The sequence below is a fragment of the Rhodococcus sp. 05-2254-6 genome (assembly GCF_002258565.1).
GTDB lineage: Bacteria > Actinomycetota > Actinomycetes > Mycobacteriales > Mycobacteriaceae > Rhodococcoides.
Genome location: NZ_NOZF01000159.1, coordinates 1 through 57,186, shown reverse-complemented (window position 1 = coordinate 57,186; position 57,186 = coordinate 1). Strand labels below are relative to the sequence as shown.

Genomic DNA, 57,186 nt, shown 5'->3' with positions numbered 1-57,186 from the left:
ATCGTGGGCCTCCTTGCCGGAGACCTCCTCGGTCTGGATGGCGGCGAGAATCATGCGCAGCGTTGCCAGGCGAAGCTTGTCCTTCGCCTTCATCGCTGCGGTGAGGTCGGTTCGGAGGCGGGCCTTGAGTTCGGACATGGCGGAAACGCTACGCGGCGCAGTCCTCGGCTCGCACGTCCATATCCGGTTGCTGCCGTATCGTGGATGAGGTGTCCGCACAATTCAGTCCCTCGTTTCTCAGCACGTCGACGCAACTGCGCAGTGCCTCCACACAACTGCGCAGTGCCTCCTCGCAACTGCGCTCCGCCGCAGAGCAGGCGCGCGACGCCGTCAGAGCAGCACCGTTGAAGAGTTCCGTGATCGGAACGGCGGGCGCGGCGGCGTTGGGTCTCGGATACGCCACACTCATCGAACGCAATGCGTTCACGCTGCGTGAGACGTCGATGGCGGTGCTCGAGCCGGGTTCGGCGACGCTGCGCGTACTCCACATCAGCGACCTGCACATGATGCCCGGACAGCGGATGAAGCAGAACTGGTTGCGTGAACTGGACCGCCTCGAACCCGATCTGGTCGTCAACACCGGAGACAATCTCTCGCACCAGCGCGCCGTGCCCAGCGTCGTGCAGGCGTTGGGGCCGCTGCTGGCTCGGCCTGGCCTGTTCGTGTTCGGTAGCAACGACTACTTCGCGCCCAAGCCGAAGAACCCGTTCAAGTACTTCGACAAGAACCACAAGCGCACCACCGGCGACTCGTTGCCGTGGCGCGACCTGCGGGCCGCGTTCTCCGAGCGGGGCTGGCTCGACGTGACGCATGTGCGTCGCGAGCTCGAGGTGGCCGGGGTACGGATCGCGTCGGCGGGCGTCGACGACCCACATCTGAAGCGCGACCGCTACGACACCATCGCGGGGCAGCCCAATCCGCTCGCAGACCTGCGCCTGGGCATCACGCACTCCCCGGAGCCGCGAGTGCTGGACAAGTTCGCTCAGGACGGTTACGACCTCGTCCTCGCCGGGCACACCCACGGCGGCCAGCTGTGCCTTCCGTTCTACGGCGCGCTGGTGACGAACTGTGAGATCGATCGTTCGCGGGTCAAGGGCCCGTCCAAGTGGGGCGCGCACACCCAGCTGCACGTCTCGGCAGGCATCGGAACGTCGCCGTACGCGCCTGCGCGGTTCTGCTGCCGCCCCGAGGCCACCCTGATCACGCTGACTCCGGCCCCGAGAACGGGTCCGAAAAACGTCTCCGACGAGGGCGTTTCGCGTTCCGAGGCAGTCGTGAGTTAGACTTCTCCAGCGGTACACGGGGTGTGGCGCAGCTTGGTAGCGCGCTTCGTTCGGGACGAAGAGGTCGTGGGTTCGAATCCCGCCACCCCGACAGTTGGACCACGAAGAGGGACCCATTCGATTCGATCGAATGGGTCCTTTTTTTCACGCGGTGGACGGCTACTGTGAGTCGACTCTGTCGACCCCGAGCGAACGGATCTCACGACCCATGCCGACCCCCACCCGCGTACACGTCAAGCACCGGTTCGTCTCTCCCCCCGAGGTCGTCTTCGCGGCGTTGTCGGAGCACGAGAACCTCGGCCCGCTCTTCATGGCGAAGATCGGCCGCGTTCGGGACGGTGACACCTCCCGCAACGGCGTCGGGTCGACGCGCAGCCTGAAGCTGGGTCCGCTTCCCGCGTTCGAGGAAACCACGATCACCTCCGAGCCCCATTCGCTGATCGAGTACCGCATCACCAAGGGCGGCCCGCTACGCGGCCACTGGGGCGTGCAGAAGTTCACCCCCACCGCCGACGGCGGCACCGAGCTCGACTACACGATCGGATTCGATGCACCCGTCCCCGGCCTCGCCGCGATCGTCGGTAAAGCACTGACGTCGAGCATCTCGAAGAATCTGTCGACCCTGGCTCCGTAGCGCCGCCACCCGGCGGCAAGTCATACCCGAGTAGGACACCGGACATACTCGGGACCGACGATTCTCGCCGCCGAATGCGGGACCGTCGAGGCATGGACATCGTCAGAACTCACAGCCTCGGCAAGCGCTACGACACCCATACCGTCGTCGACGACGTGAACCTTCGCATTCCTGAGGGCTGCGTCTACGGCTTTCTCGGTCCGAACGGATCGGGCAAATCGACGACCATGAAGATGTTGCTGTCCCTGATCCGACCGACCTCCGGCGAGGTGGAGATCCTCGGGAAGCCGATGAATCACGAGACCCGCCGCGGAGTGCTCTCGCACATCGGTTCACTCATCGAAGCTCCACCCGGATACGGCCATCTCACGGGTGCGGAAAACCTTCGCATCGTGCAACGCTCGCTCGGATTGCACGCCGAACAGATCGACCGGGCGGTGGCCACCGTCCGGCTGCAGGAGCACCTCGACAAGAAGGTGAAGAACTACTCACTGGGGATGAAACAGCGCCTGGGCATCGCGATGGCGCTCGCGCGCGAACCACGACTTCTGATCCTGGACGAGCCCACCAACGGCTTGGACCCGGCGGGCATCGAAGAGATCCGCGGCCTGCTCCGCCATCTCGCCGAACACGGCGTGACAGTGATGGTCTCGAGCCATCTGCTCGGCGAGATCGACAAGACGGCGAACATGCTGGGGATCCTGAGCCAGGGGCGCTTGATCTTCCAAGGCACCCGCGACGAGCTGTTCGCCGCCGCCACTCCGGATGTACTCATCGACGTCATCGATCCAACCTGCGCGCGTTCGGTTCTGCAACAGCGTATTTCGGTCGAGGTCGAGGATCACACGCTGAGGCTGTCCGGCATCGACGATCGAGGTGCCGCACAGGTGGTGGCAGAACTCGTCGGCGCGAACGCAGGCGTCTACGGCGTTCGGCGCGACGATCAGTCGCTCGAAGACGTATTCATGAATCTGACGAAGGGTGGCCGATTGTGACGACCGTACGCAACGAGTTCGCCAAACTCAGGCACCTGCACATCGGCGCGATCGCCACATTGTTGGTCGCCGCAATCGTCGGGTTGACCTTCGTCGGGGCTCTCACCGCAACAGCGTCGAAGGATTCGACCACGGTCTCCTGGGCACTGCCACTGGCCGGGCTGTCCCTTGCCGTCCCCATCGCATCCCCGCTGCTGATCACCGTGATGGCAAGCCGCACAATGGAAGTCGAGCATCAATCCAACGGCTGGCTGCTGAACCGGACCACTGGAGCCGGCCGCGGAGCCCTCGTGCGCGCGAAGCTCGTCTCGACGGGCCTCGTCGTTGCCGGCGCGACGGTGGCGGCCAGTGCTGGAGGTGTATTTCTGGGAACCGCCATCGGAGTGACCCAACCCTTGCCTGCCGCCCTGTGGTTGGGCTATACGGCGGCGGCGGTGACGATCAACCTCGTGATACTCGCTGTGCACCTGCTGATCTCAGCGCGAGTGGACAACCAACTGGTCGCGCTGGGAATCGGCATCGTGGGTACCGTCATCGCGATCTGCGCCTCCGGATTTCCCTCCTGGGCAGCACACTTGACGCCGTGGGGCTACTACTCCTTGGCGTCTGCCGCCGACTACCGAGGCGAACAGGTGGTGACGCTGAACCCGTCCTACGCCAGCATCGCAGCCCTCGCAGTTGTCGGGGCAGTGTCGTTCTGGCTCAAGACCGTTCGACTCGATCGACAGGAGGTACGAGCATGAATGCGTTCTCGGCCGAAATGATCAAGCTCAGGCGCTCGCAGGCATGGGCGGTCGTCGTTCTCCTTCCGCTGATCATCGCGGGGGTCGGAACCTTCAACACGATCGCGTCGGGCGCAGAATTGGCAGAGGGATGGCGCACATTGTGGTTGCGCACAGTCGTGTTCTGGGGCTTGTTCCCACTCGCACTCGGAGTTGCGGTACTGGCATCACTGGTTTGGAAATCCGAACACCGAGGCGGGAATTGGAATGCCCTGATGAGTGGGCCGGTTCCGTCGGCGCGCATCGTGATCGCCAAGACCGCGGTGGTGGCAACACTGACCGCGGCCATGAACATCGTCATGCTGGCAGCCGTCGTTGTTCTCGGCAAGGTGGTCTTCTCGCTCGACGGAACGCTCCCCTCCGAGCTCCTCGCGACCGGTGCGCTGATAGTGGTGGGGTCACTACCGGTCGCGGCACTGCACACCGCTCTGTCGATGGCTGTCAGGTCGTTCGCGGTGCCGATTGCCATCGCTCTCGTCGGGGCCGGTATGTCGGTGTTCCTCCTCACCGCCGAGGTGACCGGGGCGATCTTCGTGCTGCCCTATGCACTGGCCACTCGCGCAACCCAGTTGACCTCCGGAACTTTCGGTGACTCGGGTTCGCTGACCACCGGAGCCGCACTGTCGGTCCTGACGGCCATGGCGCTGCTCACTGTCTCGGTTGTCGCATCGGCCGGCAGGGCGCTCGACCGCAAGGACATTCACGTCCAGTGACAGCTCGAGGCCCCGATCGGATGCTCTCGATCGGGGCCTCGTGGAACGTCGGGTCAGCTGGACGCAGCGCGCAGTTTCTCCAACAGCGGGCCGGCAGCCTCAGCGAGGAAGCGCTCCTGGGTCTCGTCGCCCACCTGCACGAGTGCGATGTCGGTGTAGCCGGCCTCCCAGTACGGCTTCACGGCCTCGACGATGGCGTCCAGGTCCGGTCCACACGGAATCGTCTCGGCCACATCTTCTTTGCGTACGAACTTGGTGGCTCCGGCGAAACCGGCCGTCGTCGGCAGATCGGCGTTGACGGCCCAGCCACCGGCGAACCAGCGGAAGCGATCGTGCGCGCGATCGACGGCCGCGTCCTTGTCCGGATCCCAGGAGATCGGGATCTGTCCGATGGACCGCGCCGGGCCCTCGTGGTTGTCGGACCATGCCTTGACCAGATCGGCGTCGGGCTCGGTGGCGATGAGGTGGTCGCCGTACTCGGCGAACCGCGCGACGGCCTTCTCGCCACCGGCTGCGATGCCGATGGGCACGCCGCCCTCGGGCAGGTCCCAGATCCGGGCGGAGTCGACGCGAAAGTGCTTGCCGTCGTAGGTGACCAAGCCACCGGAGTGCAATGCCCTGATGATCTCGAGCGCCTCGACGAACATGTCCTGCCGCTTGTCGATGGACGGCCAGCCCTCGCCGACGACGTGCTCGTTCAGGTTCTCACCGCTGCCGAGGCCGAGGGTGAAGCGTCCGTCGGCCAGAATTTGCAGCGTGGCGGCCTTCTGCGCGACGACGGCCGGGTGGTACCGGATGATCGGGCACGTCACGTATGTCATCAACTCGACGCGTTCGGTGGCCTGAGCCACCGCACCCAGCGTCGTCCATGCGTAGGGCGAGTGACCCATCGACGAGAGCCACGGCGAGTAGTGGTCGCTGGCGACCTCGAAGTCGAAGCCGACCTTCTCGGCTCCGACGGCGTACTGCACCAGCTCCTTCGGGCCGCTCTGCTCGGTCATCAACGTGTATCCGAAATTGGTCATGCTGTTCTCCTAAATTGTTGCGACGGAACCGGCGTCGACTCGGTAGTTCGATCCGTTGACGAAGGACGCGCGGTCCGAACACAGGAACGTGATCACCGAGGCGACTTCCTCGGGCTCGCCACGGCGTCCGAGCTCCATGTACGGACGCTCCTCGTCGAGGAAGCTCTCGATGGCACCGTCGCGGTCGGTTCCCTTCTCCTCGGCGCGCTTGTCCATCATCGCGTCGGTCATCGGGGTGTGAATGAACGCGGGAGAGACTGCATTGACCAGCAGTCCCTCGGACGCATAGCTGCGCGAGAGCCCCTTGGCGAGGGCCAGCACGCCGGCTTTGGCTGCGCAATAGGGCAATTCGTCGTCGTACGGCTGCACGGCGTCCTCGGAGGTCAGCAACACGATGCGTCCCCAGCCACCGCGGCGGAGTGCGGGCAGAAATGCTCGCAGTAGCCGGACCGGTCCCATCAGGTCGATGTCGAGGGTGGAACGCCACCCCTCCTCGTCGATCTCGTGGAACAGCCCCTGCGCTCCGGTCACTCCCGAGGACTGGACGAGAATGTCGATGTCGCCCACTGCCTGCTGCGTCCGTGCTGCCAGGTTCTCGACCGCGTCGGTGTCGGTCACGTCCGCGGCGAACGCGAACAACTGCCCCTCCGCTGCGCCGAGTTTCGCTGCGGCCTCGTCGAGAAAGGTCTGATCCTTGTCGCTGATCACGACGCGAACCCCCTCGGCCAGCAGCATTTTCGCGGTGTGCCAGCCGATACCGGAGTCTGCTCCGGTGACCAGTGCTGTCCTACCGTTGATTCCCAAATCCATCGAATTCCACCTTGTGTATGAGAGTGCGGTCAGGCTGTGGCGTCGTGCGAGCGCGCAATGGTCAGCGCCGCATTCACCAGGGCCAGGTGGCTCAAGCCTTGTGGGAAGTTACCCAGAAACGATCCATCCGAAGCATCGATCATTTCGCTGTACAAACCGACGTCGTTGGACAGCTCCACCAGTTGGTCCATCAGAGCTGCGGCTTCATCGTCTCGGCCGACGCAGGACAGCGCCGATACTCGCCAGAACGCGCAGGCCACGAAGGTCACCTCTTCCTTCGAGACCCCGCTGTAGCGGTACATCAACGGACCGGCACCGAGTTCTTCGACGAGCGCATCGATGGTGGACGAAAGACGTTCTCCCCGATCGAAATCCATCTCGGCCGCGAGCAGTACCGACGCATCGAGACCGTCGGCACCCGGGTACGCGAGGTAGGCCTGCCGCTCGTCCGACCAACACTCGGTCTCGATGTAGAGCCGGATGCGTTCCTTCTCGGCCTTCCATCGATCCGGTATCCCCGGGATCTCGCCTGCTTCTGCCAGGTGCACGGCGCAGTCCAGCGCCTGCCAGCAACCGAGCTTGGAGCTGGTGTAGTGCTGTTCGTCCTCGAGCTCCCAGATCCCCGCGTCCTTGCGCTGCCACGAATCGCAGGCCTCGTCGGCGATGGCGGCCAGCAGGCGCCCCGTCTGCGCGTCCAGAATGTTCCCCGCGTCGACGTACTGGCGGATGATCGAGAACAGATCACCGAAGATCATCAGCTGCAGCTGATCCGCGGCAGCGTTGCCGTTGACCACCGGTCCGATGCCTCGCCAGCCGGGAACGTCGGGTTGTTCCGTGCCACCGGGTAGTTCACCACCGAGGGTGTAGAAGACATTCACCAACGGATCGTTGACTCGGATCACTTTCAGCAGCCACGCCACTGCAGCATGGATCTCCTCGCGAAGGCCGAACCGTTGCAGCGCACGGATGGTGTACGCGGCGTCGCGCACCCACGCGTAGCGGTAGTCCCAGTTCTTGCCACCGGTCCTGTTCTCGGGCAGAGAGGTGGTGGCAGCGGCGGCGATTGCACCGGAGGGGCTGTGCAGCAACAACTTCAGAGCCAGCGCGCTCCGCGCCACATGCTCCGACCACGGTCCCTGGTACGAGAATTCGTCGGACCACACGCGCCAGTTGGCGATCGTCCGGTCGATCCCCTCGTCGAGGTGCTGCGGATCGGGCAGCGGCAACGGCTCGTTCTCCGTCCCCACGACGCCCAGCACATGCCGAGAATCCGGGTGGGAGGTGAAGACACCACCGATGTCGCGGTCCGCGACATGCACCTCCTCGATTCCCAGAGTCCGCACGGCCAGGGTCAATCCGTCGACCCGCAACACGGTGCCGTGCTCGGTGTCGTACGCCCACGGCGACGCGATGCCGAGCATGGTGCCCGGTGCCACGGACCACGACAACTCGACGGTGCCGTCGAGACCCTCGACGCGACGGGCCAACTCCACCCACGGAAGACGCCCGGCGACACCGGTGTTCAACGAGTCGGTGATTCGAACGGTACCGGTGTCGGTACGGAACGTCGTGCTCAGCACATTCGTACCAGGGACGAATTCGCGCTGGACGGTGAACTCCTCCAGCGGCGTCAGCTGGATGTATCCGCCGTTCCCCGCGTCGAGCAACGCTGCGAACGGCGGCGGCGAATCGAGGTTCGGAACCGGAAACCAATCGATCCGGCCGTCGTCGGCGATCATCGCCACGGTGCGGCCGTCACCGATGGCTCCGTAGCTCTCGATGGAAACATAACCGTCGACCCTGGGGTGCGGCTTGCGGAACTCGCTCAAGCACTTGCCTTTTCATCGGAGTAGAAGGGACTGTCCTCGATGTTGGCGAGCAGATCGGCGGGGTCGTCGAACACTGCTATCGCGCCCGCGTCGAGCAATTCTCCGCGCGAGATACCACCGCTCAGTACACCGACGGCGCGTACACCCGCGCGACCGGCCGACTCGATGTCCCAGACGCTGTCGCCGACCATCACCGCCTTGGATGCCTCGACGCCGGCCCGTTCGAGTGCAACCGCGACGATGTCGGGCTCCGGCTTGGCTACGTCGGCGTCCTCGCCGCTCGTCACCACGGCAACGGAGTCCTCGACATCGAGCAGGTCGCGCAACGTCGACAGCTCGCTCTCCGGAGCCGAGGTTGCAAGCACCACGGTGATGCCGCGAGAGTTCAAGTCCGCCAACAGTTCACGGGCACCCGGCAGCACTTCGAGATCCGCCGACGCAGCAGCGTAGTACTCGCCGTGCAGCTTCTTCGCTTCGTGGGCAAGCGCGCTGTCCGAGGACCCGACGAGCGTCTCGAGCAGTTTCGACCCGTCCATCCCGATGCAGCGGTGAACACGCCAGGAAGCAACGGAACCACCGGCCTCACGAAACGCGCGCGACCACGCGTCGACGTGCACGTAGTTGGAATCGACGAGGGTGCCGTCGATGTCGAGCAGGACCGCGTCGACCGTCGGCTTCAAAACAGGCATGGTTTTCGGATACCCGGGGGTGGTGCAGGCAAACAACAGGCCCCCCGCTGTGCGCGAGGGGCCTGTCGGGTGGGAAAACGTCAGCTGGCCTGGGCCTGCCACATCCAGTGCAGCTGCTCGAGCCGAGCAGTGATGCCGATGAGCAGGTCCTGGGTCACCGGATCGGCTTCGCCGGTGTCGGCGATGCGTCCGCGAAGACGCTCCACGACCGCGGCGAGGTTGTCGACGACCGCTGGGACGACTTCGCTGTCCTTGGTCCATCCGGCACCGAAGCCCTTGGTTCCTGCCGTCGAGGAGACGGTGGCTGCGCGCCCGTCGGGGCTGACGCCGATAGCGGTGGCGCGCTCGGCGGCCTGGTCGGTGAATTCACGTGCGGCCGTGACCAGCTCGTCGAGCTCGAGGTGCACCGACCGGAAGTTCTTGCCGATCACGTTCCAGTGCGCCTGCTTGGCGATGAGCGAAAGGTCGATGAGATCGACCACGGTTCCCTGAAGCGCGTCGCCGGCAATCTTCTGCTGGCCTGCGTCGAGGGTGCTGGTGATGGGGTTCGTCATGATGTGGCCTCCCTGCCGTTGGACGACGGTATGCATCGCACACCATTATTGTTCTTCCGTCTGTACTACACAACGGCAGGTCGACCCCCGTTGTTCCGGATCGACGTCACATCCGCTGTGACGCCGATCCCAACATCAGACCTTGGCTGCTTCGTCGGCAGGATCGTCGATTGCGCCTGCACCCGTGGTCGGTGCGGTCTCGTTCTGCTGCGACCGAACGCCTTCCTCGACCTTCTTGCCGAGTTCGGGATCGACGTTGGTCCAGTACTCGAACACGCGGCTCAGAACGGGCTCGCTGACGCCGTTGAGGACGTGCCCCACGATGTTCCCGACGAGGCGCTCGCGCTGCGCGTCGTCCATGACCTCACGGACCAGGGCTCCCGCTTGCACGAAGTCGCCGTCCTCGGGGTGCTCGATGTACCCGGTGCGCACGAAGCGGGGCTCGAAGTCCCATGCTCCGTCGTCGCCGTACTTGTTCGTGTCCGCCGACGGGCCGCCGAACGAGTTCGGCGCGTAGACGGGCGTCTCCGGGGAGTTGAACGAGTACCGCATGTTGCCGTCCTTGGAGTACGAGTTGACCTCGGACTTCGGGGCGTTGACCGGCAGCTGCGCGTAGTTGGCTCCGATGCGGTATCGGTGCGCGTCGGCGTAGGAGAAGACGCGGCCGAGCAGCATCTTGTCGGGGCTGAAGCCGATGCCGGGCACGGTGTTGGACGGCTCGAACGAGCTCTGCTCGATCTGCGCGAAGAAGTTCTCCGGGTTGCGGTTCAAGGTCATCTTGCCGACCTCGATCAACGGGTAGTCCTTCTGCGACCAGACCTTGGTGAGGTCGAACGGGTTGTACTTGTAGTTCTCGGCCTCGTCGTACGGCATGAGCTGCACCTTGAGGGTCCAGCTGGGGAAGTCGCCGTTCTTGATGGATCCGAAGAGGTCCTGACGGTGGTGGTCGGGGGACGTACCCGCAACCTCGTCCGCCTTGTCCTGCGTCAGGTAGTCGATGCCCTGGTCGGTCTTGAAGTGGAACTTGACCCAGGTCTTGGTGCCGTCCTCTGCGATGAGCTGGTACGTGTGCGAACCGAACCCGTCCATGTGGCGGAACGACTTGGGGATACCCCGGTCGCCCATGAGCCACGTCACCTGGTGCGCCGACTCGGGCGAGAGGGTCCAGAAGTCCCACTGCATGTTGTTGTCGCGCAGACCGGAGTCGGGCATGCGCTTCTGGCTACGGATGAAGTCCTGGAACTTGATCGGGTCCTTGACGAAGAAGATCGGGGTGTTGTTGCCGACCAGGTCCCAGTTGCCTTCTTCTGTGTAGAACTTCAGCGAGAATCCGCGCGGGTCACGCCAGGTGTCGGGGCTGCCCTGCTCGCCCGCGACGGTGGAGAAGCGCGCCAGCATCTCGGTCTTGGCACCGGGCTGCAACGCCTTAGCCTTGGTGTACTTGCTGATGTCTCCGGTGATCTCGAGTTCACCGAACGCGCCTGCGCCCTTGGCGTGCACGACGCGCTCCGGGACCCGCTCACGGTTGAACTGCGCCATCTTCTCGATGAGGTAGTGGTCGTGGAGAAGAATCGGTCCCTGCGTTCCGGCGGTCAGCGACTGATCGTCGCTGGGGACGGGGATTCCCGAGTTGCTGGTGGTCGGTTTGTTGGTGATCGGCTTGGTCATACGAAGCCTCCTGTAGGGCTGAATCGAATTCGGAGAGGGCTGCTCTTCGAAAGATCTTTGAAACCGAGCGGCCGCACGCTGGACCGCAGTGTCAGACGGAATGCCTCGTGCAGTCGCCGCACAAACCCCAGAAGACGATCTCGGCTTCGTCGACGACAAATCCGTGGGTGTTCTCGGGGACGAGACACGGCGCCGCTCCGACGACGCAATCGACATCGGCAACCACATGACACTCTCGGCACACGAGGTGGTGGTGATTGTCCGCCGTCCGACTCTCGTACAGCGCGGCCGAGCCGGCCGGTTCGATGCGACGGAGCAAACCTGCATCAACGCAGGCCCTGAGCACGTCGTATACGGCCTGGGTCGACACCGAACCACCGTCCTCCCGGACGGCGGCAGCGATGTCGTCGGCGTCCGAATGCGGTCGGGCTGTGACCGCTTTCAGACCTGCAACCCGGGGTCCGGTGACGCGGAGACCGACCGAGCGCAACTGCGCTGCGGGGTCGACGCGTTCGGTGAGCTGCATGTACTCCAGTATGCCCCTAATCTGGACTAAGTCAAGAAAAAGGGTTCAGGGCTGGCCGACCAGGCGCGCTTCACCCGTCCGCATCGAACCGGTCACGATCTGCAAGCCGAAATACGTGCCCGACGGCATCCAGCGACTCAGCGTCGGGCCCTTCGCGTCCACCTCGACGCGGGCCAACCTGGCTTTGCCCTTCAGGCTCGCGGTGGCGATGGCCGAGCCGCCGGACACGGGCTGCGCGAAACCGAGGGAGCCGAGCATCGGGAACTGCGGTCCCACGGCGCGGGACGTCGTCCGCACCGACCATTCGTCGCCGCTCGCCCCGGCCTCGCCCAGCACGTCACCCTCGAACTCGGCCAGCACCTTGGGCAGGTGCCAGTTGGTCCGGCCGCCGTGGACAGATGTCGCGGAATCGACGGCGATGAACGGCACCGCCATCCGCGGAACGCGTCCGACGTCGCGGCGCAGCACCGGGCTCGCCAGGATCTCGCGGTACGGGCCGACCGGTGAGGTGACGTAGTCGACGACCATCGCCATCGTGATCGGCAACGTCTTGGCACCGACAGGTGCGAAGTCCGACGAGCGGGCCCGATGCCACCAGATCGTGGCTCGCACGTTCGCCGGCCACGGCGCTGCCGGACTGACCGGCCAGTCGGTGCGATCGGTATCGGATTCGGTGACACTCCACATCAGGAATCCCTCCCCACGACGGTCAGTGGAAGCCGCAGGGCGCCCGGTGCCGACACCGGCACCACCGGCTGCACGGGCTGAGTGGGTGCGATCTCCTGATAGCCAGAGCCCACCGCGGGTCGCCGGTCGGGCTCACCCTTGTTGGGCCACAACGCCATTGCTCGCTCGGCCTGGGCGGTGATCGTCAGGGACGGATTGACGCCGAGGTTGGCGCTGACGGCCGAACCGTCGAGCACGTGCAGCCCCTCGTAGCCGTAGACGCGCTGGTAACCGTCGATCACGCCGGTCTGCGGCGAGTCGCCGATCGCGCAGCCACCGAGGAAGTGCGCGGTCATCGGAATGTTGACGATCTCGGCGATCGACCCGCCCGGGTCACCGCCGATCTTGTCCGCGAGCAGACGAATTGCCTCGTGCCCCTGCGGAATCCACTGCGGCGGTGGATCACCCGCGCCGGGCCTGCTGGTGAGGCGACGCCCGAACGGCCCCTTCTTGGATCCGAGCTCGAGCGAGTTGTCGTCGGTCTGCATCACCAACGCGATGACGGTTCGCTCCGACCAACGATGCACCGACAGGCTCCGTACCGCAGCGCCGGGGTGACGGAGTGCGACGCCGAGCGTCTTGAGCACGCGCGGCATCTTGCCGCCGCCGTCGCTGAGCACGGTCTGCAGTAGGCCGATTGCGTTGCTGCCCTTGCCGTATCGCACCGGTTCGATGTGCGTGTGATCGTCCGGGTGGAACGACGACGTGATGGCCACGCCCTCGTGGTAGTCGACCTCACGGCCGCGAGCGGTCGCGGCGAGCACGGCCTCGGAGTTGGTGCGCACCAGCGAGCCGATCTTGTCCGACAACCGCGGGAGCGAGCCCTTCTCCTTGGCCGCGAGCATCAGCTTCTGGGTGCCGTAGGTGCCGGCCGAAAAGATGACCTGATCGGCGGTGATCGTCTTCTCCTTGCGACGCAGCTTGCCACCGGTCCGACGCGTCACCACGTCGTAGCCCGCGCCGTTCGGCCGCACGTCCACGACAGTGGTCAACGGAAGAACATGCGCGCCTGCGTGTTCGGCGAGGTACAGGTAGTTCTTGACGAGGGTGTTCTTCGCGCCGACGCGGCAGCCGGTCATGCACGCTCCGCATTCGGTGCAGCCGGTGCGCTCGGGCCCGGCACCGCCGAAGAACGGGTCGGGCGCGGTGCGGCCGCGATCTCCGAAGTAGACGCCCACCGGGGTCGAGGTGAACGTGTCCCCCACCCCCATGTCCTCGGCCACCTCTTTCATCACCTTGTCCGAGGCGGTGATGGTCGGGTTGGTCTCGACGCCGAGCATCCTCCGGGCCTGGTCGTAGTACGGATTCAGCTCGCGCTGCCAATCGGTGATCGAACCCCACTGCGGGTCCTCGAAGAACTTCGCCGGGGGTTGATACAGGGTGTTCGCGTAGTTCAGCGAACCTCCGCCGACGCCTGCCCCTGCCATCACCAGTACATCGGGCAGCAGGTGGATACGTTGCACCCCATAGCAACCCAACGCCGGAGCCCACAGATACTTGCGCAGCCGCCAGCTGGTCTTCGGCAGCTCGTCGTCCTCGAACCGTCGACCGGACTCGAGAACCGCCACCCGGTACCCCTTCTCGACCGCCCGCAACGCGGCGACACTGCCGCCGAAACCGGAGCCGATGATCAATACGTCGTAGTCGCTCATGCGGATACCACCTCGTTGTCTGAGTCGAGAGCGTCGGAGACGAGCCGATAATTCGGCACGTCGAACTCGCGCGTCTTGTTGCGGAACCGGAATGTGTAGGTGGGCCACATCGTGGAATTGCGGCCGTTGGCGTCGAGGTACCAGCTCGAGCACCCGCCGGCATTCCACACGGTGCCGTCGAGCGCGGAATCGACCCACGAATTGTGTTGCCGCTGAGCGGATTCGTTGACCTCCACGGCCGCGATCCTGCGATCCTTCATCGCGTGCAGCGCGGACACCACGTAGTTGGCCTGCGACTCGAGCATGTAGACGATGGAACTGTGCCCGAGGTTGGTGTTGGGGCCGTACATCAGGAACAGGTTCGGGAAGCCGGCGACGGTGGTGCCGAGATGCGCCTGCGGGCTACCGCCCCAGTGCTCCGCGAGCGTCCGACCGTCGTTGCCGCGCAGCAGATGCGACACCGGCGGCTCGGTGGGGGTGAACCCCGTCGCGAAGATGATGGTGTCCACCTCGTGGTTGCGGCCCGAGGCGTCGACGACGCCGTTCTCGGTCACCGACGTCAGCCCCGACGTGACGAGATCGACGTCCGGCCGGTCCAGTGTCGGCAGCCAATCATTGGACAGCAGAAGCCTTTTGCAGCCGGGCGCGTAGTCGGGAGTCAGCGCCGCACGTTTCACCGGGTTCTTGACCTGGCGCTTCAGATTCGATTTCGCGAACACCTTCACCGCGGGCAGCAGCCACGGGTTGTCCGCCAGCACGGTCACGTAGGCCTCGCGGTAGCCGTAGATGACACCGCGAACCGCGCGGTGCGCCAGAGGGATTCGCTCGTACAGCGTGCGCTCGAGCCGGCCGATGGTGCGGTCCAGGCGCGGAATCACCCACGCGGGGGTGCGCTGGAAGACGGTGAGCCGCTCGGCCCGGTCGACTATCTCGGGGACGAACTGCACCGCAGACGCCCCGGTGCCGATCACGGCGACCCGCTCGCCGGTGAGGTCGTGCTCGTGATTCCAGGTCGCAGAATGGAACACGGTGCCCGAGAACGTGTCGATGCCGGGGACGTCCGGGATCTTCGGAGTGGACAACGCGCCGGTGGCGGCAACCAGAACACGCGCGCTCGCCGAACCCTGCGACGTCTGCACCGACCAACGCTTGTTCACCTCGTCCCAGGTCGCGGACTGCAACTCACAGTTCGTGACGATGCGATCGTTCAGGTCCAGACGATCCACCACCGAACGCAGGTAGTCGAACAATTCGGGCTGACGCGCGAAGGTGTGACTCCACTTGGGGCTCGGGGCGAACGAGAACGAGTACAGCGAGGTCGGCACGTCGCATGCACACCCCGGGTAGGTGTTGTCTCGCCACGTGCCACCCACGTCGGACGCGCGCTCGATGACGGTCACGTCGGCGGTCGGGTCGGCGGCGAGAATCTTCGCCACCGCGGCCAGGCCTGCGAAGCCGGCTCCGACCACCAGCACGTCGAGCTGTTCGGGGAGAGTTGCGTTCACGAATCCATCACCTTTTCGGACCAGACGGGAAGGAGCCGCCCGCGCAGCAGCGCGTCGGCTTCGGGAGTGCGGAACAGCGCCGAGACGGCCAGTCCGCGGGCGAGTTCGACACTGAGCTCGATGGATTCGGGGGACATCCGGCTACCCATGACGATCTGGGCACCGCCCTGAATGGCCTCGGCGACGCGCCGCTCCAAGGGGATCATCGCCTCGTGCAGCGCCGGGTCGGTACGGGCAGCCACCCAGAGCTCGAGCGCGGCGTAGAACAGGGGCCCGGAGAATGCGTCGGCGAGGATCTCGGGTCCTCGCTCGGGGTCCGGTTCGGCTTCGAGGATCTCCGAGAGACGACGATCGACGAGGTGCTCGACGGCCGCGATCAGCAAGGACTCCTTGGTCGGGAAGTGGTGCAGCTGCGCTCCCCGCGAGACACCGGCACGCCGCGCGATCTCCTGGGTGCTGGTCTTGGCGAAGCCCAGTTCGACCAGACAATCGATCGCGGCGTCGAGCAGCATCGCCCGGGTGCCCGCAGTGCGTTCGGCCTGCGTTCGGCGCTCGGTGGGCGCTGAGTCGTCGAGCCCTGTGTCGGTAGTCACACTTGGCACAGTAGCGCTAAATCAACAAACAGTCCAGCCTGACTTTAAGTTTGCTTCGGGAAGCAGTCGGTCTCGATCTCACCGGTTGATCGGAAAGTCGACTGGACTGCGCGCACCGCTTTCCAAACCATTTCCACTGTCTCGGCTCTACGATCAGGTCGGTTCGACATGCTGTAGCCACGCGAATGCTGCGTCGAATCAGGCAAAAGAGGGCCGATGACAATCTCGACCGTCGGTGTTCGTGGGGCCGCATGCGCAGTCGTGGTAATCCACGCGTTCACCTCAGCCGACTGCAGCAGTGGATCCGACTCGGCGACCGCAGACAAGCTGGCACCACAGTTTGCGCTGATCGACCATGGGCAATTCCGTCGCCATGCCCCTCGCTTCTCATGGCCGCTTCGACTACTCCCCCATCGGCGATCGCCCACAGTTCGAGTGGCCGGGTGGGGCGCGCCTCGCGGTGTACGTGGCAGTCAACTGCGAGCACTTCCCGTACGACGACGGAGGGCCAGGGCTGGGCTACACACCCGGGATGGACCAGCCGAACACTTACAACTGGGGTTGGCGCGAGTACGGCAACCGGGTGGGCGGGTTCCGGATCGCGGAGACGTTGCAGCAGAGCGGTTTTCGCCCGACATTGCTCGTCAATACCGAGGTGTACGAGCATGCTCCGCAGCTGGTCGACGCCTTCCGCGCCCTCGATGCGGAGGTCGTCGCGCACGGACGAACGAACGCCGTGCAACCGAACGATCAAGACGAGGAAGCCGAACGACGCTCGATCGACGAGGTGACGACCGCCATCGAGCGCCACGAGGGAGCACCGCCTCGGGGTTGGATGAGCCCCGGCGCCAACCCCAGCCGAGTGACCGAGGACCTGCTCGCCGAACGTGGCTACGAATACACCTTGGACTGGCCCATCGATGATCAGCCGGTCTGGCTGAGGACCCGCGGTGGCCCGTTGCTCAGCGTTCCGTACCCGCACGAGGTGAACGACCTTCCGGTGTTCGTTCACCATCACCAGACCGCAGCGACGTTCGAGCGCAACATAATCGACAGTTTCGACGAACTGAAGGAGAATTCGGAGCACCAACCCGTAGTGCTCGCCATCTCTCTGCACACGTTTCTCACCGGACAGCCTTACCGACTTCGCCGGTTCCGGTCCGCCCTGCAGCACATGCTCGACAACAGCGACGGCGTCTGGTTCACCACACCGGGCGAGATCGCCACGCACTATCGCGGTCTCGTAGCTCCCTCGGACACCGGCCGTCGACCGCTGCGCGACGGATAGTCCACTGCCGGTGCCGCCAGCGACCTGGTCCACATGGATGCCTACCGAGTGTTGAAAGCCAGCCGGTCGTCGGTGAAGCAGGTCAAGGGTGCACCGATGCCCTCTCCGATCGCGGTGGTTGCTGCGGCCGTGGAAGGGTCGGTACTCGACTTCGAGTCGGAAAACCTCGGGCGGGCAGGAAAACTGCTGATGTGTGAGGTGCCTGGCCCGTCAGCGCTGATCGACAGCACCGTGCGCGCAGGGGCCAGCCCGCCGAAGCCGCGCCGAATGCCGCGCGGCTGGCGCACGGCTTCGAGAGAGGGAATGGCTTGGGCGGCCGAGTGGCGCGACTGATGTGTTGTCAGGCTGCGCGACGTTTTCGGCGGTGGTAGCTGGGGATGGGTTGTCGTGTGGGGTCGATGGATTCGGGTGGGATGGCGTAGGGGTGTCCGTCGTCGCCCATGAGCAGTTGCCAGTCGCCGTGGTGGACGAGGCGGTGGCATTCTCCGCAGACCAGCGCGAGGTTGTTCAGGTCGGTGCGGCCGCCGTGTTCCCAGAATGTCACGTGGTGGGCTTGGCACCACTGTGCGGGGCGGCCGCACATCACGCAGCATCGGTCGCGGATGGTCAGGGCGATGCGTTGGTCGTCGCTGGCGAGTCTGGTGGTGCGGCCGAGGGCGAGCGGGACGCCGTGGTGGTCGACGATGACCGGGGTGAGGTCGGCGTCGCAGGTGAGAAGTTCGGCGAAGGCGCGGCTCATCGGCCCGGTCCAGTCGAAGTGGAACGGCCAGTCGGCGTCACCGGGCTCGGGTGCAGACTTCTGCCCGCAATGGTCACCGGCACCAGTGCTGGGACCGACGCGATCGCCGCGGGGATCACCGGTCGGTGAACCGTCGCCGGCACCGCTCCCGACGTCGTGACCGCCATCAGCATCGTCGGGACCCGTGTCGGCATCGCCGGTCCGTGAACTGTCGTCGGCACCAGCACTGCTTTCGCTGACGTGGGGACCGCCGCCAGCATCACCGGTCCGTGAACTGTCACCGATGCCAGCAAGGTTCCCGCTGACGCGACGACCGGTTCCACGATCGGGACCCGCGTCGGTATTGCCGGCCCTTGAGTCGTCGCCGGCACCAGTACGGTTCCCGCTGACGCGACGACCGTTGCCACGATCGGGATCGCCCTCGGTATCACCGGTCCGTGAACTGGCATCGGCATCAGCACGGTTCCCGCTGACGCGACGACCGTTGCCACGATCGGGACCGCCCTCGGTATCTCTTGGTTGTGAGTGGCCGCCTGCACCGGATGCCGTCGAACCCGTTGTTGGCCTGTTCGATTGCGTGTGTCCGCGGTCGGCGAGCAGGTCCCGCAGCGGGACGATCAGGTGCACCGATGCCCGCGACCCGCCCGCCGATCCGCGGCCACCACCGCTCAGGTGCCGGTCGAGGATCCGATCGAGTGCATCGGCCCGCCGCTTCGACGGACCACGTAGATCGCGTTCACCACCGGGGCCGGGCTGCGGCGCGGTCAACGCCGACAGTGCGGTGAGCAGCTTCTCGGCGAGGAGTCGGTCGACGTTGCCGCCCATCTGGAAGCGGCCACTGGCAAGCGGGTGAACATCGAAACGGTTCAACTCCGGGTTCTCCGACACCGGTATCGGCGGCGGTCCAGCTGGAACAGGATCGGGCCGAGCAGGTTCGAGCTCGCCCGAGCCAGCTGCGTCACCCGCGTCAGCTCGGCTCGCACGGTCCCGCTCTTGCTCCCGCTCCTGTTTCCGCTCCTGTTCTTGTCGTTGCTTCTCGGCCTGCTCGTGGCGGGCTCTGGCGTCCTCGGCCGCGGAATGCGCCAGTGCCTGCGCGCGGGAGGCGACCTGTCCGGCGGTGCTGCGCATGGCGGTTTCGAGCAGTTCGGCTACGACAGCGTCGCGGCGTTGTTCGTCGAGGGTGGGGTCGGCGACCACCACGGTGGCGTAGCCGTCGGCGATCGCCGAGGCGTGCGCGGCGTGGATGTCACCACCTGCAAGGGCACCCAACACGCTGGGCCGGTCGGTGAGCCACTGCCCCAGCTCCATCTGACGGGCCGCGGACCCGTCGGTGATGCGCACCGATCGCGCGTACCACCGGGTCACCGACGAGTAGCCGAGTTTCATGGCCAGACCGCGGCGGTCCATTTCCGCCAGCAGCGTCAATCGCGTTGCAGCGAGCTCGTTTTCGAGGGAGGACACGCCAGCGAGCTCGGAGACCAAATCCTGGTCGCCGAGCCCGAACACATCCCCCCATGTCTTCACACCACGAAAGCTATACCCACCCACCGACAAGCTTTGTCACGGAGCGACGGTGCGGTACCTGAGCATCATTTCGTGGTCCTCGTGATCGAGCATGTGGCAGTGCCACATGTACCCCTGCAGTTCGCCGCCCCCACCCATGTCGTGTCCACCGTGCTCGCCGCCGTGGTGCGCGGCCGGCCCGGCGAAGGTGGCGTCGGGGTCGAAGCCGAGCTCGTCGGCCGTCGGGAATCCAACGAGGATCTGCGTGACGGTGCCCGGGTAGGTGTTGACGGTGTCCTTCCACCCGGCTTCCCACGCCGCCGGGGGCACCGACGGACCGGTGAGGAACTTCTCCACCGGCGGAGCCCATCGGGTACCGAATGCGGGCCTGGGGAAATCACGTTGGTAGGCGGCGAGGTCGATCGGGATGCGTCCCAGCGTCCGGAAGTGGGCCAGGTGCAGGTGAATCGGGTGCGGCTCAACCGTCGTGTTGACGATGTTCCACATCTCCACGGTCCCCTGCTTGGGCATCTCGATGTCCGGGTCCGAGTACCTCAGGTTGTTCAGGTTCATCAGCGTCATGTCCAGGTTGAGCCCACCGGACGGCTGGTTGACGGTGACCGTTCGCGTGAATGTCGCGGTCGGCAACGGCGGCAACACATCCGGCTGCCCCTTGCCACCGCGCAGCAGCGTCGGCATGCCGCCCCGGAACCCCGCCGCGGACGCGACGCGGAACTGGCAGAACATCGGCATCGGGACCGCACCGAGCGATGCCGCCTGAGCGGGTGGTGGCTCGTCGTTGAGCAGCTCGATCAGTGCGCCCGGCTCCACGGCACCGAAATCGACGAGGATGTCGGCGCGCTCGGCCGGGGCGAGTCGGATGCTGGTGGCTTCCACCGGAGCGTCGAGCAATCCCCCGTCGTTCCCGATGACCCAGAATCGAAGTCTGTTGGTGAAGAACAGGTTCCACACGCTGTACGACCCTGCGTTGACGACGCGCAGTCGGTACATTCCCCTGGCGACTTCCATCGTCGGCCAGATCTTGCCGTTGACGACGCCCACGTCTCCGGTGCCGCCGCCCTCCCATTTACCCTGCGGCACAGTGATGTTGGAACGGATACTCATGCTGCCGTCGGGGTTCATGATCTTTTCCTGCAGCACCAACGGCAGTTCGAACTCACCCGACGGCAGACCCAGCACATTGTCGGACGTACCGGTGTCCCAACGGTCCCGCACGAGGTTCATGCCGAGCAGGCCCGCGTACACGTTGATGCGCGTCATCGACATGGCGTGATCGTGGTACCAGAGTCCCGCGGCGTCGTTGAGCCCCGAGAAGTTGTGCGTCATCGACTCCCCCGGGCGCACCAGCATCTCGGAGTGACCGTCGCTCGCCGGTTCGGTGACGGCACCGTGCAAGTGCAGCGCCGTCGGTGTCATCGTGCGGTCCATCTCGCTCATGCCGTGCAGCGAGGTGTCGATGTCGGCGGCGAGCGGGTTGCCTGCGGTTGTGTTGGAGTACTTCAGTGTCCAGGGCTGGCCGGTCTGCGACTCGATGGTCGGTCCGAGGTAGTCGCACTGGCCGTATCCGAAGGTGGGCGCGGGTCGCAGATCGGCGTGGAACACGTGGGTGGAGCTGTGCGCGTCCAACGTCACCTCGGTACCGCTGATCAGCGGCAACCTGGGCAGCTCGTCCCGGAACGGCGTGAGGGGCGGTGAGTGGAACAGCAGGGGGCTCTGGCCACGAAGGAAGTCGTCGGCCATCGCGCGGCGCGTCGTCGACGCCACCGGGAGTGCAGCGGCACCAGCGGCTACTGCGGCGACGGCGAGCCCTCGAAGGGCGGTTCGCCTGGACACAGATCCGCTCACCGAGCCACCTCTCTCCTTGTTGTGATTGGGGCCATACTATGTGCCCGTCGGCTCCCGCCGTCACCCCACACTCGGATCGTCCGGCACGTTCCTGCCGGTGGAGGGATCTATCTGTCATGGCAACGATTACTTTCGAGCGCACCACCAGGCTGTTTCCGGGCTCAGACGCCCCCGCGGTGGACGAGCTCGACCTGCACATCGAGGACGGTGAATTCCTCGTTCTGGTCGGCCCGTCGGGTTGCGGAAAGTCGACGTCGCTGCGGATGCTCGCGGGGCTCGAAGAGGTCAATTCCGGTCGCATCCTCATCGGCGGCAAGGACGTCACCCACTCCGAACCCAAGGATCGCGACATCGCGATGGTGTTCCAGAACTATGCGCTGTATCCGCACATGACCGTCGCGGAGAACATGGGCTTCGCTCTGAAGTTGGCAAAGGCGAACAAGGACGACATTCGCACTCGCGTCGAGGAGGCCGCGAAGCTACTCGACCTCGAGCCGTATCTCGATCGCAAGCCCAAGGCGCTCTCCGGCGGGCAGCGGCAGCGAGTTGCCATGGGCCGCGCCATCGTTCGCCAACCCCAGGTGTTCCTGATGGACGAGCCCCTGAGCAATCTCGACGCCAAACTGCGAGTCCAGACGCGCACCCAGATCGCGCAGTTGCAGCGCCGGCTCGGGACGACGACGGTCTACGTCACCCACGATCAGGTCGAGGCCATGACGATGGGCGATCGCGTCGCCGTCCTGAAAGGTGGTGTGCTGCAGCAGTGCGCCACCCCGCGCGAGCTGTACCGGAAGCCGGTCAATGCGTTCGTCGCCGGGTTCATGGGCTCACCGTCGATGAATCTGTTCCGCGTCCCGGTCACCGACGGCGGCGTTCGCCTGGCCGATCAGGTGATACCGGTGCCGCGACAAACTCTCGGCTCGGCCACCGAGGTGATGTTCGGCATCAGGCCCGAGCACATCGAGATCGCGAGCAGCGGAATCGCTCTGGAGATCGACGTGGTCGAGGAACTCGGCTCCGAGGCCTTCGTGTTCGGCCGTGCGGACATCAACGGCCGCACCGAGACCATCGTCGCACGGGCCGATTGGCGCAGCCCACCCGAGAAGGGTGACCGCGTCCACGTCCGTATCGACGACGCGCACGCACACATCTTCGACGCCTCCGCCGAGGGTCACCGCCTGAACTGATCGTCGTGCGCGTTGTGCGTACCCCTGGGGACGCACAACGCGCACGGCGTCAGACCAGCAGCTCGGCGATCTGAATCGTGTTGAGCGCCGCGCCCTTACGCAGGTTGTCGCCCGAGACGAACAGTGCCAATCCGCGGCCCTCGGGAACACCCGGGTCCTGGCGGATCCGGCCGACGAGGGAATCGTCCGCGCCTGCGGCCTGCAACGGCGTCGGCACGTCGACCAGAGAGACGCCCGGGGCGGAGGCGAGCAGCTCACGAGCGCGTTCCACCGAGAGCGGGTTGGCGAATTCGGCATTGATCGACAGCGAGTGACCGGTGAACACGGGCACGCGGACGCAGGTGCCGCTGACCAGCAGGTCCGGCAGGCCGAGGATCTTGCGCGATTCGTTGCGCAGCTTCTGGTCCTCGTCGGTTTCGCCGGATCCGTCGTCCACCAACGCACCGGCCAGCGGCAGGACGTTGAAGGCGATGGGCGCGACGTACTTGTTCGGGGCCGGGAAATCCACCGACGAACCGTCGTGCACCAGCTTTTCGACGTCGCCGATGACGGCGCGCGCCTGGGTGGCGAGTTCTTCCACACCGGCGAGTCCGCTGCCGGACACGGCCTGGTAGCTCGAGACGATCAGGCGCTGCAGGCCTGCTTCGTCGTGCAGCACCTTGAGCACCGGCATTGCGGCCATGGTGGTGCAATTGGGGTTGGCGATGATGCCGCGCGGCGGATTCTTCGCGTCCTCGGGGTTGACCTCACTGACCACCAGCGGCACGTCCGAGTCCTTGCGGAACGCCGAGGAGTTGTCGATGACGGTGGCACCTGCTGCGGCGAAACGCGGTGCCTGCTCACGTGAGAGCGTCGCACCCGCGGAGAACAGCGCGATGTCGATTCCGGCGAGGTCTGCGGTGGAGGCGTCCTCGACGACGATCTCCTCGCCGCGGAACGGCAGCTTCTTTCCCGCCGAGCGCGCGGAGGCGAAGAATCGAACGGTGTCGGCGGGGAAGTTGCGCTCCTCCAACAGGGTTCGCATGACGGCACCGACCTGGCCGGTGGCTCCTACGACTGCAACTGTGGTCATCGTCTATCGTCCTGTTCCTGCGTGTACGACGGCTTCTTCGTCGCCGCCCAGATCGAAGGCGGCGTGCAGCGCGCGTACTGCTTCGTCGAGCTGAGTGTCACTGCACAGCACCGAGATGCGGATCTCCGAGGTGCTGATCAGGTCGATGTTGATGCCGGCGTCGGCGAGGGCCTCACAGAACGTCGCGGTGACGCCGGGGTGGCTCTTCATGCCCGCACCGACGAGGGAGACCTTGCCGATGTGGTCGTCGTAGAGCACCTGAGCGAAGCCGATCTCGGCCTGGAGCTTGGTGAGCTTCTCCACTGCCGTCGGGCCGTCGGCCTTGGGGCAGGTGAAGGTGATGTCGGTCTTGCCGGTGTCGATCTTGGACACGTTCTGCAACACCATGTCGATGTTGATCTCGGAATCTGCCACGGCGCGAAACACTTTGGCGGCGTAGCCGGGGGTGTCGGGCAAGCCGACGACGGTGACCTTCGCCTCGCTGCGATCGTGTGCGACGCCGGTGAGAATTGCTTCTTCCACTGGAATGTCCTCCATAGATCCGGAGACGATCGTTCCGGGTTTCGTGGTGTACGACGAGCGCACGTGAACAGGAACGTTGTAGCGACGCGCGTATTCGACGCAGCGCAGCATGAGCACCTTGGCACCGCAGGCAGCCATCTCCAGCATCTCCTCGAACGAGACGGTGTCGAGGTGCCGGGCGTTGGGCACGATGCGCGGATCAGCGGTGAAGATGCCGTCGACGTCGGTGTAGATCTCGCAGACGTCGGCGTTCAGGGCCGCGGCGAGCGCGACGGCGGTGGTGTCGGACCCACCGCGACCGAGCGTCGTGACGTCCTTGCTGTCCTGGCTGACGCCCTGGAATCCGGCGACGAGCACGATCGAACCCTCGTCGAGGGCGCTGCGCACGCGACCGGGGGTGACGTCGATGATCTTGGCGTTGCCGTGCACGCTGGTGGTGACGACGCCTGCCTGGGAGCCGGTGAACGACCGGGCCTCGGCACCGAGCGAGTGGATGGCCATCGCGACCAGCGCGTTGGAGATGCGTTCACCCGAGGTGAGCAGCATGTCCATCTCGCGGGCCGGCGGGGCCGGGCACACCTGCTGGGCCAGGTCGAGTAGTTCGTCGGTGGTGTCGCCCATGGCCGACACGACCACGACGACGTCGTTGCCTGCCTTCTTGGTCTCGACGATTCGTTCAGCGACGCGTCGGATACGTTCGGCGGTTCCCACCGACGATCCACCGTACTTCTGGACGATGAGAGCCACGCCTGTTTACCTCCGCTGGATAGCCGACAATCGGGCGATTGTTCCGGGGTAACCCTACCGAGCGAATGCCCCGAGCAGTGGCCCGGGTAGCTCCGAGCTGGGACTTTAGGGCGGTTCGCCTGCATACACCTGACCTAACATGTTCGGGTGACCCTTCCCGAGCACCGCCCACCCCCACCCCCACGAGGTCTGCGGGTGCTCTTCGGGCTCCCTGCCGTCGGCCGTCGCTGGCCGGGTGGACTGCGCTCGGCTCTGGCGTTCGGTATCCCCGCGATCGCGGCGTGGGTTCTCGGGTTCCACACCGAGGCCCTGCTGGTGGTCTCGGGCAGTTTCGCCGTCATCTACGGCGAGGGGCGTCCCTATCGTTCGCGTTGGTGGGTCGTCCTGACCGCGGGCGGCGCACTGGTGGCGTCGGTGTGGCTCGGGGCGACGGCCGGGCAGGTGGCGCTCGATCTCGGGAGTACCGGATGGGCGCAGATGATCCCGGTGACCCTGCTCTCGCTCCTGGCTCTCGTGGCGGTCTACGTCATCGCTGCGCTGCGACTCGGACCGCCGGGTGCGTTCTTCTTCGTGCTGGTGTGCGCGGTGTCGTCGTACATCCCCGGGGCCGGCATCGGCGCCGTTCACGGAGCGGTCTGCGCGGCGATCGGCGTCGCGTCGGCGCTGCTGGTGTCGATGTCCGGGGTGCTGTGGGATCCGCGAGGACCCGAGCGCGAGGCCGTCGGAGCCGCGGTGGGCGCGATCGAGAAATACACGAGCTCGCCGACGCCGTCTGCCGCCGATCGTCACGTCGCGGCCGCGCGTCTGCACGCAGCCTGGGCCGCCGTGTACGACGCCGGTGCTGCACGGTTGTCGTCGAGGCCGGTGCTGGTGCAGAGGCTGTTCGACGCCCATCGGGCGTTCGCGGCCACTACCTCTCGAGGCATGGATGCCGACCAGGCAGTCGACTCGGTGCCGGATCAGCTGCCGCTGGCGAGGCCGAGCATCGCCTACCGGTTGCGGCGCTCGCTGCACCGGGATTCACACGCATCGTCCACGGCGATCAGGGTCTTCTGCGCGGCAGCGGCGGCAGGCGGGATCAGCGTCGCGCTGGATCTGAGCCGACCGGACTGGGCGATCCTCGGTGCCGTCCTGGTGCTGCAACAGGGTCCCGACCGGGTGCACGGCACCTATCGCGGCCTGCAGCGGCTCGGCGGAACCCTCGCGGGGGTGGCCCTGTTCTCCGCCATCTTCCTCTCGCCGCTGACCGGTCTGGCCGTCATCGTGGTGTTGATGGTGTTGCAGTTCGCGATCGAGGTGTCGGTGGCGCGCAACTACGGGTTGGCCGTCACGTTCATCACTCCGCTCGCCCTGCTGATGGGGACACTGACACATCCGGGAGCTGTGCTGGAGGACATCGTCGTGGACCGGATCGTGGAAACCACGGTGGGCGTCGCTCTGGCCTTCGCTGCGCTGTGGCTGCTGCTTCCCGGGGCGTTCAGGCGCGCATTGCAGTGGTCCGACGGCCGAGTCCTGACGCTCAGCGCCGATCTGCTGACGGTGTTGCGCACCGAGGACGTGGCCGGATCGAGCGCTCTCACCGCCCGGCGCGACGTCCAGTTCGAGCTGGTCGGGTCCGCGTTGGCCGGTGCCGAGGCCGCACACAACGATCGGCGGTGGGCTCATCGGGTGTGGTCGCAGCATGCCGAGGTCGATCGCCTCGGGTACGAACTCCTCGCGCACTGCTGGACGATCACCGCCGTCGGACGAATGAATGACATCGGGCACTGGCAACGCAGAGTCGATGCAGCAACTGCAGAATTCCACTCGTCAACCCTGGGGTAGGCGGTCGGCGCGCGGTAGTACACTCAGCCCATGCTGCGAGCTCTCCTTCTTAACAGCCGCGACGGGGTCTGAGACCAGACTGGCTTCCCGTCGCGGGGTTCGTTGCGCCGGTCGAACACATTGCTCTGATCTGTACGGAGAGACGAAGACCATGTCACCAGCCGACGCATTCACCTCGGGAACTCGCACCATCACCCCGCCCTCGCGGCCCGCACCAAGCGACCAGCCCGCCTGGAACACCCAGAAGAACTCCTCGATGCCGACCTACCGTTACCGGCCGTTCGCCGAGGAGGTCGAGCACGTCACCCTTCCCGACCGCACGTGGCCGGACAAGATCATCGACCGCACCCCGCAGTGGTGCGCCGTCGATCTGCGCGACGGCAACCAGGCGCTGATCGATCCGATGAGCCCGGCCCGCAAGCGCCGCATGTTCGACCTGCTGGTTCGCATGGGCTACAAGCAGATCGAGGTCGGCTTCCCGTCGGCCAGTCAGACCGACTTCGACTTCGTCCGCGAGATCATCGAGGACGGCGCGATCCCCGACGACGTCACCATCCAGGTGCTGACGCAGTGCCGTCCCGAGCTGATCGAGCGCACCTTCGTCGCGTGCGAGGGTGCCCGCAGCGTCATCGTGCACTTCTACAACTCGACGTCCATCCTGCAGCGCCGAGTGGTGTTCCGGGCCGAGCGTGACGTCATCAAGAAGATCGCCACCGACGGTGCCCGCAAGGTCCTCGAAGAAGCAGCCAAGTTCCCCGATACCGACTGGCGCTACGAGTACTCCCCCGAGTCCTACACCGGCACCGAACTGTCCTACGCCAAAGAGGTGTGCGACGCGGTCACCGCGATCATCGATCCCACTCCCGCCAAGCCGCTGATCCTGAATCTGCCTGCGACAGTCGAGATGGCGACACCCAACGTCTATGCCGACTCGATCGAGTGGATGAGCCGCAACCTCGATCGGCGCGACAGCATCGTACTGTCACTGCACCCGCACAACGACCGCGGAACCGGTGTTGCCGCAGCAGAACTCGGCTACCAGGCCGGTGCGGATCGCATCGAGGGCTGCCTGTTCGGCAACGGCGAGCGCACCGGCAACGTCTGCCTGGTCACGCTCGGGTTGAACCTGTTCACCCGCGGTGTCGATCCGCAGATCGACTTCTCCAACATCGACGAGGTCCGTCGAACCGTGGAGTACTGCAACCAACTTCCCGTCGCCGAGCGTCACCCCTACGGCGGCGACTTGGTCTACACCGCCTTCTCCGGCAGCCACCAGGACGCCATCAACAAGGGCCTGGACGCGATGAAAGTCACTGCGGACGAACAGGGTTCGGACATCGGAGACGTCACCTGGCAGGTCCCGTATCTGCCCGTCGACCCGAAGGACGTCGGTCGCACCTACGAGGCCGTCATTCGCGTCAACTCGCAGTCCGGCAAGGGCGGCGTCGCGTACATCATGAAGTCCGATCACGGCCTGAACCTGCCGCGTCGACTCCAGATCGAGTTCTCCCAGGCCGTCCAGCGCATCACCGACGGTGAGGGCGGCGAGGTCTCGCCCAAGGAGATGTGGGACGTCTTCGCCGAGGAGTACCTGACCCCGATCCGCCCCCTCGAGCGCATCAAGCAGTCGGTCATCGCGGCCGAGCACGACGGTGGCACCGACACGATCACCGCGACGGTCAAGGTCGACGGCGTGGAGCAGGAGATCTCCGGATCCGGCAACGGCCCCCTCGCCTCGTTCGTCGACGCACTGTCCACCATCGGATACGACGTCAGCGTCCTCGACTACTCCGAGCACGCCATGTCCGCCGGCGACGACGCCCAGGCCGCGGCCTACGTCGAGGCCTCGGTCACCTCTCCTGCCGGTGTCGCCACCACCGTCTGGGGCGTCGGCATCGCGACGTCGATCACCACCGCGTCACTGCGTGCCGTGGTGTCGGCTGTGAACCGCGCACTGAAATAGATTCTCTGCTCGACGAAAAGCCGCCCATATCATCACGAATGGGCGGCTTTTCGCTGTCTATCGACGCTCAGCTGGTACGCCGCGTGCGACAATGAACCTGCCGTCGGGGCACTTTAGGGAATGGAAGTTCGCCATGGATTCTTTCTGGGATTTTCTCTGGCTTCTCATCGTCGGTTTCGCATTCGTGGCTTACCTCATGGTGATGCTGTCGATCATCGGAGACCTCTTCCGAAACCACAAAGCATCCGGGCTCGTGAAAGCCGCGTGGGTGCTCTTCCTCATCATCGCGCCGTTCTTCACCGCGCTGATCTACCTCATCGTGAACGGCGGCAACATGGCCGAGCGTCAGGTTGCCGCCCTGCAGCACGCCAAGGACCAGCAGGAGAACTACATCAAAGAAGTGGCCGGTCGGTCCGCATCGGAGGAGATCGCACACGCAAAGACGTTGCTGGACAACGGAACCATCGATCAGGACGAGTTCAGGACGCTGAAGGCCAAAGCTCTGTCCTGAGGTCTGCCTCCGCCCGGAACGCGTCGAGCACGGCCGCGATCGCCGGTAGGCGTCGAGCGTCGGGCCTGGTCGCAAGTTCGTAGATGCGCCCGGCCCGAACACCCGATAACTCTCGACGCACCAGACCGGGATGCACCACGGCGTACCGCGGCATCAGTGCCACGCCGTGACCGGCCGCCACCAACACCTCGGTGACGCGAAAATCGTTCACGCGCTGAGCCACTCGGGGTTCGACGCCGGTGGCCGCGGCTACCGAGAGCAGCACGTCGTCGACCGGGAATCCGCCGCGAACACTGATCCATCGTTCGTCGACCAGATCCCTGAGGTCTATCGATTCGTGTTGCGCCAAACCATGACCGGGCGGGAGCACCAGATCGATCGGCTCACGCATCAAGGTCGTCACTTCGATGCGCGGGCCTGCGGTCGACGGGGCTCGCTCGTCGCGGTGGGTGAGCACCACGTCGTAGTCGGCCAACAGTTCCGGCACCGAGGATGCAGGAAGGTCCTCGTCGCGTGCCTCGATGTCGACGTCCGAGTTACCCAACCGCGTCAGCACCCCGGGCAGCAGCAGGGCAGCACCGGACGGGAACAACGCGACTCGGACGCGTCCCCGCGGGGACGCACGGTACCGATCCATCTCGGCTCTAGCGCGGCTGACCGCAGCGAGCACCTCGTCGGTACGCAGCACCAGAGCACGTCCCGCGTCGGTCAGTCGGAGCCGGCGACCGTCCGGTTCGAGGAGCGTCACACCCGCTTCCCTGGCCAGCAGCTTGAGTTGCTGGGATACCGCCGAGGGGGTCATCGACATCGCGTCGGCCACCGCTGCGCCAGTTCCACGGTCGGCGAGTTCCGCAAGGATCCGCAGCCGCTCCACGTTCATGCAGTAAATCTTAACTGTTGATGCGGATATATTCGATTGTGCTGATCATTCGCAGCGGACACGATGGACGCCATGACCACTCGCGACCGCCTCCTCGGATTGACCGTCGCCGTGCTGTGGGGACTGAACTTCCTCGCCATTCGCGTCGGACTCGATCATTTTCCGCCGTTCTTCTTCGGCGCATTGCGCTTCCTGGTCATCGCCATCCCGGTCGTCCTGTTCGTCCCGAGGCCGAAAGTGCCGCTGAAGTGGTTGCTGCTCTACGGCTCCGGGTTCGGATTTCTGCAATTCGCCTTCCTGTTCGCGGCGATGGCAGCAGGCATGCCCACCGGATTGGCGTCACTCGTGCTGCAGTCGTCCGCCCCGTTCACCGTTGTGCTCGGCGCTGTTCTGCTGCGCGAACACGTCTCTCGCAGACAGGCGATCGGCATCGCGGTCGCCGTCCTCGGCATGGTCCTGATCGGATGGGACCGCGCTCAGAACGCCTCCCTGCTTCCGGTGATCCTCACCCTCCTCGCCGGCCTCGGCTGGGCGTTCGGCAATCTGGGAAACCGACTCGCCAAGTCCGATTCGCCGATGACGCTGATGCTGTGGATGACCGTCGTTCCGCCGCTGCCGATGCTGGCGCTGTCCGCGATCTTCGAGGGCCCGAGCACCGGCTGGCATGCGCTGACGGAGTCGTTCGGTCCGCAAGGCTGGCCAGGGTTGGTCGCGTTGGCCTACATCGTGATTCCCGCCACCATCATCGGCAGCGGTCTCTGGAGCATCCTGATGAGCCGCAACCCCGCCGGACTGGTCGCGCCGTTCTCGCTGATGGTTCCCGTCGTCGGGATCGCCGGTGCCTGGATATTCCTGGGCGAGAACCCGTCCGTGCTCGCACTGATCGGTGGCGTCGTCGTGATCAGCGGATGCCTCGGCGGCATGGCCGTGCGACGGTCGGTCGAAGTTCGGGAGAAAGCACCGGTGTGAGAGGCGGGAGTGGAGCCTGCGGAATGACCCAATAGGGCGGGAGTGGAGCCTGCGGAACGACCCGGGGGTCGCGGGAGTGGAGCCTGCGGAACGACCCGGGGGTAGCGGGAGTGGAGCCTGCGGAATGACCGAGGGGTAGAAACCGCCGACGTGAAACTGCACGCTCTTCTGTGCCAGACTCGGCGGATGGTTGAAGTGGGTGAGCGCAGACGTATCGGTGCACGTGGCCGTGTGGCACTGCGCGCGGCGGAGCTGGCGACCTGGGCGTCTCGCAAGGCGGGTCGGGGCAAGGGCTCGATGATCGGCGGACTCGTCGCCCTGAAGATCGATCCGAACATCCTCGGCGGGCTCGGTCACGGACGACGAACCGTCATCGTCACCGGCACCAACGGCAAATCCACCACCACGCGTATGACGGCCGCTGCCCTTGCCACCCTCGGTGACGTCGCCACCCAGGCCGACGGCGCGAACATGGATGCCGGCATCGTCGCGGCCCTGCACGCTCACTTCGATGCCGAACTGGCTGCTCTCGAGGTCGACGAACTGCACGTCCCCCATGTCTCCGACGAGGTGGAACCGGCGGCTATCGTGTTGCTCAACCTCAGTCGCGATCAGCTCGACCGCGTGGGCGAGATCAACATGATCGAACGCAAGCTGCGCGCCGGACTGGCCCGGCATCCCGAGACCGTCGTCATCGCCAACTGCGACGACGTCCTCGTCACGTCGGCAGCATTCGACGCACCGAACGTCGTCTGGGTCGCGGCCGGCGGCGGATGGGCCGGCGATTCGGTCAGCTGCCCGCGCACGGGCGAACCCATCCTGTGGGAGGGCGAGCACTGGTACAGCACCGGCAGCGACTTCAAGCGCCCGACGCCGGACTGGTGGCTCGACGACGAGAATCTCTACGGGCCCGACGGACTCGTCCTGCCGATGACGTTGTCACTGCCAGGTAAAGCCAACCGCGGCAACGCAGCTCAGGCCGTGGCCGCCGCAGTGACCCTCGGCGCGAGCGCGGAAGGTGCCGTCGCCGCCGCGTCGAGCGTCGACGAAGTAGCCGGACGCTACTCCACCATCCAGTACGGATCTCATTCCGTCAGAATGCTTCTCGCGAAAAACCCTGCCGGCTGGCAGGAGGCGCTGTCGATGATCGACCCCACCTGCGACGGGCTCGTCATCGCCGTCAACGGTCAGGTTCCCGACGGCGAAGACCTGTCGTGGTTGTGGGACGTCCGCTTCGAGCATTTCGAGAACGTGGCCGTCGTCGCCGCCGGCGAACGTGCAACCGACCTCGGAGTTCGCCTGCTCTACGCGGGTTCGCAGCACACCACCATCGCAGATCCGTTGCAGGCCATCGCGTCCTGTCCGCCGGGCCGCGTCGAAGTGCTCGCCAACTACACCGCGTTCCGCGATCTCGGGCGCGCGCTGGCACGTGAGGTGAAAGATGTCTGAGTCCACCGTCCGCATCGGTCTGGTCCTGCCCGACGTGATGGGCACCTATGGCGACAACGGCAACGCGCTCATTCTGCGGCAGCGGCTTCGGATGCGAGACATCGACGCCGAGGTCGTGCAGATCACCCTCAGCGATCCGGTTCCCGATTCACTCGACGTGTACACCCTTGGTGGAGCCGAGGATTCGGCGCAGCGCCTGGCGACGCGTCACCTCACCCGATACCCCGGACTACAGAACGCCGCTGCTCGCGGAGCGCCCGTGCTGGCCATCTGCGCCGCGATCCAGGTCCTCGGCCACTGGTACGAGACCTCCGCAGGCGAACGCGTCGACGGCATCTCGCTCTTCGACGTCACCACCGCACCGCAGGCGACGCGTTCGATCGGTGAAGTCGTCACCGAACCCGCGCTCGAAGGACTCACTCAGAAGCTCACCGGTTTCGAGAACCACCGCGGCGGAACGACTCTCGGCCTGGATGCGTCGCCGTTGGCCAAGGTCACCCACGGTGTCGGCAACGGTGTCGGCAACGGTGTCGGCGACGGACGCGAAGGCGTCGTGCAGGGTTCTGTGATCGGCACGTACATGCACGGCCCGGTACTCGCCCGGAACCCGGAATTGGCGGACTACTTGTTGGAGCGTGCCTTGGGCACCACTCTCGCTCCCCTCGAGCTTGCCGAGGTTGCGCAGTTACGTAAAGAGCGGCTGCGCCGCACGTGAATGAAAACTCGTAGCCCACTACGAATTTCCACTCACAAGGCGCAACGTTCGCACGGGTACGACGCGTCGTCCCAACCCTCTCTGACCAGCACCTCGCGGACCTCGCGGTACACACCGCACGGGTCGTCGGTCACTTCGTGCCAGCCGTACATCAACCGCGGCAGGTTCCTCAGCTCCGCAGCATTGTCACGCCTGCGATCGCGAAATCGCCGCTGCTTGGCAGAGTGGAAGGCCTGGCCGTCCAGCCTGACGATGAGGTCGCAGATCTGATAGCGAATGTCCTCGAAAAGCTGTCGGCCGTCAACGAATACCGGGGCCTGCCGCTGCCCGACCGGCAGACCGTGTGCCTGCTCGACGTCGAGTACATAACGGTGTTCGAGTGCAGAATGGACTCCGTCGCGCATGAGAGCCAGCGTGTGCAAAATCGGTTTGAGGTAGCGCATCGGTCGCCGGACTTCGACCTTGCTCGTCATGGCTGAGACGTTCACGCCACCCGAAGACATCGCCGAGACCAATGTGGTCGTCGCTTGCCTCGACGTCGGCTCTGCGACAACGAGATCGAGGACCGTATCGACGGTGCTCGTTCGAGCCGGATTCGTCTCGACACCGATGTGTCCCATGGCTCGGGAACGGTGGACCACTACCCCGGGATGGATTTGTTCGTTGCTTTCCGAGGTGAAGTTCTGCTTGGCGTGCCTCATCGTCAGCGGCTTGCTGGTGGCCGAGCATCCGTACGGAACGGTGACGTGAACCGGGCCTGCCGCAGGCCGAACCCACCCCCATTCCTCCGCGGCGGTGGTGTGACTGAGCAACGCTCCCCGCCCTGCGTACAGCAGCGCTGCAGACAATTGCATCTCACGAGTCAGCGGCCCATTGGTCACCGAGACGACTCCACGAAACACTCTCAGCCACTGCCCGGTTTCCACGTAGTGGTTGATCGAATCCTTGTTGACGCCGAAAGCATGCATCTGTTTCGTGGTGATGATTCCGTGCTGCTCGTCCAATAATCGCTGCCAGGTACCCGCTGGTCTTGTCCTCATGGACCTCAGGATGGCCGGTTTCCAGCGCCCACGTCAGAATCTATCCACAGGGTGTGCACAACTCCGGGTCGTGAGTGGAAACTCGACCCCTGCTACGAGGTTTCGTGCACGTGCGGCGAAGCCGCTCTACATGCGCCGACGCCCCGTCAACGCGCGCCCCAACGTCAACTCATCAGCGAATTCGAGGTCTCCGCCCATGGGCAGGCCAGAGGCGAGGCGAGTGATGGCCAGGCCGGGGAAGTCACGCATCATGCGGACCAGATACGTGGCAGTGGCTTCGCCCTCGGTGTTGGGGTCGGTGGCGATGATGACTTCGGTGACGTCGACGCCGTCGTCCTGGGTTCCGACGCGGGTCAACAACTCTCGGATTCGGAGCTGATCCGGCCCCACTCCGTTCAGTGGGTCGAGCGCTCCGCCGAGTACGTGGTAGCGGCCCTTGAACTCTCGTGTACGTTCCACGGCCTGGACATCTTTGGGCTCTTCGACGACGCAGATCATCGATCTGTCACGACGTGAGTCCGCGCAGATTCGACATAGTTCCTTGTCCGAGACCGTGCCGCAGACGATGCAGAACTGCACACCGTCGCGAATGCGCTGCAGCGCGCGCATGAGCCGATCCACCTCGGGAGGTTCGACGCCCAGGAGGTGAAAAGCTATGCGCTGAGCGCTCTTCGGACCGACTCCGGGAAACTTGCCGAGTTCGTCGATCAGATCCTGTACGGGACCTTCGTACACCGCTCAGAACCCGGGAAGGCCGGGCATGCCTCCGAGACCACCAGCGAGGGGGCCCATCTTCTCGCTCGCGACGGCCTGAGCCGCGCGAGACGCATCGGCGATCGCGCCGATCACCAGGTCCTGCAGAGTCTCGACGTCGCTCGGGTCTACGACCTTGGGGTCGATGGTCAGTCCGACCACCTCACCGGTTCCCTTGACGGTGGCGACCACGAGGCCACCGCCCGCCTGGCCGGTCACTTCGGTTTCCGCGATCTCGGCCTGCGCCGCCATCAGCTGCTGCTGCATCTGCTGGGCCTGCTGCAGGATCGATGCCATGTCGGGCTGTTCACCGGGTTGCACTGTGTCGTCCTCTCGCGTGGGTCGAAGCGAACACCAGCGTAGCCGCACCTTGGATCGCTGTGATTCACTGCGCGTCGAATCGACCTACCGACCTGAGTGTCCACAATTTCGCGGCAGACACGGGATCGCGCCTGCGGTGACGAATGGTGGACACTCAGCGCAGTGCCTTCCGGCGATGCCGCACGGTTCGCCCTCGGAAACGAGGATCAGCGTTGCTCCGCGCGATGGTCGTATCCGGCGGGGAGCAGTTCGCCGGCAAGAACGCTGACGAGGCCGTCGGGCAAATCGATGATAACGCGCATCAGGGGATAGAGGTCGGCGAAGATCTGACGATCCTTACCGCACGGGCTCTTCACCCCGCGCCCGTGGTTGCCGACCGCCACGATGTGCGTCGGCTCGGTCGCACCGGCCGCCCGAGCCGCGGCAAGCGCGACTGTCTCTGCGCACGGGCCACCGGTGAAGTGATAGAGATTCACCCCGGCGAAGGTTCGGCCGTCCGCCACTCTCACCGCCGCACCCATCGTGTGGATGCCGTCCTCATCAGGTCCCGCATCCGTCGACGAATCGATTGTCTGCCTGGCCAGTTCGACCAGCGTCCGATCCCTGTCGGTCGCGGGTTGTGCGGAAGAGAAGGACACGATGCGATTCTAGAGCCCCGCGCCTGAACATCTGTCAATACTGAGCGCACGTAGTCTTGCGGAATGGATCAGCCTGCGAGCCCCTCCCCTCGCAAGCGTCGGGTGACGCCTCAGACCATGGCCGAGGCGGGTATTGCGCTGACGCTGCCGAAGGTGTCGGTGAAGTCGGTGGCCGAAAGCCTGGGCGTGTCGATCGTCGCGATCTACAACAACATCGACGATCTTTGTTCACTCAAGGCCCTCGTGGCGGAGGAGATTCTACGCAGGTGGTCGCCGCCGCTTCCCGGTGACGACGAATCGATGCACGACGCGTTGCTGGCCCTCGCGTCCGCGATGCGCGAGCTGGTTCACTCCAACCCGGGTATCGCGGAGTATCTGATCGGCCTGACTCCCAGCTCGATCGACGCCATCCGTATGGCCGACTCGGTGCAGACGCGCTATCGAACTCGATACGACCTCACTCCGAAGCAGGCGACGTGGGCTGTCATCACCGTCTGCGAGCATGCGCTTGCCTTGGCCGAGATGGTCTACAACTCTGCTCGACGCGATCGTGAGTACGACGACGCGATCGCGGCGCGCACCGACCTGGACACACTGCCGGGGGCCTACGACACGGTCGACCGTGGACCCGACGGGATGTTCCTGTGGTCGATGCGCACCGTGGTCGTCGGAACACTCGAGCTCATCGAGGCCCCCGACTTCGAGCAGGCCTAGATCAACTCGCGGCGCAGGTTCTCCAGCGTCGCGGCCTGGATCTTCTTCAGTCCCAGCGGTGCGAAGGTCTTCTCGAAGAATCCGCCGATGCCGCCTGCGCCCTTCCACTCCGTCGTCGTGGTGACCGTGGTGCCCGCGCCGTCCGGGGCGACCGACCACGTGGTGACCATGGAGGAATTGGCGTCGCGTTCGGTGATGGTCGATCCGGCGACGGTGACGGTCGCGGCGACGTTGCGCACTCGCTTCTCGGTGGCCTGCAGGGTCCACGTGGCCACGGTTCCGTCTCCTTGCCCGCCCTGGACCACCTCGTAGTCGCGGTACTGCTCGGGGAGGATGCGTGGGCGCACCGTCTCGTAGTCGGCGAGCGCAGCGAGCACTCGATCCGGTGTGGTGGCGATGGTGGCGGAACTGGATGCACTGACCTGAGCCACGGAAACGTTCTCCTTCGATAGCGAACGGGATGTGCGTCCATACTGCCTCGCCGCGCACGCGCGGCAGGCATCCCGCCGGACGGTGTGTGATGTGCTTCACACACGTAAATCTCATCCCGCAAAACACATGCATGGCGCAACCATTTGTCCGATTTACTCCGATTCTCCGCGGAGATTCGGCAACAGTTGCGTGAAGTTTCACCGGTCGGACGCCGATGCCGGTGGATACCACGCGGTACGAGATATAGCGTCTGAGTGTGGCTTCAGTGAATGCTCTTCTCGGACGACGGCCAGAACCGAGGGAGAGCGGTTACGCAGCGCACCGGTCGGGTGTCGAGCAGCTGCTTCGCAGCTATCGCGCAATTCCCGCCGATGCGACGGTGCGTCTGGCGAAGAAGACGTCCAACCTGTTCCGGGCCAGGACGACCACCACCACACCGGGGCTCGACGTGTCGGGCCTGAGCAAGGTCATCACCGTCGATCCCGCCTCGCGCACAGCAGATGTCGCCGGAATGTGCACCTACGAGGACCTGGTCGACGCGACGCTTCCCTACGGCCTGGCACCCCTCGTCGTCCCGCAGCTCAAGACGATCACCCTCGGCGGAGCCGTCACCGGACTCGGCATCGAGTCCACGTCGTTTCGTAGCGGACTCCCCCACGAATCGGTGCTCGAGATCGATGTCCTCACCGGCAGCGGCGAGATCGTCACCGCAACACCGGAGGGCGAACACGCGGATCTCTACTGGGGCTTTCCCAACTCGTACGGAACCCTCGGCTACTCCACTCGGCTGAAGATCCAGCTCGAACCCGTGTTGCCGTATGTCGCGTTGCGCCACCTGCGATTTCACGATCTCGACACCTTGCAGTCCACGATGGACCGCATCGTCGAGCAGCGCGAGTACGACGGCATCGAGGTCCAGTACCTCGACGGCGTGGTCTTCAGCGCCGACGAAAGCTACCTCACCCTCGGCGTCCAGACCGACGAACCGGGACCGGTCAGCGACTACACCGGTGCCGACATCTTCTACCGATCGATCCAGCACGCGTCGGATACACCCAAGACCGACCGCCTCACCATTCACGACTACCTGTGGCGCTGGGACACCGATTGGTTCTGGTGCTCCCGAGCGTTCGGAACTCAGAACCCGAGAATTCGACGGTTCTGGCCGCGCAAGTACCGGCGCAGTAGTTTTTACTGGAAGCTCATCGGTCTCGACCGTAAGTACGACATCGGCGATCGACTCGAGAAGCGCAAAGGAAATCCGCCGCGCGAACGCGTCGTGCAGGATGTCGAGGTTCCGATCGAACACACCGCAGGCTTCGTGGCGTGGTTCCTCGACAACATCCCGATCGAGCCGTTGTGGTTGTGTCCCTTACGTCTTCGCGAGCCCGCAGCACCGGGCGCGAATCCGGCCAGGCCGTGGCCGCTGTACCCACTCGAACCCAAACGCACCTACGTCAACATCGGATTCTGGTCTTCGGTCCCGATCGTTGCAGGCGAACCCGAGGGTGCCGCGAACCGCGGCATCGAGAAGAAGGTCACCGAGTTCGACGGGCATAAATCGCTGTACTCGGACGCTTATTACACCGAACATGAATTCGCCGTTCTGTACGGCGGCGATCGATACGAAGTGTTGAAGAAGAAATACGATCCCGAATCCCGATTGTTGGATTTGTACTCGAAGGCGGTGCAACGCAGATGACGACGTTCAAGGACTCCGGCAATCGCACGGTGAACGGTGCCCAGAAGCTCAAGATCTCCGAGATTCTCGAACTGATCTCCGACGGCAACATCCCACTGCGCTTCACCGCTTACGACGGCAGCACCGCAGGACCCGAGGACGCGAGAATCGGCCTCAACCTCAAGAGCCCCCGCGGAACCACCTATCTCGCAACCGCTCCCGGCGATCTCGGCATGGCGCGCGCATACGTCTCGGGCGATCTCGAAGCAACGGGAGTCCATCCGGGCGACCCCTACGAGCTGCTGGCGCTGATGGGCGACGAGCTGCACTTTCGTCGCCCCTCGGCGATGACACTGACATCGATTGCCCGTTCGCTCGGCTGGGATGTGTTGCGGCCCATCGCTCCCCCACCCCAGGAAGCAATCCCGAGGTGGCGTCGCATCGCAGAAGGTCTGCGTCACTCCAAGACTCGCGATGCCGAAGCGATCCACCATCACTACGACGTGTCCAATGCCTTCTACGAGAAGGTACTCGGCCCCTCCATGACGTACACCTGCGCGGCGTTCGAGAGCGCCGATCAGTCGCTGGAAGCCGCACAGGAGAACAAGTATCGCTTGGTGTTCGACAAGCTCGGCCTGCAACCGGGTGATCGCCTGCTCGACATCGGCTGCGGTTGGGGCTCGATGGTGCGCTACGCCGCCCGCCGCGGAGTGAAGGTGATCGGTGTGACGCTCTCCCAGGAGCAGGCGTCGTGGGCACAGCAGGCCATTGCCGACGAGGGCCTGTCAGAGTTGGCCGAGGTGCGCTTCTCGGACTATCGCGACGTCCCCGAGACCAACTTCGACGCCATCTCATCCATCGGACTGACCGAGCACATCGGCGTGCACAACTACCCGTCGTACTTCACGTTCATCCAGTCGAAGCTGCGCGACGGCGGCCGGCTGCTCAACCACTCGATCACCCGGCCGGACAATCGCGCGCACGCCAAGGCCGGCAGCTTCATCGACCGGTACGTCTTCCCCGACGGGGAGCTCACCGGATCGGGCCGCATCATCACCGAGATCCAGGACGTCGGACTCGAGGTTAGGCACGAGGAGAACCTGCGCGAGCACTACGCCCTGACGCTGGCCGGCTGGTGCCGGAACCTCGTCGAGAACTGGGACGCCTGCGTGGCCGAAGCCGGTGAGGGAACAGCCCGCGTCTGGGGCCTGTACATGGCCGGGTCTCGTCTGGGCTTCGAGCGCAATGTGGTTCAGCTGCACCAAGTTCTGGCCGTCAAACTCGGACCGAAGGGACAGGCCGACGTCCCCCTGAGGCCTTGGTGGAACGGCTGACGCTTGTGAGCGAAAACTCGACTCCTGCTACGAGGTTCCGCGCACATGGGAGCGTCAGCGACCCGTTCCCCGCAGGATGACTCGCGCGGTCTCGGTCGGCTGATCCCAGTGCGGGAAGTGTCCGCATTTGTCGAACCAGTGCAGGGTGGCGTCGGGGAATCGCTTCAACGCCACTGTGGCCTGGCTGGGTGTGGTGACCTTGTCCTGACGGCCCCAGCCGATGAGCAGCGAGCCCTGCAGGGAACCTTTCGGGGAACCCTGTTGCTTCGGCCCGTGGATCAGCGCCTTGCGTGCGGCGTCGAGCGAAGGTGATGTCTTGGTGGAGAAACCCTTCAGCTCCTGCTCGACCAGCCCACTCGGAAGTTTCCAGGGCGCGGCCGAGAACTGCGCCAGTGCAGCAGTTCTGGTGACCGGGTTACCGGCCAGGAACGGCACGAGCGGCTGCACGTTCTTCATCAGTGCCAACGACGCGGTGATCGTGGCTCCGAAGATCTTGACCTGCCGGTCGTTCCAGAACCCGCCGGGATCGAGCGCCACCATCGAGCCTCGGTGACCGCGGCGGGCCAGTTCGACGACCATGCGCGCACCCATCGAGCTTCCGACGAGATCGGCGTCGGAGAGACCTTCGTTGTCGAGAAATTCCCGCAACGCGTCGGTCAACGACGCGATGGAGACCTCGGGCAGCGGCGGAGTCTTTCCGAACCCGGGCAGGTCGAGGGCGATGACCTCACGATGTTTGGCGAGGGCGGGGACGATCGGGTCCCAGTTTCCGTGAGAGGACCCGAGCCCGTGGACGAGGACGATCGGGGTTCCGCTTCCGGTTCTGACACTGTGCATACCGGCGTTGTACCCCGAGCGCGCCGATCTACACCTTGGGGCTGTAGTGCGAGGGGTCCGATCGCCGCTCCACGGGCGGCAGATTGCGGGCCGGTGTGTGCACCAACGGTGCCGTTCTCGGGGTTCGGCCCTTGACACGATCCCATCCCGCGCGGCCTCGCGGGTGCAGTCGCCGTCGTGGCGGAACCAACCCGAACACCAGGTTCACTGCCTTGCCGAACAACGCCAGGCGCTTCTCGTCCCGCTCGGACCAGCTGTAGCCGAGGAGCGTGCGTACCGGCTCGTCGTAGAGCCCGACGGTGATCCAGACGAACAGCCTCGCCACCGGACGCCGGAACACGGCCCAGATCGGCTCGGGCAGCCAGGCCGCATACGGCGGTGGTCCCAGCTTCGACAGGTCCAGCACCCCGCGGGCGGCCATGTTGTCCTCCAACACGTGTCGGCACATGTGATCCCAGTACTGCTGGAACTCCGGCCAGGTGGCAGGCACCGACCGCATGCTCATGCCGTAGAGGCGGTACCACTGCACGTGCTCGTCGAACAGCTGCACCTTCTGAGCCTCGGTCAGCCCGCCCATGAAGTGGCCTGCAGTGAGCACCGTGCCCATGAAGAAGGTGGCGTGCGCCCAGTAGAACGTGTCGGGATCGAGCGCGTGGTACTTGCGGCCCTTGGAGTCGATTCCCTTGATGTTCGTGTGATAGCCGCGGACCTGCAGTGCGGTCTCCTCGGCCCGATCGCCGTCGAACACGACCCCACCGATGGGGTACAGGGACCGGTACAGCCGCTGCCAGCGCTCGTCGAAGAACGTGGAGTGTTGCTCCACCCCGGCTCCGAGCCCTGGGTGCATGTTCTGCATCGACCCTGCCCAGACGCCCTGCAGCATCCCGCGCCAGTCGCCGAAGTACTTCCAGGTGAGCGAATCCGGACCGAGCGGGACGGGTCGATCGGGCTGACTACGCATGTTGTCAGACTAGGGTTGACAACATGCGTAGTCAACAGTTGGAGGAACGCAGATCCAAGCGCTACGACGCGTTGCTCGCGGCCGGGGTCGAACTCCTCGGCTCTCCGGACGGTCCGGCCGTCAACGTGCGGGCCGTCTGCCGTACCGCCGGCCTGACCGAGCGGTACTTCTACGAGAGCTTCTCCGACCGGGACGCCTTCGTCCGCGCGGTGTACGCGTGGGTCGGCACCAGAGCACAGGGCGCCTTGCTCGACGCCGTGATGCAGGCGAGCACTGCCGAGGACACCATCGCCGCGCCGGTACGCGTATTCGTCGAACTCATCATCGACGAACCGCGAACCGGACGGGTGCTGCTCATCGCGCCGTTGGCCGAACCGGCACTGAGCCGACGCGGCCTCGATCTCCTGCCCGGCTTCGTCGAACTAGTGCACTCCCAACTGCCCGACACCGACGATCGACAGCTGATCGCCGTCGGAACCGTCGGGGCGCTGACGGCCCTGTTCATCGGCTATCTCGACGGCACGCTCACCGTCACCCGCGAAGCCCTCGTGGCGCACTGCATTCGGCTGATCTCCGAAGCCTCCGTGCGAGGATGACGCCACCTCTAACCGAAGGAGTTCTTCATGTCCGATCTCGACCAGTCGTTCGCCGACGCGCAGGTAGACGTCAAGAAGCTCACGTCCAAGCCGAGCAACGACGACCTACTGAGCCTGTACTCGCTCTACAAGCAGGGTTCGATCGGTGACGCCTCGGGTAAGCGGCCCGGACGACTGGACATGGTGAACCGAGCGAAGTTCGATGCCTGGGCGAAGCTCGAAGGTACGAGCCAGGATTCGGCGAAGCAGCAGTACGTGGATCTGGTGACCAAGCTCCTCGCCGGCTGAGCCAACGGCTATGGTCGAGTGCGGGGGTAACGCAACGAAGGGACCCGCATGAGACGCACCGACAGCGACGTCGACGAGGCCGAGCTCGACATCGAAAAGCCGAAGACCCACGCGGCAGGCCCCGTCGCCGTCGCAGTGTCGATGAAGCGAGCGCTCGGGCACATGGGCCCGAAGCGCACCGCGCAGACGCTGCTCAAGCTCAATCAGGCCGAGGGTTTCGACTGCATGAGCTGCGCGTGGCCCGACCCTGATCCGGGCCACCGGCACGCGGCGGAATTCTGCGAGAACGGCGCGAAGGCCGTTGCCGAGGAAGCGACGACGACGCGGGCGACGCCGGAGTTCTTCGCGCAGCACAGCATTGCCGAACTCGACAGTCACACCGAGCACTGGCTGGGCCAGCAGGGCCGGATCACGCACCCGATGATCAAGCTGCCCGGCGGCAGCCATTACGAGCCCATCGAGTGGGACGACGCATTCCGCCTGATCGGCGACGAACTGAAGTCTCTCGCGAGTCCCGACGAGGCCATCTTCTACACCTCGGGTCGCGCCTCGAACGAGTCCGCGTTCACCTATCAGCTCTTCGCCCGGGCGTTCGGCACGAACAACATGCCCGACTGTTCCAACATGTGTCACGAGTCGACGTCCATCGCGCTGCAGGAGTCCATCGGCATCGGCAAGGCCAGCGTCACGCTCGACGACGTCCACACTGCCGAGCTGATCATCCTCGCCGGTCAGAATCCCGGAACCAATCATCCCCGTATGCTCTCGGCCCTCGAGATGGCCAAGCAGAACGGCGCAAAGATTCTGTCCATCAACCCACTTCGCGAAGCGGGTCTGCTCAACTTCAAGAACCCGCAGACCCCGCGCGGCATGGTCGGCCCGGGAACGGACCTGTCGGATCTGCACCTGCCGATCAAGCTCAACGGCGACCTCGCACTCTTCCAGGCCATCGGCTCACTGCTGGTGAAGTGGGATGCACTCGATCACGAGTTCCTCGACAACTACACCGTCGGCTTCGACGCATGGAAGGCGCATGTCGCCGAGGTCGACTGGGATCTCGTCACCGAGGTGACCGGATTGTCGGTTGCGCAGATCACCGAGGCAGCCGAGATGTTGCGCGACTCCAAGGCCACGGTCTACTGCTGGGCCATGGGTCTGACGCAGCACCGCAATGCCGTCGCGACCATCAAGGAAGTCACCAATCTCGCGTTCGCACAGGGCAACATCGGCCGAGCAGGTGCCGGACTGCTACCGGTGCGCGGCCACTCGAACGTGCAGGGCGACCGCACGATGGGTATCTGGGAACGCCCTCCGGTGAAGTTCCTCGACGCGATGGCGGCGGAGTTCGACTTCGAGCCGCCGCGCGAGCACGGCTTGGACACCGTCGATTCCATCCGGGCCATGCGCGACGGCAAGGCGCATTTCTTCCTCGGACTCGGCGGCAACTTCGTCCAGGCGACACCGGACAGTGACGTCACCTTCGAGGCGCTGCGCAAGATGCGGATGACGGTGCAGATCTCCACCAAGATCAACCGCTCGCACCTCGTGTGCGGTGAGACGTCGATCATCCTGCCGACCCTGGGCCGCACCGAGAAGGACGTGCAAGCCAGTGGTGAGCAATGGGTCTCGGTCGAGGACTCCACGTGCTCGGTGCATTCCTCGCGCGGACCGCTGAAGCCCGCGAGCGAGTTCCTTCGTTCCGAGGTCGCGATCGTCAGCGGCATCGCAGAGGCGACACTCGGCGACCGCTACGGTCTCGATTGGAGAGGCTTCCGCGACGACTACCGCAACATCCGCAAGCACATCTCCCGCGTCGTCGCCGGTTGCGAGGGTTACGAGGTCAATGTTCGACGCCCCGGCGGCTTCGTGCTTCCGCACCCGCCCCGCGACAGCCGGACATTCGAGACCAAGAGTGGCCGAGGCGAATTCGCGGTGTCACCGATCGATGTGCTGCAGGTTCCGCCGGGCCATCTGATCCTGCAGACGCTGCGTAGCCACGATCAGTTCAACACCACGATCTACGGCCTCAGCGATCGGTACCGCGGGATCGAGAACGGCCGACGCGTCATCTTCGTGCACCGCGAGGACATCTCGGCCCTCGGTTTCCGCAACGGTGACATGGTCGATCTCGTCACCAAGTGGGACGACGACGACGTGGATCGCTGCGCGCCGTCGTTCCGCATCGTCGAGTACGACACCCCGCGGGGATCGGCTGCTGCGTACTATCCCGAGACCAATCCGTTGATCCCGTTGGATTCGACTGCGCTGCAGAGCAACTGCCCCACCTCGAAGTCGGTGATCATCTCGATGGTTCCGGCGGGGACGGGTGTGCAGGGAACCTCGAACGGTCATCAGGACAACGAGGGTTCGGACGAGGGGCACAAGTCGCACCCGCAGCCGCATCACCTGAGCTGAGGCTCGTACTAGACCAGTGCTCGACCCGAACGCATCAGACGCTCGACATCGCGCAGCAGGATGTTGAACGGAAATGCTCGCACGACGGGCGGCAACACCCGGTTGAGCAGGGACGCGCTGCGCAGCAACAGCGCAAACCGTCTCTGCTCGACCGGGTCCCAAGGTAACTCGAGCCCGGTCATGGACTTGCGCAGAAAATCCGGATCGCCGGTCACGACGGCGTCGATTCCGCACCGATGTCCCACTGCCGGAACTGTCGACGCATCACGTCGTCGGCGGCCTCGACGTCGCGTCGCGCAAAGGCCTCGATCAGTTCTTCGTGACTGCGCACTGCATCTTCACCCCATCGCTTGTCGGTCGCGTACAACCGCGGCGTGTATCTGACCGCACCGAGGAGGAACCACGCCAACTTGGTTCCGCCTGCGATCTTGTTCACGAATCGATGGAACTCGAACTCGTAGTACTCAACCGATTCGGTATCCGAGCGGGCCACGGCGTCACGGAGACCGTCGTTGAGTGCGGTCAGCCGATCCAGATGCTCGGGTGTGATGCTGCGAGCGGCCCGACCGGCGAGTGTGCCGGCGATGGTCCCCTGCAGCCAGAAGATGTCGTCCACATCCTGGCGCGAGAGCTCACCGACGCGGTAGCCGCGTCGAGGCACCTGCTCGACGAGCCCTTCGCCGCGCAGCGAAACGAGTGCTTCCCGTACCGGAGTGGCACTGACGCCCAACTCCGCCGCCGTCTCGTCGATTCGCACGAATGTCCCTGGCTCGAGCGCACCCGTGACGATCTGCTGGCGAATACTGGCGGCGACATCCTCCGCGAGCTGTGGGCGACGACGCAACACGATGACCTACAGTCCGTACGTCTTGCCGATTATGTCGCGCTGAATCTCGTTGGTACCGCCGTAGATCGAGGACACGAGAGTGGTCCTGACATGCTTTTCCATGTCGAACTCGGTGGCGTAGCCGTAGCCACCCATCATCTGCATGCCTTCGAGCGCCACCTTCTTGGCGGTCTCGGTGAGCTTGAGCTTGGCCATCGACGCCTCGCGCGGGAAGAGCTTCGTCGGATTCTCGTCGACCAACCGAGCCACGTGGTAGACCAGCAGCCGGCCGCACTCGATCTCGGTGGCCAGATCGGCAATGCGATGCCTCAGTGCCTGGAACGTTCCGACGGGCCGTCCGAATTGCTGTCGCTGGGTGATGAAGTCGAGTGTGTCTTCGAATGCTCGTTGCGCCGTGCCGAGCATCATCGCCGCGAGAATGAGGCGCTCGATGTTCAGACCGGTCATCAGCTGAGACCACCCCTGCCCTTCCACCCCGACCACCGCGTCCTCGGGCAGCGCGCAGTCGGTGAAGTACAGGTCGTTGACTTCCTTGCCGCCCATCGTGTCGATGCCGACGATGTTCAGGCCCTCGACATCGGCCGGAACGTCGAACATCGTCAGGCCTTCGTGCTTCCCACCCTCTCTGCCTCCCTGGGTCGCTCCGCCGGCTCCGCTCCTGCCGGTGCGTGCGACGAGCAGGATCCGATCGGCGAAGTGCGCGTTGGAGCACCAGGTCTTCTGGCCGTTGATCAGCCAGCCGGTGTCGGTCTTCTCGGCGCGGCAGCTGAGGTTGCCGACGTCCGAGCCCGCCTCGGGCTCGGACATCGAGATCGAATAGCTCCGCCCGGCGACGATGCCGCCGAGAACGGTCTCCTTCTGTGTGGGTGTGCCGAATTTCTCGTAGGCCGCGCCGGTGATCAGGGTGGGTCCGATGCCGCCGATGGGAGCCATGGCCTTGGCAGATTCTTCGAGCAGTATGCACAGGTCGACGGTGCTGCCGCCCGCCCCGCCATGCTCCTCGGAAATGATCGCACCCAACCAGCCCAGCTCGGCCATCTTGTCGTAGAGCGCCTGATTGTGGGTGTGCTTCCCGTGCTCGGTGAGCGCGTCCCGCTGGGCGCGGGTGCCGGCCTCCTTGGCGCAGAAGGACGCGACAGCCTGGGCGAACGCGGTCTGTTCCTGGGTGAGATCGATACTCATGAATCGGCTCCTGCACATCGAGGCTGCGGGGGTTGTAGCAACCGAATCGGACGCATAGTGTGTCCTGGACAACATTGAATCACATCAAATATATGTGATGCGATCCGCTGGAGGATAGAGCCCGTGACGGACCAGATCGAACGAACGAACGAGAGCACCTTCGAAAGCCTCGACCCCAGAACAGGTGTCGCGCTCGCCACGTATCCGATCGCGGGCACCGCAGAGGTCGACGTCGCCGTCGCTCGCGCCCGGTCGGCCGCGCGCTGGTGGGACGTGCAGGGTTTTGTCGGACGCAAACGGTGGCTGCTCGAATTCAAGTCCGCCATCGCCAAGGACGCCGCGAGCCTCGCTACCGTCATCGCCGCCGAAACCGGCAAGCCGGACGAGGACTCTCTGCTCGAGGTCATGCTCGGCGTCGAACACCTCGACTGGGCGGCCCGCAACGCCGAGAAGATCCTGCGGCAACGCAAGGTCGGATCGGGTCTGCTCGCGGTGAACCAGAAGGCCTACGTCGGGTACCGCCCGTTCGGTGTCGTCGGAGTGATCGGCCCCTGGAACTACCCGCTCTACACACCGATGGGTTCGATCGCGTACGCCCTCGCGGCAGGCAACACCGTCGTGTTCAAACCGAGCGAACTGACGCCTGGCGTCGGGACCTGGTTGGCCGAGAAGTGGCAGTCGCTGGCCGCTCCGCACCCGGTGTTCCAGACGATCACCGGCGACGGATCCACCGGCACCGCCCTCGTCGAATCCGGTGTCGACAAGATCGCGTTCACCGGATCCACCGCCACGGCCAAGAAGGTCATGGCCACCTGCGCGAAGTCGCTGACCCCACTCGTCGCCGAGTGCGGCGGCAAGGACGCGATGCTCGTCGACGCAGACGCGGACATCACTGCCGCAGTGGAATTCGCGACGTTCGGTGCGATGGGCAACGCCGGGCAGACCTGCGCGGGCGTCGAACGCATCTACGTCGCGGCGCCGGTGTACGACCGATTCGTCGGCGAGTTCACCGCCGCGGTGAGGGCACTGAAGCCCGGCGGAACGAAGACCTCGTCCTACGGTCCGATGACGCTGGGTAAGCAGAGCGACATCGTGCGCGGCCAGATCGAGGACGCTCTGGCCAAGGGCGGCAAGGCGGTCGTCGGCGGACTCGACTCGTTGCACGGTCCGTACATCGACCCGGTGGTTCTCACCGGCGTACCCGAGGATTCGACGGCGATCACCGAGGAGACCTTCGGTCCGACCGTGGTGGTCAACAAGGTGCGCGATCTGGACGAGGCCATCGAACGCGCCAACGCGTCCAAGTACGGACTCGGCGCATCGGTGTTCACCCAGGACGGAGCGGTGGGCAGACGCGCCGCCGAGAAGCTCGATTGTGGTGTCGTGACGGTCAATTCGGTGCTCGGCTTCGCCGGTGTTCCGGCGCTGCCGTTCGGCGGCACGGGCGACTCGGGATTCGGCCGCATCCACGGTGCCGACGGCCTCCGTGAGTTCAGCACCGTGAAATCGTTGACCGTGCAGAGTTTTGCAGCTCCGGTCAATCTGCTGACGATGAAGCGCAAAGCGCGAAACATGAAGCTGTCCGTGCTGGCGCTCAAGCTTCGTCACGGACGGGGCTGACCATGGACATCAAGCCGAAGAAGGGGCGCTTCGGCTGGCTCCGCCGCATCGAGGAACTCGACCCGGTGCGGGACTGCCACACGATCCACCGCATCACCGCCGGCTACGAGTTTCCGTGGGACTACCAGCGTGCACTGGAATTCGCGTTGTTCCGTACCTACTGTGTGCCGACCATCTCGGCACTGTTGGTCAGGACCGGCGAATTCGAGAACAGGCCGCAGAAGCGCTACGACGACACCGCGCTGCTGATGGCCGAATTGCTCGAGCACGGATACGACTCCGAGCGGGGCCGCGAATCGCTTCGGATGGTCAACCGGATGCACGGGCAGTTCGACATCTCGAACGACGACATGCTCTACGTGTTGACGACGTTCATCTACGAGCCGATCGAGTGGATCGACACCTACGGATGGCGTCGCCTGCATCCGAAGGAACGACTCGCAACGTTCCACTTCTACTGCGAAGTGGGAAAGCGGATGGGAATCAAGAACATTCCCTCCTCGTACACCGAGCTCGCGCAGTTCAAGCTCGACTACGAGGAGCGCACGTTCCGCTTCAGCGAGGACAACCGACGGATCGGCACGTACACCCTCGAGCTGTACTGCTCGTGGTACCCCGCCGCGCTCACCCCCGCCGTGAAACAGGCAGTCTTCGCATTGCTGGACGACAGGATGGCGGGTGCCTTCGGCTTCCCGTCCGGCTCGGCGACGATCGAGCGGGCCGCCGTACGGGCTCTGCGTGCCCGAGCCCGGGTGGAGCGGTTCCTGCCCAAGCGGACTCACTCGCGGGCCACCGCCGACGCGTCGAACAAGACCTACCCCGGTTATCCCGTCGGCTACCGCCCTCGGGATCTGGGAGCTGGTGCCTGCCCGTACACCGCCGTGGCCACGCCTGCCTGAGTCCGGCGGCGATCACCCCAGCAGTACCGCTGTCATCGTCTGCTGCACACGGGCCATGGTTCGGTCGGAGCGCTCGAACCGCACCGTGCGACCGACGTCGAAGACCGACCCGAGAGCGGCGTGGATCAGAAATTTCGAGACCACCACGCTCGTGTTCGGCCGTGCTTCCCGCAGTAGTTGCGCCCAGCCGTCGATGTTGTGGCGCTGAATTCTGCGCAGCGTCGTCCGCCGATCGGCCGGCAGATTTCCGATCTCGGCGAAGTACACGGCCACGAGTTCGCCCTGCCTGAAGGTCAATTCGGTGTACAGCCTGGCGAACGTCCGCACCGCGTCGACCGGGGAGCTCGATTGCTCGAGCGCACCGGCGAGGGTGTCGGTGAGCTGGTCGTTGGCACGGTGCAACGCAGCCTCGAGCAGTTCGGCCTTGCTGGGGAAATAGCGGTACACACTGGAGGCAGTGATCGACGCCGCTGCGCCGATGTCGTCCAGGCCCACCTCGTGGTAGCCGTGCAGGTAGAACAGCCTGATCGAATGATGCAGCAGCTCTTCGCGCTTCGATGCATGCTCGAGAACGGATTCGCGGTGAGGAGATGCGCTGCCCTGCTGCGGAAGTTCGGTCCACAGAACCGACCGTGCGGCAGCGAGCATCGACTCCTCGATCTGCTTGGCCGACAACGCCGATCGATGCGCGGTGATGCTGGCGACCACACTGATTGCCGCGGTGGCCAGCAGCGCTGCATCGGATTCGGACAGATCGGGGCGAAGCTGTCGCAGCGGGACCGTCACCCGCTCGTGCACCGTTCGCAGCGCTCGGCGTAAGTACTCACGGTCCGAACCGACGAGATAGCGCCCCTCCCATCGATACAACCCACCGGTGCGCCGATTGTCGAGGGTGGTGGCGATGATGGCACCGATGACCGCGTCGATCCGAGCCTGCGGATCCTCCACATCGATGACGGCCGGATCGGTTGCCGCGACCAACGAGTCGGTCATCCGCGTGACGGTGTGGACGAACAAGGAGTACTTGGTGGGAAAGTGCCGGTACAGCGCAGGCCCGGAAATGCCGACGGTGGCGGCGATGTCCTCGATTCCGACGGGGTGATAGCCGCGCTCGCTGAAGGCCTCGGCCGCGGCCACCAGAATCTGCGCCTTTCGATTCCGTGGCCGACGCCGCTGCGCCGTCGTACCTGTCTCGTTCATCGCCTGCCCTTGCACCGCCGGTCGTCTCGATTCCCCATAGTAGCGGCATCGATGCGAATGATCGCAAACTTATTGCAGTGCTGAGCTGCAGAAATGCAGTCGACGAAGCTCCGGACAAAGCAGTGCCCGATCTGTAGGCTGCATCACATTCGATCCCCTGCTCTTACCGCTGACGAGAGGAACCGGCGATGGCCGCTCACCCGAACGAACCCCGGTTGTCCAACCGAAACAACTGGAACAACCACGTTCGACGGCACGCCCTCATGCAGCCCGACGCCGTGGCGCTCCGATTCCAGGGGCGATCGATCTCGTGGCGCGAACTCGACGACCGCGTGTCGAGATGCGCAGGCGTTCTGCAGAGCCGCGGAATCGGATTCGGCGACCGGGTGTTGATCGTGATGCTCAACCGACCCGAGTACCTCGAGGCGGTGCTGGCAATCAACGCGCTCGGGGCTCTGGCGGTGCCGGTGAACTTCCGGATGACTCCGCCCGAGGTGGCCTTTCTCGCGCAGAACAGTGGCTCCACCCTGGTGATCACCGACGACACGCTCACTCCGCTGGCCGAAGCAGTTGTGGCGCAGAGTGATTCACTGAACGGAATCATCACCGTCGGGGACGACTACGAGGCGCTGCTGTCCGCGGCTGAACCGGCGGACACCGTCGACGTTCCGGACGACGCCCCGGCCTTGATCATGTACACCTCGGGTACCACCGGAAGACCCAAGGGCGCGGTCCTCACGCACGCGAACATGCAGGCCCAGGCCTTCACCTGCGTCCGGGCACTGCAGATGAGCGCCACCGACGAGGTCGGTTTCTGCGCCTCACCGATGTTCCACATCGCCGCACTCGGCAGTCTCGCGCCGAGCCTGCTGCTCGGCATTCCCACCGTCGTCCACCCGGTCGGTGCGTTCGATCCGGGCACCCTGCTCGACGTACTCGCCGCCGAGGGTGTCACCAATCTCTTCCTCGTCCCCGTGCAATGGCAGGCGATGTGCGCGGAGCAGGCCGCGAACCCGAGAGAACTTGCCCTGCGGGTCATTTCCTGGGGTGCCGCCCCGGCCTCCGACACCGTCCTGCGCGCGATGTCGACAACGTTCCCGGGAGCGCTCAACGTCGCGGTCTTCGGGCAGACGGAGATGTCGCCCATCACCTGCGTGCTCGACGGCGTCGACGCCCTGCGCAAACTCGGCTCCGTCGGACGCGTCATCCCGACCATCGCCGCGCGCGTCGTCGACGACGAGATGAACGACGTGGCGCAGGGCGAGATCGGCGAAATCGTCTATCGAGGGCCCACATTGATGCAGGGCTACTGGGAGAACCCGGACGCGACGGCGGACGCATTCCACGGCGGCTGGTTCCACTCCGGCGACCTCGTACGCCAGGACGAGGAAGGCTTCGTGTTCGTCGTCGACCGCAAGAAGGACATGATCATCTCCGGCGGCGAGAACATCTACTGCGCCGAAGTCGAGAACGTCCTGTTCTCCCACCCCCGAATTCTCGAGGCCGCGGTGATCGGCCGCCCCGACGACAGATGGGGTGAGGTGCCCGTCGCGGTGGTCGCACTGCACGATTCGCCCGGCACCCCGGACCTGACACTCGACGAGCTTCTCGTGTGGCTCGGCGACCATCTCGCGCGGTTCAAACACCCCAAGGATCTGGTCGTCGTCGACGCCCTCCCGCGCAACGCGAGCGGCAAGGTGGTCAAGGTCGCACTCCGGAAGACCTACTCGCCGGCACCTGCCTGAAAGGCGGGCAGGGAGGCGTCGAACATGCCCGGTACACGACGCCCTTCGCGAGCCGACACGGGGCCGAAGTGCTGGTCGGGGCACACCCCGAATCGGATAGGACGTAGCCTGGCTGGGAAGGTTCGGTGGCTCGACCGGAATGACAGTCGTGTTGTTCGGTTAGATTGGGAGAGCCACCAGGCACGATGCAAGAGGGTCGAGACCTGTCAACGAGCGACGGGTCACCACAATCGAGGAGAACAGGCCATGGCTTTACCAGTATTGACACCGGAACAGCGCACCGCGGCGCTGGCCAAGGCGGCCGAGGCACGCACTGCGCGGTCGAAGCTGCTCGCATCCGTCAAGTCCGGCGAACTCAGCGTCGCTGACGTTCTCGCCAAGGCGGAGAACGACGAGATCGTCAAGAAGACCAAGGTGTCCGCCCTGATCAAGGCCCTGCCGGGTGTTGGTTCCGTGCGCGCCGCACAGCTGCTCGAGCAGCTGTCCATCGCCGATACCCGCCGTATCGGTGGCCTCGGTGCAAACCAGCGCGAAGCCCTCCTGGCTGCCGTCGCATCCTGATCGACCTGGGTCGGGCTCACACCCGATCCGGCGATAATGCGTTGCCTGCAGGGCTAGCATTTCGACCATGAACGTCGAAGTGACCCTGCTGCCGGGAATCGGGGTGCGGAAGGATTTCGCCCTCGCTTCCGGGCGTCGCATAGGCGTCATCACCCGCAAGGACGGCGCGAACGAGTTGATCGTCTCGCGCAAGGACGACCCCGATGCGACGCAGGAATCCATCACGTTGAGCAATGAGGAAGCGGCGGCTCTGGGCAATCTGCTCGGGTCGCCGCAACTCATCGCTCAGCTCGGGGAACAGCATCGCGACCTCCCCGGCATCAACACCCGCCAGCTCCCCGTCAGGAAGGGCTCGCGTTTCGACGGCCGCCCCCTCGGCGATACCGGGATGCGCACCAAGACCGGCGTCTCGATCGTCGCAGTGATGCGCGCGGGCCAAGTACAACCGTCACCCACTCCCGGCTTCACCCTCGTCTCGGGCGATCTGCTGGTCGCCGTCGGAACCGCCGACGGTTTGGACGCAGCTGCCAAGATCCTCGGCAATGCCTGACAATCGTCGGGTCTGACCCGGTGGCCGAGACTGCACTCGCTCTGACCGAACTGGGAGCGGTGTTCTTCGTCCTCGGCCTACTCGCCCGCGTGGCAGGCAAGTTCGGGGTCTCCCCCATTCCGTTCTATCTTCTCGCCGGTCTCGCCTTCGGCAACGGCGGAATCGTCAGCCTCGCCGGCATCGACGAATTCAGTGAGATCGCCAGCGAAATCGGCGTCATCCTGCTGCTGCTCCTGCTCGGACTCGAGTACACCGCCACCGAACTCGTCACCGGACTGCGCCGATCCTGGCTGGCGGGCCTGGTCGACATCGCTCTGAACTTCACTCCGGGCGCAGTGGTGGCACTGATACTCGGCTGGGGCGGCGTCGGAGCACTGGTGATGGGCGGTGTCACCTACATCTCGTCCTCGGGCATCATCGCCAAGGTCCTCACCGACCTCGGCCGGCTCGGCAACCGAGAAACCCCCATCGTGCTCTCCATCCTGGTGTTCGAGGACCTCGCGATGGCCGTCTACCTGCCGATCCTCACCACGGTCCTGATGGGTGCCAGTTTCCTCGGCGGGCTCGAAGCTCTCGGGATCTCCCTGCTGGTGGTCACGATCGTCCTGGTCATCGCTCTGCGCTACGGCAGCTCGGTCTCCTCGCTGCTCGACAGCAAGGACCGTGAGGTCATGCTCCTCAACGTCCTCGGCGCTGCCCTGCTGGTGGCCGGAATCGCGTCGGAACTGCAGGTCTCGGCCGCCGTCGGCGCATTCCTGCTCGGTATCGCGATCTCCGGCTCGACGGCCGCCAACGCCACCCGCGTTCTCGAACCCCTCCGGGATCTGTTCGCAGCGATGTTCTTCGTCGTGTTCGGTCTCGCCACCGATCCGGCAACCATCCCGCCGGTGCTCGGCTGGGCTATCGTCCTGGCGGTCGCCACCGCAGCGACCAAGATCGCGACGGGCTGGTGGGCGGCCAGGCGTCAAGGAATAGGGCGACCGGGCCGACTGCGCGCCGGTGCGGCCCTCGTGGCCCGCGGCGAGTTCTCCATCGTCATCGCCGGGCTGGCCGTGGCCGCGGGAGCCGTCGAGGGCGAGCTGGCTGCTCTGGCCACGGCATACGTGCTGCTGATGGCCATCCTGGGGCCCATCGCGGCCCGAGTCGTCGAACCGGTCGCGAAGGTCCTCCTTCGCACGAAGCCCGCCGTGTGATTGGCTTTCGGAATGGTGGACAAGCGTCGAGCATCGGTTCTGCGCCGACGGCCGCAGCTGTCGGAGGAGGTGGCCAACCACGTCCGGCACCTCGTCATGTCCGGCGAGGTGAGCCCAGGCGACTTCATCCGACTCGACGAGACCGCCGCCGAACTCGGGGTGAGCGTCACTCCGGTTCGCGAGGCACTGCTGACGCTGCGGGGTGAGGGCATCGTCGAACTCGTCCCGCATCGCGGATACAAGGTCTCGCCCCTGACGCCGAGCGACATCGTCGACATCTTCTGGCTGCAGGGCCACATCGCCGCCGAGCTGGTTCGCCGCGCCGCGCCGAAGATCACCGAGGCCGAGCTCGACCGGCTCGCCGAGCTCACCGCCGCACTGTCGGTCGCCGTCGAGAACGGTCGGCCGGAGGACGTCGAGAACTGCGAATTCGAGTTCCACCGAGTCCTCAACCGACTCGCCGAATCCGCGAAACTGGCGTGGTTTCTCAACAACGCCACCCGCTACACACCCACCCGCCTCTACGCCACCGACCGCGACTGGGGCCGAGCGACAGTGCGCAACCACGAGGCCCTCATCGAGGCACTCCTTCGAAACGACATCGACGCCGCCTGCGAATTGATGAAGCAACAATTCACAGACGGCGCCGAGAGGTTGATCGCGCACCGCGGGTGAGCGCTACGCGCATGTGAGTGGAAACTCGTAGCCTGCTACGAGTTTCCGCTCACATGGGGTCAGCGCAGCGAGGCGGGAACCTGGAAGCGATCGCCGTACTTCTTTGCCAATTCGTCTGCACGAGTGACGAATCCGGCCTGACCACCCGGGTAGCCGACGACGTACTGGTGCACGCCGCCCGTCCAGGCGGGGAATCCGATGCCGAAGATCGAGCCGATGTTGGCGTCGGCGGTGGTGTTCAGGACACCCTCGTCGAAGCACTTCTGCGTCTCGATGGCCTCGATGAACAGCATGCGCTCCTTGAGGTCCTCGAACGGAATGTCCGCCGAGCCCGACTTGAACGCATCACGCAGTCCGGGCCACAGTCCGGCGCGCTTGCCGTCCTCGTACTCGTAGAAGCCCGCACCCTTGGCCTTCGACGGACGCTCGAACTCGTCGACCATCTTGTCGATGACGGCACCGGCCGGATCCTCGGGAGGAGTCTGACCCGCGGCGATGAGCGCGTCGTAGGTCTCCTTGCGGATCTTCTGCATCAGGTTGAGCGTGAGCTCGTCCGAGAGCTGCAGCGGCGCAGCCGGGTAACCGGCCTGCAGTCCGGCCTGCTCGATGGTCGACGGCTCGACGCCCTCGCCCAACATCGCGATGGCCTCGTTGATGAACGTGCCGATGACACGCGAGGTGAAGAAGCCGCGACTGTCGTTGACGACGATCGGGGTCTTCTTGATGAGCTGGACCAGGTCGAATGCCTTGGCCAAGGCTGCATCCGACGTCTTCTCGCCGCGAATGATCTCCACCAGCGGCATCTTGTCCACGGGTGAGAAGAAGTGGATGCCGATGAAGTCTTCCTGACGCTTGATGCCCTGAGCGAGGCTCGTGATGGGCAGCGTCGAGGTGTTGGAACCGAGCAGTGCCGTCGGATCGACGAGGTCCTCGATCTCCTGGAACACCTTCTGCTTCAACTCTTCCGACTCGAAGACGGCCTCGATGACGAGGTCTGCGCCTTCGACGTCCTTGGCGTCGGCCGTCGGGTGGATACGGGCCAGCAGAGCGTCGGACTTCTCCTGGGTGGTCTTGCCACGCGAGAGTGCCTTGGCTTCGATCGCCTCGGAGTAGGCCTTGCCCTTCTGAGCCGACTCGATGGCAACGTCCTTGAGCACCACGTCGATTCCGGCCTTGGCACACACGTACGCGATGCCCGCGCCCATCATGCCCGCGCCGAGAACCGCGACCTTGGTGAACGTGGTCTTCTCGATGCCGTCCGGGCGCGACTTGCCGGCGTTGATCGCCTGCAGGTCGAAGAAGAACGCCTGAATCATGTTCTTGGACACCAGACCGGTGACCAACTCGGTGAAGTACCGCGACTCGATGGTGCACGCGTTGTCGAAATCGACCTGCGCACCCTCCACTGCCGCAGCGAGAATCGCGCGCGGAGCCGGCATCGGTGCGCCCTTGATCTGCTTGCGCAGGTTGGACGGGAATGCAGGC

At 65.1% G+C, this 57,186-nt stretch carries 56 protein-coding genes and 1 tRNA gene (1 of these 57 only partly in view); 28 read left to right on the top strand and 29 right to left on the bottom strand.

The window, feature by feature from the left end:
- Nucleotides 1–138, bottom strand: partial view of a GatB/YqeY domain-containing protein gene (locus tag CH256_RS22295; protein ID WP_094670577.1) — the start only. Its footprint begins 327 nt before the window's first position; 138 of the gene's 465 nt are visible here — the first part of the coding sequence; it begins with the start codon at nt 136–138; the stop codon falls past the left edge of the window.
- Nucleotides 139–344: 206 nt separating this feature from the next.
- On the opposite strand from CH256_RS22295, the gene CH256_RS22290 reads away from it, so the two are divergent.
- From CH256_RS22290 to CH256_RS22265, 6 genes are all read left to right on the top strand, one after another.
- Nucleotides 345–1,283: a metallophosphoesterase gene (locus tag CH256_RS22290; RefSeq protein ID WP_231893981.1), complete on the top strand. Its 939-nt coding sequence runs from the start codon at nt 345–347 to the stop codon at nt 1,281–1,283.
- Between the two features lie 17 nt (nt 1,284–1,300).
- Nucleotides 1,301–1,374 (top strand) — tRNA-Pro (locus tag CH256_RS22285).
- A gap of 117 nt (nt 1,375–1,491) precedes the next feature.
- Nucleotides 1,492–1,917 carry an SRPBCC family protein gene (locus CH256_RS22280; protein ID WP_068054078.1) on the top strand — a complete coding sequence of 142 codons (426 nt, stop codon included), beginning with the start codon at nt 1,492–1,494 and terminating at the stop codon, nt 1,915–1,917.
- 92 nt (nt 1,918–2,009) lie between these two features.
- A complete protein-coding gene (locus CH256_RS22275; protein ID WP_094670576.1) occupies nt 2,010–2,912 on the top strand; it encodes an ABC transporter ATP-binding protein in 903 nt (300 codons plus the stop codon).
- Complete coding sequence (locus tag CH256_RS22270; RefSeq protein ID WP_094670575.1) at nt 2,909–3,655, top strand: ABC transporter permease; 747 nt, start codon at nt 2,909–2,911, stop codon at nt 3,653–3,655. The genes CH256_RS22275 and CH256_RS22270 overlap by 4 nt, the downstream gene beginning before the upstream one ends.
- A complete protein-coding gene (locus CH256_RS22265; RefSeq protein WP_094638702.1) occupies nt 3,652–4,407 on the top strand; it encodes an ABC transporter permease in 756 nt (251 codons plus the stop codon). Before CH256_RS22270 ends, CH256_RS22265 begins: the two co-directional genes overlap by 4 nt.
- A 53-nt stretch (nt 4,408–4,460) precedes the next feature.
- Here the strand turns inward: CH256_RS22265 and CH256_RS22260 are convergent, their stop codons facing one another.
- The 11 genes from CH256_RS22260 to CH256_RS22210 all read right to left on the bottom strand — a co-directional run bounded on the left by CH256_RS22260 (nt 4,461) and on the right by CH256_RS22210 (nt 15,993).
- Nucleotides 4,461–5,432: an LLM class F420-dependent oxidoreductase gene (locus tag CH256_RS22260; RefSeq protein ID WP_094670574.1), complete on the bottom strand. Its 972-nt coding sequence runs from the start codon at nt 5,430–5,432 to the stop codon at nt 4,461–4,463.
- A 9-nt stretch (nt 5,433–5,441) separates the two neighbouring features.
- Nucleotides 5,442–6,242, bottom strand: a complete 801-nt coding sequence (locus tag CH256_RS22255) for an SDR family NAD(P)-dependent oxidoreductase (protein ID WP_068054060.1) — start codon at nt 6,240–6,242, stop codon at nt 5,442–5,444.
- Nucleotides 6,243–6,271: 29 nt separating this feature from the next.
- A complete protein-coding gene (locus tag CH256_RS22250) occupies nt 6,272–8,071 on the bottom strand; it encodes a glycoside hydrolase family 15 protein (RefSeq protein ID WP_179272179.1) in 1,800 nt (599 codons plus the stop codon).
- Nucleotides 8,068–8,760, bottom strand: a complete 693-nt coding sequence (locus tag CH256_RS22245) for an HAD family hydrolase (protein WP_094670573.1) — start codon at nt 8,758–8,760, stop codon at nt 8,068–8,070. The genes CH256_RS22250 and CH256_RS22245 overlap by 4 nt, the downstream gene beginning before the upstream one ends.
- A gap of 80 nt (nt 8,761–8,840) precedes the next feature.
- Nucleotides 8,841–9,314 carry a Dps family protein gene (locus CH256_RS22240; RefSeq protein ID WP_068054046.1) on the bottom strand — a complete coding sequence of 158 codons (474 nt, stop codon included), beginning with the start codon at nt 9,312–9,314 and terminating at the stop codon, nt 8,841–8,843.
- A gap of 135 nt (nt 9,315–9,449) precedes the next feature.
- Nucleotides 9,450–10,982, bottom strand: coding sequence for a catalase (locus tag CH256_RS22235; RefSeq protein WP_373454859.1), 1,533 nt, complete (start codon nt 10,980–10,982; stop codon nt 9,450–9,452).
- 91 nt (nt 10,983–11,073) lie between these two features.
- Nucleotides 11,074–11,508 (bottom strand): Fur family transcriptional regulator, encoded by a 435-nt coding sequence (locus CH256_RS22230; RefSeq protein WP_094670572.1) that lies wholly within the window; start codon nt 11,506–11,508, stop codon nt 11,074–11,076.
- Nucleotides 11,509–11,553: 45 nt separating this feature from the next.
- Nucleotides 11,554–12,195, bottom strand: coding sequence for an acetoacetate decarboxylase family protein (locus CH256_RS22225; protein ID WP_094638708.1), 642 nt, complete (start codon nt 12,193–12,195; stop codon nt 11,554–11,556).
- Nucleotides 12,195–13,886, bottom strand: a complete 1,692-nt coding sequence (locus tag CH256_RS22220) for a GMC oxidoreductase (protein ID WP_068054039.1) — start codon at nt 13,884–13,886, stop codon at nt 12,195–12,197. The genes CH256_RS22225 and CH256_RS22220 overlap by 1 nt, the downstream gene beginning before the upstream one ends.
- On the bottom strand, nt 13,883–15,391 hold the full coding sequence (locus CH256_RS22215; protein ID WP_068054035.1) for a flavin-containing monooxygenase: 1,509 nt from the start codon (nt 15,389–15,391) through the stop codon (nt 13,883–13,885). Before CH256_RS22215 ends, CH256_RS22220 begins: the two co-directional genes overlap by 4 nt.
- Nucleotides 15,388–15,993: a TetR/AcrR family transcriptional regulator gene (locus CH256_RS22210; RefSeq protein WP_373454858.1), complete on the bottom strand. Its 606-nt coding sequence runs from the start codon at nt 15,991–15,993 to the stop codon at nt 15,388–15,390. The genes CH256_RS22215 and CH256_RS22210 overlap by 4 nt, the downstream gene beginning before the upstream one ends.
- A 346-nt stretch (nt 15,994–16,339) precedes the next feature.
- On the opposite strand from CH256_RS22210, the gene CH256_RS22205 reads away from it, so the two are divergent.
- Together CH256_RS22205 and CH256_RS22200 are read left to right on the top strand one after the other, a co-directional pair.
- Nucleotides 16,340–17,272, top strand: coding sequence for a polysaccharide deacetylase family protein (locus CH256_RS22205; RefSeq protein WP_256989513.1), 933 nt, complete (start codon nt 16,340–16,342; stop codon nt 17,270–17,272).
- A 33-nt stretch (nt 17,273–17,305) separates the two neighbouring features.
- Nucleotides 17,306–17,605, top strand: a complete 300-nt coding sequence (locus tag CH256_RS22200) for a hypothetical protein (protein ID WP_094670570.1) — start codon at nt 17,306–17,308, stop codon at nt 17,603–17,605.
- 7 nt (nt 17,606–17,612) lie between these two features.
- On the opposite strand, the gene CH256_RS28730 is transcribed toward CH256_RS22200, so the two are convergent.
- Both CH256_RS28730 and CH256_RS22185 read right to left on the bottom strand, forming a co-directional pair.
- Entirely contained in the window at nt 17,613–19,535 is a 1,923-nt protein-coding gene (locus CH256_RS28730; protein WP_256989512.1) for a DUF222 domain-containing protein, read from the bottom strand.
- 36 nt (nt 19,536–19,571) lie between these two features.
- The gene (locus tag CH256_RS22185) at nt 19,572–21,380 is read right to left on the bottom strand and encodes a multicopper oxidase family protein (protein WP_094670569.1); all 1,809 of its coding nucleotides are present in this window, start codon (nt 21,378–21,380) and stop codon (nt 19,572–19,574) included.
- A gap of 116 nt (nt 21,381–21,496) precedes the next feature.
- Between CH256_RS22185 and CH256_RS22180 the strand changes: the two genes are divergently transcribed.
- Nucleotides 21,497–22,567 (top strand): ABC transporter ATP-binding protein, encoded by a 1,071-nt coding sequence (locus CH256_RS22180; protein WP_094670568.1) that lies wholly within the window; start codon nt 21,497–21,499, stop codon nt 22,565–22,567.
- A gap of 49 nt (nt 22,568–22,616) precedes the next feature.
- Here CH256_RS22180 and CH256_RS22175 read toward each other — a convergent pair whose 3' ends face one another.
- Both CH256_RS22175 and CH256_RS22170 read right to left on the bottom strand, forming a co-directional pair.
- The gene (locus tag CH256_RS22175; RefSeq protein WP_068054019.1) at nt 22,617–23,639 is read right to left on the bottom strand and encodes an aspartate-semialdehyde dehydrogenase; all 1,023 of its coding nucleotides are present in this window, start codon (nt 23,637–23,639) and stop codon (nt 22,617–22,619) included.
- A 3-nt stretch (nt 23,640–23,642) separates the two neighbouring features.
- A complete protein-coding gene (locus tag CH256_RS22170) occupies nt 23,643–24,908 on the bottom strand; it encodes an aspartate kinase (RefSeq protein WP_032395287.1) in 1,266 nt (421 codons plus the stop codon).
- Between the two features lie 147 nt (nt 24,909–25,055).
- Here CH256_RS22170 and CH256_RS22165 point away from each other — a divergent pair, with 147 nt between their 5' ends.
- From CH256_RS22165 to CH256_RS22155, 3 genes are all read left to right on the top strand, one after another.
- Entirely contained in the window at nt 25,056–26,732 is a 1,677-nt protein-coding gene (locus tag CH256_RS22165) for an FUSC family protein (RefSeq protein WP_143536644.1), read from the top strand.
- A gap of 151 nt (nt 26,733–26,883) precedes the next feature.
- A complete protein-coding gene (gene leuA, locus CH256_RS22160) occupies nt 26,884–28,695 on the top strand; it encodes a 2-isopropylmalate synthase (protein WP_068053950.1) in 1,812 nt (603 codons plus the stop codon).
- A gap of 133 nt (nt 28,696–28,828) precedes the next feature.
- The gene (locus CH256_RS22155; RefSeq protein ID WP_094638721.1) at nt 28,829–29,206 is read left to right on the top strand and encodes an SHOCT domain-containing protein; all 378 of its coding nucleotides are present in this window, start codon (nt 28,829–28,831) and stop codon (nt 29,204–29,206) included.
- On the opposite strand, the gene CH256_RS22150 is transcribed toward CH256_RS22155, so the two are convergent.
- Nucleotides 29,175–30,086: a LysR family transcriptional regulator gene (locus CH256_RS22150; protein WP_094670566.1), complete on the bottom strand. Its 912-nt coding sequence runs from the start codon at nt 30,084–30,086 to the stop codon at nt 29,175–29,177. The two genes, CH256_RS22155 and CH256_RS22150, sit on opposite strands and share 32 nt — an antisense overlap.
- 72 nt (nt 30,087–30,158) lie before the next feature.
- Between CH256_RS22150 and CH256_RS22145 the strand changes: the two genes are divergently transcribed.
- The 3 genes from CH256_RS22145 (at nt 30,159) to CH256_RS22135 (ending at nt 33,219) form a co-directional block, all read left to right on the top strand.
- Nucleotides 30,159–31,055 (top strand): EamA family transporter, encoded by an 897-nt coding sequence (locus tag CH256_RS22145; RefSeq protein WP_094670600.1) that lies wholly within the window; start codon nt 30,159–30,161, stop codon nt 31,053–31,055.
- A gap of 186 nt (nt 31,056–31,241) precedes the next feature.
- Nucleotides 31,242–32,504, top strand: a complete 1,263-nt coding sequence (locus tag CH256_RS22140) for a Mur ligase family protein (protein ID WP_094670599.1) — start codon at nt 31,242–31,244, stop codon at nt 32,502–32,504.
- Nucleotides 32,497–33,219, top strand: a complete 723-nt coding sequence (locus tag CH256_RS22135) for a type 1 glutamine amidotransferase (protein ID WP_094670565.1) — start codon at nt 32,497–32,499, stop codon at nt 33,217–33,219. Before CH256_RS22140 ends, CH256_RS22135 begins: the two co-directional genes overlap by 8 nt.
- Nucleotides 33,220–33,251: 32 nt before the next feature.
- Here the strand turns inward: CH256_RS22135 and CH256_RS22130 are convergent, their stop codons facing one another.
- The 4 genes from CH256_RS22130 to CH256_RS22115 all read right to left on the bottom strand — a co-directional run bounded on the left by CH256_RS22130 (nt 33,252) and on the right by CH256_RS22115 (nt 35,971).
- On the bottom strand, nt 33,252–34,259 hold the full coding sequence (locus CH256_RS22130) for a type IV toxin-antitoxin system AbiEi family antitoxin domain-containing protein (RefSeq protein WP_094670564.1): 1,008 nt from the start codon (nt 34,257–34,259) through the stop codon (nt 33,252–33,254).
- Nucleotides 34,260–34,385: 126 nt separating this feature from the next.
- Complete coding sequence (recR, locus tag CH256_RS22125; RefSeq protein ID WP_032379989.1) at nt 34,386–34,994, bottom strand: recombination mediator RecR; 609 nt, start codon at nt 34,992–34,994, stop codon at nt 34,386–34,388.
- Nucleotides 34,995–34,997: 3 nt separating this feature from the next.
- Entirely contained in the window at nt 34,998–35,333 is a 336-nt protein-coding gene (locus CH256_RS22120; RefSeq protein ID WP_094638725.1) for a YbaB/EbfC family nucleoid-associated protein, read from the bottom strand.
- A 206-nt stretch (nt 35,334–35,539) separates the two neighbouring features.
- Nucleotides 35,540–35,971 carry a hypothetical protein gene (locus CH256_RS22115; protein ID WP_218829150.1) on the bottom strand — a complete coding sequence of 144 codons (432 nt, stop codon included), beginning with the start codon at nt 35,969–35,971 and terminating at the stop codon, nt 35,540–35,542.
- Between the two features lie 63 nt (nt 35,972–36,034).
- Here CH256_RS22115 and CH256_RS22110 point away from each other — a divergent pair, with 63 nt between their 5' ends.
- A complete protein-coding gene (locus CH256_RS22110) occupies nt 36,035–36,685 on the top strand; it encodes a hypothetical protein (RefSeq protein ID WP_141215222.1) in 651 nt (216 codons plus the stop codon).
- Here CH256_RS22110 and CH256_RS22105 read toward each other — a convergent pair.
- Complete coding sequence (locus CH256_RS22105; protein ID WP_068050479.1) at nt 36,682–37,116, bottom strand: SRPBCC family protein; 435 nt, start codon at nt 37,114–37,116, stop codon at nt 36,682–36,684. The genes CH256_RS22110 and CH256_RS22105 overlap by 4 nt on opposite strands.
- A gap of 257 nt (nt 37,117–37,373) precedes the next feature.
- Here CH256_RS22105 and CH256_RS22100 point away from each other — a divergent pair, with 257 nt between their 5' ends.
- Together CH256_RS22100 and CH256_RS22095 are read left to right on the top strand one after the other, a co-directional pair.
- Complete coding sequence (locus CH256_RS22100; protein WP_179272178.1) at nt 37,374–38,819, top strand: FAD-binding oxidoreductase; 1,446 nt, start codon at nt 37,374–37,376, stop codon at nt 38,817–38,819.
- Entirely contained in the window at nt 38,816–40,132 is a 1,317-nt protein-coding gene (locus CH256_RS22095) for a class I SAM-dependent methyltransferase (RefSeq protein ID WP_094638728.1), read from the top strand. The genes CH256_RS22100 and CH256_RS22095 overlap by 4 nt, the downstream gene beginning before the upstream one ends.
- A gap of 54 nt (nt 40,133–40,186) precedes the next feature.
- On the opposite strand, the gene CH256_RS22090 is transcribed toward CH256_RS22095, so the two are convergent.
- Nucleotides 40,187–40,969 (bottom strand): alpha/beta fold hydrolase, encoded by a 783-nt coding sequence (locus CH256_RS22090; protein ID WP_094670562.1) that lies wholly within the window; start codon nt 40,967–40,969, stop codon nt 40,187–40,189.
- Between the two features lie 28 nt (nt 40,970–40,997).
- Complete coding sequence (locus CH256_RS22085; protein WP_094670561.1) at nt 40,998–41,930, bottom strand: oxygenase MpaB family protein; 933 nt, start codon at nt 41,928–41,930, stop codon at nt 40,998–41,000.
- Between the two features lie 23 nt (nt 41,931–41,953).
- On the opposite strand from CH256_RS22085, the gene CH256_RS22080 reads away from it, so the two are divergent.
- Genes CH256_RS22080 through CH256_RS22070 form a run of 3 tightly spaced genes read left to right on the top strand, consistent with a single transcriptional unit; the run spans nt 41,954 to nt 45,229 of the window.
- The gene (locus tag CH256_RS22080; RefSeq protein ID WP_094670560.1) at nt 41,954–42,526 is read left to right on the top strand and encodes a TetR/AcrR family transcriptional regulator; all 573 of its coding nucleotides are present in this window, start codon (nt 41,954–41,956) and stop codon (nt 42,524–42,526) included.
- A gap of 27 nt (nt 42,527–42,553) precedes the next feature.
- Nucleotides 42,554–42,814 (top strand): acyl-CoA-binding protein, encoded by a 261-nt coding sequence (locus tag CH256_RS22075; protein WP_032379982.1) that lies wholly within the window; start codon nt 42,554–42,556, stop codon nt 42,812–42,814.
- Nucleotides 42,815–42,862: 48 nt separating this feature from the next.
- Nucleotides 42,863–45,229 carry an FdhF/YdeP family oxidoreductase gene (locus CH256_RS22070; RefSeq protein WP_094670559.1) on the top strand — a complete coding sequence of 789 codons (2,367 nt, stop codon included), beginning with the start codon at nt 42,863–42,865 and terminating at the stop codon, nt 45,227–45,229.
- An 8-nt stretch (nt 45,230–45,237) separates the two neighbouring features.
- Here CH256_RS22070 and CH256_RS22065 read toward each other — a convergent pair whose 3' ends face one another.
- Genes CH256_RS22065 through CH256_RS22055 form a run of 3 tightly spaced genes read right to left on the bottom strand, consistent with a single transcriptional unit; the run spans nt 45,238 to nt 47,258 of the window.
- On the bottom strand, nt 45,238–45,444 hold the full coding sequence (locus tag CH256_RS22065; protein WP_094670558.1) for a hypothetical protein: 207 nt from the start codon (nt 45,442–45,444) through the stop codon (nt 45,238–45,240).
- Nucleotides 45,441–46,076, bottom strand: a complete 636-nt coding sequence (locus tag CH256_RS22060) for a GntR family transcriptional regulator (RefSeq protein ID WP_256980826.1) — start codon at nt 46,074–46,076, stop codon at nt 45,441–45,443. Before CH256_RS22060 ends, CH256_RS22065 begins: the two co-directional genes overlap by 4 nt.
- Nucleotides 46,077–46,082: 6 nt before the next feature.
- Nucleotides 46,083–47,258, bottom strand: coding sequence for an acyl-CoA dehydrogenase family protein (locus CH256_RS22055; protein WP_068050470.1), 1,176 nt, complete (start codon nt 47,256–47,258; stop codon nt 46,083–46,085).
- 102 nt (nt 47,259–47,360) lie between these two features.
- Between CH256_RS22055 and CH256_RS22050 the strand changes: the two genes are divergently transcribed.
- Together CH256_RS22050 and CH256_RS22045 are read left to right on the top strand one after the other, a co-directional pair.
- Nucleotides 47,361–48,878, top strand: coding sequence for an aldehyde dehydrogenase family protein (locus CH256_RS22050; RefSeq protein ID WP_373454861.1), 1,518 nt, complete (start codon nt 47,361–47,363; stop codon nt 48,876–48,878).
- 2 nt (nt 48,879–48,880) lie between these two features.
- Nucleotides 48,881–49,777 (top strand): oxygenase MpaB family protein, encoded by an 897-nt coding sequence (locus CH256_RS22045; RefSeq protein WP_094670555.1) that lies wholly within the window; start codon nt 48,881–48,883, stop codon nt 49,775–49,777.
- Between the two features lie 12 nt (nt 49,778–49,789).
- On the opposite strand, the gene CH256_RS22040 is transcribed toward CH256_RS22045, so the two are convergent.
- Complete coding sequence (locus CH256_RS22040) at nt 49,790–50,977, bottom strand: TetR/AcrR family transcriptional regulator (protein WP_094670554.1); 1,188 nt, start codon at nt 50,975–50,977, stop codon at nt 49,790–49,792.
- Nucleotides 50,978–51,165: 188 nt separating this feature from the next.
- Here CH256_RS22040 and fadD5 point away from each other — a divergent pair, with 188 nt between their 5' ends.
- From fadD5 to CH256_RS22015, 5 genes are all read left to right on the top strand, one after another.
- Nucleotides 51,166–52,722 carry a fatty-acid--CoA ligase FadD5 gene (gene fadD5 / locus CH256_RS22035; protein ID WP_094670553.1) on the top strand — a complete coding sequence of 519 codons (1,557 nt, stop codon included), beginning with the start codon at nt 51,166–51,168 and terminating at the stop codon, nt 52,720–52,722.
- Nucleotides 52,723–52,968: 246 nt separating this feature from the next.
- Complete coding sequence (gene mihF, locus CH256_RS22030) at nt 52,969–53,283, top strand: integration host factor, actinobacterial type (protein ID WP_008712632.1); 315 nt, start codon at nt 52,969–52,971, stop codon at nt 53,281–53,283.
- Between the two features lie 67 nt (nt 53,284–53,350).
- A complete protein-coding gene (locus CH256_RS22025; RefSeq protein WP_094638737.1) occupies nt 53,351–53,833 on the top strand; it encodes a cation:proton antiporter regulatory subunit in 483 nt (160 codons plus the stop codon).
- A gap of 20 nt (nt 53,834–53,853) precedes the next feature.
- Entirely contained in the window at nt 53,854–55,026 is a 1,173-nt protein-coding gene (locus tag CH256_RS22020; RefSeq protein ID WP_094638738.1) for a cation:proton antiporter, read from the top strand.
- A gap of 12 nt (nt 55,027–55,038) precedes the next feature.
- Complete coding sequence (locus tag CH256_RS22015; protein ID WP_179272177.1) at nt 55,039–55,701, top strand: GntR family transcriptional regulator; 663 nt, start codon at nt 55,039–55,041, stop codon at nt 55,699–55,701.
- 59 nt (nt 55,702–55,760) lie between these two features.
- Here the strand turns inward: CH256_RS22015 and CH256_RS22010 are convergent.
- The coding region (locus tag CH256_RS22010; protein ID WP_094670552.1) for a 3-hydroxyacyl-CoA dehydrogenase family protein at nt 55,761–57,186 on the bottom strand (1,426 nt) is incomplete at its 5' end.

Bases quoted from the DNA above. Each gene is read 5' to 3' on its own strand.
- CH256_RS22280 (WP_068054078.1), top strand. From the start codon at position 1,492: ATGCCGACCCCCACCCGCGTACACGTCAAGCACCGGTTCGTCTCTCCC.
- CH256_RS22275 (WP_094670576.1), top strand. From the start codon at position 2,010: ATGGACATCGTCAGAACTCACAGCCTCGGCAAGCGCTACGACACCCAT.
- CH256_RS22265 (WP_094638702.1), top strand. From the start codon at position 3,652: ATGAATGCGTTCTCGGCCGAAATGATCAAGCTCAGGCGCTCGCAGGCA.
- CH256_RS22260 (WP_094670574.1), bottom strand. From the start codon at position 5,432: ATGACCAATTTCGGATACACGTTGATGACCGAGCAGAGCGGCCCGAAG.
- CH256_RS22255 (WP_068054060.1), bottom strand. From the start codon at position 6,242: ATGGATTTGGGAATCAACGGTAGGACAGCACTGGTCACCGGAGCAGAC.
- CH256_RS22245 (WP_094670573.1), bottom strand. From the start codon at position 8,760: ATGCCTGTTTTGAAGCCGACGGTCGACGCGGTCCTGCTCGACATCGAC.
- CH256_RS22240 (WP_068054046.1), bottom strand. From the start codon at position 9,314: ATGACGAACCCCATCACCAGCACCCTCGACGCAGGCCAGCAGAAGATT.
- CH256_RS22235 (WP_373454859.1), bottom strand. From the start codon at position 10,982: ATGACCAAGCCGATCACCAACAAACCGACCACCAGCAACTCGGGAATC.
- CH256_RS22230 (WP_094670572.1), bottom strand. From the start codon at position 11,508: ATGCAGCTCACCGAACGCGTCGACCCCGCAGCGCAGTTGCGCTCGGTC.
- CH256_RS22225 (WP_094638708.1), bottom strand. From the start codon at position 12,195: ATGTGGAGTGTCACCGAATCCGATACCGATCGCACCGACTGGCCGGTC.
- CH256_RS22220 (WP_068054039.1), bottom strand. From the start codon at position 13,886: ATGAGCGACTACGACGTATTGATCATCGGCTCCGGTTTCGGCGGCAGT.
- CH256_RS22205 (WP_256989513.1), top strand. From the start codon at position 16,340: ATGGGCAATTCCGTCGCCATGCCCCTCGCTTCTCATGGCCGCTTCGAC.
- CH256_RS22200 (WP_094670570.1), top strand. From the start codon at position 17,306: ATGGATGCCTACCGAGTGTTGAAAGCCAGCCGGTCGTCGGTGAAGCAG.
- CH256_RS22180 (WP_094670568.1), top strand. From the start codon at position 21,497: ATGGCAACGATTACTTTCGAGCGCACCACCAGGCTGTTTCCGGGCTCA.
- CH256_RS22175 (WP_068054019.1), bottom strand. From the start codon at position 23,639: ATGACCACAGTTGCAGTCGTAGGAGCCACCGGCCAGGTCGGTGCCGTC.
- leuA (WP_068053950.1), top strand. From the start codon at position 26,884: ATGTCACCAGCCGACGCATTCACCTCGGGAACTCGCACCATCACCCCG.
- CH256_RS22155 (WP_094638721.1), top strand. From the start codon at position 28,829: ATGGATTCTTTCTGGGATTTTCTCTGGCTTCTCATCGTCGGTTTCGCA.
- CH256_RS22150 (WP_094670566.1), bottom strand. From the start codon at position 30,086: ATGAACGTGGAGCGGCTGCGGATCCTTGCGGAACTCGCCGACCGTGGA.
- CH256_RS22145 (WP_094670600.1), top strand. From the start codon at position 30,159: ATGACCACTCGCGACCGCCTCCTCGGATTGACCGTCGCCGTGCTGTGG.
- CH256_RS22140 (WP_094670599.1), top strand. From the start codon at position 31,242: ATGGTTGAAGTGGGTGAGCGCAGACGTATCGGTGCACGTGGCCGTGTG.
- CH256_RS22135 (WP_094670565.1), top strand. From the start codon at position 32,497: ATGTCTGAGTCCACCGTCCGCATCGGTCTGGTCCTGCCCGACGTGATG.
- CH256_RS22130 (WP_094670564.1), bottom strand. From the start codon at position 34,259: ATGAGGACAAGACCAGCGGGTACCTGGCAGCGATTATTGGACGAGCAG.
- CH256_RS22110 (WP_141215222.1), top strand. From the start codon at position 36,035: ATGGATCAGCCTGCGAGCCCCTCCCCTCGCAAGCGTCGGGTGACGCCT.
- CH256_RS22095 (WP_094638728.1), top strand. From the start codon at position 38,816: ATGACGACGTTCAAGGACTCCGGCAATCGCACGGTGAACGGTGCCCAG.
- CH256_RS22090 (WP_094670562.1), bottom strand. From the start codon at position 40,969: ATGCACAGTGTCAGAACCGGAAGCGGAACCCCGATCGTCCTCGTCCAC.
- CH256_RS22085 (WP_094670561.1), bottom strand. From the start codon at position 41,930: ATGCGTAGTCAGCCCGATCGACCCGTCCCGCTCGGTCCGGATTCGCTC.
- CH256_RS22080 (WP_094670560.1), top strand. From the start codon at position 41,954: ATGCGTAGTCAACAGTTGGAGGAACGCAGATCCAAGCGCTACGACGCG.
- CH256_RS22075 (WP_032379982.1), top strand. From the start codon at position 42,554: ATGTCCGATCTCGACCAGTCGTTCGCCGACGCGCAGGTAGACGTCAAG.
- CH256_RS22070 (WP_094670559.1), top strand. From the start codon at position 42,863: ATGAGACGCACCGACAGCGACGTCGACGAGGCCGAGCTCGACATCGAA.
- CH256_RS22055 (WP_068050470.1), bottom strand. From the start codon at position 47,258: ATGAGTATCGATCTCACCCAGGAACAGACCGCGTTCGCCCAGGCTGTC.
- CH256_RS22045 (WP_094670555.1), top strand. From the start codon at position 48,881: ATGGACATCAAGCCGAAGAAGGGGCGCTTCGGCTGGCTCCGCCGCATC.
- CH256_RS22040 (WP_094670554.1), bottom strand. From the start codon at position 50,977: ATGAACGAGACAGGTACGACGGCGCAGCGGCGTCGGCCACGGAATCGA.
- fadD5 (WP_094670553.1), top strand. From the start codon at position 51,166: ATGGCCGCTCACCCGAACGAACCCCGGTTGTCCAACCGAAACAACTGG.
- mihF (WP_008712632.1), top strand. From the start codon at position 52,969: ATGGCTTTACCAGTATTGACACCGGAACAGCGCACCGCGGCGCTGGCC.
- CH256_RS22025 (WP_094638737.1), top strand. From the start codon at position 53,351: ATGAACGTCGAAGTGACCCTGCTGCCGGGAATCGGGGTGCGGAAGGAT.
- CH256_RS22015 (WP_179272177.1), top strand. From the start codon at position 55,039: ATGGTGGACAAGCGTCGAGCATCGGTTCTGCGCCGACGGCCGCAGCTG.